We start from the raw sequence: 41,693 nt of genomic DNA, 5'->3' as shown, positions 1-41,693 counted from the left end.
TAAGTTCTAGAACTTACACTCTGTATTTTATCAGGAGGTACTTATTTTTTCAAAGTTCATTCTTCCTTATTTTTTATTCATTACAGGAATGCTCCTTAAATTTTTTTGGCATAAAAAAGAGCTGGCAAGGTATCAAAACCTAACCAGCTCATGCCTGCTTTACCAGTAACACGCTGAAATCATCATTTATTCGTTTACAATACAATTATACTCTACACTCTTTATCTTGTCAATACCTATTTTTTTATTGAATAAGCCATCCTTCTATACGTATGTCTTACGCCTCTTATGGCAATAGATAAAGCCATTATGTTTTCTGGCGTTGCTATGCCAGATGTAAATCCCGCGTCGCCTATATGCTGTATATCGCTGCCAGCCATTTTTGATTGCAGTGCAATGTTCTCAATTATACTTTTTTGCGATCCTTCTTGAGATGTACCAATGGCGCTAAGTGCTAATGCACCTGCATCGTGCACAACATCAATCATCCTTTTGGCTACAGACAAATCGATTCCAGGCACAGTTCCCGGTGCGGGTACGAGTATGCAGTCAGCACCAGCTTTGACAAACTTCTCAAGCAATTGCGGATCGTATATATTGCCTGACCCTGCACCGTGCATCTTGCCAGCAATTATCATAATGTCGTCACCTAATAAGCTTCGCGCCATTTCAATGCCATTTACTATTGTTTCGACGCTTACTCCTGTATTTGGATTTCCTGTTATCATGATGTAGTCAAAGCCATAAAACCTAACCTTTTCAAGATTTTCCCTGTTTAATTTCCTGCCTTCTACATACTGGACATCATCAGGAACAGGTTCTACGTTAACGCCGATTATCCTACCAGTTATCTCTTTTAATTTCTTAATGTAATTTGGATCGTTTGAATTTTTTAATGCTTTTTCTGCAAGCGCTTCTATCTCTCCAAATCCTTTAGAGATATTTACATCCAGATCATCAATTCCGAATATAAACGGGCTTTTAAAATCAAAAAAGTTTAGCGTTATTAGATCTGCACCAAATGCTGCTGCCAACTCCGGGTTTGATACACCATAAATCGGCGTTGGAAAAGTTACTATCGTCTCTGCCATGACAGTCCTTCCCTCAGATAGCCGTATCGTTTCAATCAATTCTCTGCCTGTCATGTTCATGATGTCGCTTGATGTTACCTCAAAAATCCTCTTCATAAATTACCACCCTTTCTTCCTAAAAAATAATAGCCGGCAAGGTAATAAAACCTTACCGGCTAATGCCTCATTAAGAGTTACACGCCATCTAATGTAATTATACCAAATCTTTATGAAAATGTAAAACCGTCATAACTTTTTAACTACTTTCGTTATACTTTCCATATTGGCTTTTTGTTCCTCTGTAAATGCAACCTGATTATTTACGTAATCTAAATTCTTTGTATTATTTTCATCTACTCTGTTTATAATATCTAAAAGCTGCTCAGAAGATGCCAAAAGCTCTTCTACTTGTGCAGATATGTTCTGTGATGCACCCATTACGCTCTTTACAGCATTCAAAGTCTTATCGGAGCTTGCTGCAGTCTCAGAAGTCACACTTGATATATTTCCAATAACCATTGAGATCTCGTCAAATGCCTTCTTTACATCGTTAAATATGTCCATAACTTTGTTGACTTCTGCTGCGGCTTTAGTTGAATTGTCTATGTCGTTTATTACGCTGTCAATTGTCACACCGGTATAGCTGGTTATATTCTCTATTATTTCACCTATCTTTACGACACTGTCCGTAGACTGTTTGGCTAATTTTCTTATCTCATCTGCCACCACCGCAAAGCCTTTTCCGTATTCTCCTGCTCTTGCAGCCTCTATAGCTGCATTTAAGGACAATAGATTCGTCTGATCGGCTATCTCTGATATAGCAGACAGTATCTCTTTTATTCCTCCCATCTTCTTGTCCAACTCTTTTAGCTCGTTGGAATTAGCTTTTGAATTTTTAAGGCTTTGATTCAAGGTGTTTATCAGATTTCTTACAACATCGCCTTGACTTCTTACATTTTCCTCTATTTCTCTTATCTTTGATATAGCGCTATTCATGTCATTTAACAAAGTATCAGAAGATCTCGACAATTCTTCGTTTGCCTCAGATACATTCGATATAGACATAGCCACTTCATTAGCATTTTCTGCAATAGTGTTGATACTTTCAGTAAGCTGCTCAATACCATCTCTCGACATTTTGATGTTCCCGGTATTCTCCTCTGCCATCTTTTTAAGATGTATCGAAGAATCAAGAACCTTTTCAGAATGCTCCATCGACTTACTTACTTCACCGTTTATAAGCCTTGAAAGCTTTCTCAATCTCCTTACGGTTATAAGCGAATAAATAATTATAACAATTAGGATTACTACGCTGATTGCAATAGATATCTCAAATGTCCTCTCGTTTTGCGATATCATGTCGTTAAACATTGGCAAAAATCCCTGCGAATATTTATTGCTAAAGTCTGTCATGCTGTTTTGTATTTGCGTCGCATAATAGCTTACCTTCAATGTCTTGTCACTGTCTTGATCGAGAATATATTTATCATTTAAGCTGTCTATCGCCGAGCTGATATTTTTTATGCTATCATTAATCCCATCTACGTCTGACTTTAGCTGATTGTATATACTTGTGCCTTTAAAATCATCTAAAGCGTTTCCAAGATTTGTTACATTTTGAGTTATATTGCTTAAATCTGTCCTTAAAGCACTTTTTGTGCTTTGTCCCATCGTGTAATTATTTACATCATTGAGAAGAACACTGCTGTACTGCGCCAACTGCACCTGTGAATTTGAAATGTAAAGCACCTGGTTAATGACAAACTTTTTTAAATTGTTGATATTGTTTTTTGTGTTTATCATTCCCAGATTTACTGTAAAGGATAATACCAAAAGCAAAATACCAATTACTACAAACGCTCTTATGAGTTCGCCCCTTAATGTTTTTGTCATTTACACCCCTCCATAGATAAAACCTTTTGACTACTATATCGGCACTAATTATAAAATGTTAAATGATTGCAAAAAAAAATTCCTCATTGAGGAATTTTACATGTAAATCAGTTGAGGTCTCTCTACATATTGACCAGATACTAATATATATTTTTTGATTTCATTCAATGCCCAATCCAACTTATTTTTATCATTGGCATATACTGTAGCGATAGGTTGGCCTTTCTTTATGAAGTCGCCTATTTTTCCGCCTAACATTATGCCAACCGATAGATCTATGGTATCTTCTTTTGTGGATCTTCCAGCGCCTAATCTCATGGCGATAAGCCCTAAGTCTAATGCATACAAGTCTTTTATATACAAGTCCTCATCAGCAACCCATGCCTCAACATATTTAGCCTGTGGTAGCAATGATAAATCATCTACAATCCTTTCATCTCCACCTTGAGCTTTTATAAACTCTCTAAACTTTTCCAGAGCTTTTCCGCTTGCCAAAGCTTCTTCCATCATCTTCTTTGCTTCATCGGTATCTTTTGCAACACCAGCAATTGTAAGCATATCAACGCCTAAAACCATGCACACATCAATAAGATCTTTTGAACCATTTCCTTTTAAAACATCAATGGCTTCTACTACTTCCAATGAATTGCCAATAGCAAGTCCCAATGGCTCATCCATATTCGTAACATGTGCAACTGTCTTTCTTCCAACGGAATTGCCTATCTCAACCATGAGATTTGCAAGCTTTTTGGCGCTTTCTATGTCCTTCATAAAGGCACCGCGGCCCACTTTTACATCCAGCACAATCCCATCAGCACCGGATGCAATCTTTTTGCTCATTATAGAGCTTGCTATAAGTGGTATCGAATCAACTGTTGCCGTTACATCTCGTAGAGCGTAAAGTTTCTTATCGGCTGGTGTCAAATTGCTGGACTGCCCTACAACAGCAATGCCATGCTTATTCACATTGTCTATAAACTCTCTTTCACTGAGTTCAACTCTCATGCCTGGTATCGATTCAAGCTTATCTATCGTACCACCAGTATGACCCAATCCTCTTCCTGACATCTTTGCAACAGGAGCACCACACGCTGCGACGAGAGGCGCTAAAACTAAAGTAGTAGTATCTGCGACACCACCAGTAGAATGTTTATCAACCTTAATACCTCTTATTTCTGATAGATCAAGCACATCACCAGAATGGGCCATAGCCATTGTCATGTGTGCTGTTTCTTCATTTGTCATGCCATTAAAGTATATAGCCATCAAAAGAGCACTCATTTGATAATCAGGTATATAGTCTTTTGTATATGAAGATATGATAAAATCTATCTCGTCTTTTGTAAAAGTGCCTCCATCTCTCTTTTTCATTATAAGGTCGTACATTCTCATAAAAGATCCTCCTCATCAAAATGGCAATTCACTAAGAAATGACGTTCCATGACCAGTTCCCTCAACATTAAATATTTCTGCAATGGTTGCGGCAATATCAGAAAATGTCTTTCTTACGCCTAAATCTTTACCATTTGTAAATCTGCGATTGTACACCAAAAGCGGCACATACTCTCTCGAATGGTCTGTGCTGGCAGTCGTAGGATCATTGCCATGATCTGCTGTAATAATAAGCAAATCATCATCCTTAAGCTTTGACATTATTTCGGGAAGTTGGTCATCAAAATATCTAAGTGCATCTGCATATCCTTGAGGGTTGTTTCTATGTCCATAAAGCATATCGAAATCCACTAAATTTGTGAATATAAGGCCATTTTTAACTTTATCCAAAGCCTTTAAAGTCGCAATTATGCCATCTTTATTATTAGTAGAGTGGTCTTTCCCTGTTATGCCACATCCTGCAAATATGTCTTCAATCTTTCCTATGGCAAAAACCTCATGTCCTGCATCTTTTAACTTATCCAATATAGTCGGGCTAAATGGTTTTAGGGAAAAGTCCCTTCTGTTTTCCGTTCTCACAAAATTCCCAGCTTCCCCAACAAAAGGCCTCGCAATGACCCTACCTACTGCATAATCGCCTTTCAGTATTTCTCTCGCTATCTCACACATCTTATAAAGCTCATTTAAAGGTATCACACCTTCATGGGCAGCGATTTGGAAAACACTGTCTGCCGATGTGTAAACTATCGGATAACCTGTCTTTACATGCTCTTCTCCCAATTCTTCTATTATCTCAGTCCCCGATGCAGGCTTATTTCCTATGACTTTTCTTCCTATTCTTTCTTCAAACTTATTTATCACTTCATCAGGAAATCCATTTGGAAATGTGGGAAAAGCCTTATCTATCCAAAGACCTGCTATCTCCCAGTGTCCCGTCGTCGTGTCTTTACCTGCCGAATGTTCTTGCATCTTCCCATAGGCACCTACTGCAGACTTATCAGCCTCTACACTTTTTAGCGGCAATATGTTGCCAAGTCCCAATTTCCCTAAATTAGGGAGCTTTACTCCCGTCACATCGCATACGTGCCCAAGAGTATTTGAACCTACATCGCCATATTTATCCGCATCTGGAGCTTCTCCAGCTCCAACGCTATCTAATACAATAAGTAAAACTCTGTTTACCATTTAATCACCTCTATCAATATACCATTAACAAATAATGCTAAATAAATACTTCAAATATTATTTTTCATCTTTCATAGAAAATGCATACGGAAGGAGATCTTTTGCTTTTTTTACTACAAAATCCCCTTTCATATTTCCCAAAATAACAGTCATGTCTTCCCCACCTAATTCGTACATGACTTGTCTGCATGCACCACAAGGTGATACAGGTCCATCTGTATCCGCTACAACTGCAATCGCCCTTATATCTCTATCACCATTTGCATAAGCGCTAAAAAGTGCAGTCCTTTCAGCACAATTAGTAAGTCCATAAGATGAATTTTCAATATTGCACCCTTTGTAGATTTTCCCATTGTTTGTTATGACGCAGGCTCCAACTTTAAATTTAGAATACGGTGCATAGGCACTTTCTCTCGCCTCTTTCGCAACCTCCAACAGCTTTTCGTAATCCATCATCATACCTCCCTCAGTCCCGTTTCCTAATGATGTAAAAATCAAACTTATCTGCATTAAAATAATTTGATGAAAAAAGAATCGGCCTATTGTTTTCATCGTAGTGTATTTGCTCTAAAAGCAAAACCGAACCATTTTTCCCTATGTTAAGCTTTTTCTCCAATATTACATCATTCTTCACAACTTTAATGCTTGATACAGCGTATGTTATTTTTATGCTGTACTCTTTTTCCAAAAAAGTAAACATAGATTCCTCAAAGCCGCTAAAACTGTCTCCTACAATTTTATACGGCAATCTATCAACACAGTAGACAACAGGGATGCCATCTGCAGTCCTTACCCTTTCAACTTTATAAATTTCTTCACCAAGATTTAGCTTTAATTTTTCTGCCTCACTTTCTAAAGCAGGCAATCTATAGAAAGTAAAATCCTTCGTGCCAGGCTTCATCCCCTGGCGCTTAATAAGGGACGTAACGCTAAAAAGCTCCTCAAGCCCACTTCTTATTATCGGCTTTTTCCGGACAAATGTCCCAACGCCTTGCTGCTTCGTAATAAGGCCTTCATCTTCCATTATTCTCATAGCTTCCCTGAGTGTAGCCCTGCTTATGCCAAATTCTTTTGATAGAGAAGCTTCAGAAGGAAGTTTCATACCTTCCTTCCATACGCCAGTCTTGATAAGCTCCTCCATCTTATTCAATGCCAATTCATAAAGTGGCTTTTTATCAGGAACTAACATATTAATCCTCATTTCTTAGGAGTATATGGGACACCATCTGCTGCAGGTGATACGCTCTTGCCACCAACACCTACGAGAGCCAAAACTGTGAGAATATATGGAAGCATCATGATTATATTTTTAGACAAGGCACTGTTTTGAAGCTGCATGCTTAAAGCAGTAGCAAAGCCAAAAAGCAAAGCCGCACCAAAAGAACCAAAAGGCGTCCATTTGCCGAATATCATAGCCGCCAAAGCGATGTAACCTCTTCCGCTGGACATATCTGTGCTGAAGCTGTTTAAAAGACCTATTGACAGATATGCACCTCCTATTGCTGAAAACAGTCCACTTAGAGTAACTCCTAAATATCTTAACTTTATGACATTGATTCCTGCAGTCTCGGCTGCTTCCGGATTTTCTCCGACCGCTCTTATCCTTAAACCGAGGTTAGTGTGAAACAAGAAATAATCTGAAGCAAATATCAATATTATCATTAAATATACTATGACGCTGTTACCGCTTAATATCTGTCCTACAAATGGTATATTCTTAATAACAGGAATGTTTATATTTGGAAGCATAGGCGTATCTGTAGGCGTACCGCTGAAACCGAAAATTGTATTCAAAAGGTATGCTGTAAATCCAGATGCAAATATGTTTATTGCCATACCGAGAATAACCTGATCAGCAGTAAGCGTTACAGCAGCCCAGGCAAAAATCACAGCAACTATCATGCCAACTATTACAGCACCTAATAAACCAAGCCATGCACTGCCTGTAAGATGTGCAAATAGTACCGCAAAAAAAGCCGCAATAAGCATTATACCTTCCATGGCAATATTTACGACACCAGATCTCTCAGAAAAAGTTCCTCCAAGGGCTGGCAATGCCAATGGTGTTGCCATGGCAAGGGTTGCCGACCACAACTGAGGATTTAATAAAATCTCTTTCATGATGCTAACTCCTCCTTTTTCTGCTTCTTAAACATGGTTTTAAACAATTCAATAATCTTGTCTGCAGCAACGAAGAATATGATAAGCCCTGTTATGACATCTGTTAACTGGCCAGGCACTTGTGCATTAAGCTGCATGTATTGGGACCCTGTTCCAAGTGCAGCAAACAAAAGGGCTGAAAACACAACACCAATAGGGTTGTTTTTTGCCAACAGAGCAACAACTATTGCCGTATATCCGTATCCTGACGTAAAACTGTCGTATAACCTATGCTGAACACCTAAAATCTGAACTGCTCCTGCAAGACCTGCAAATATACCGCTTAAACTTAACGACAAAACGATATTAAATGGAACATTCATACCAGCATATTTTGATGCTCTTTGGTTAAATCCAACAGCTCTCATTTCGTATCCCCAAACAGTCTTGTACATAAGCCAATAGACGAAAAGTGCAGCAACCAAAGCTATAACTATGCCATAAGACAATTGCGTGTTTGGAACGATGGTAGGTATCACAGCAGAATTTCTGATAAGCGGTGATTGAGGCACAGAACCTTTTTCCATCATTGGACCAAACTCCAATAGGTAATGGCTAAAATAAATTGCTACATAGCTCATCATCATGGTTGTAATGACCTCATGTGCACCAGTATATGCTTTAGCAAATCCAGGAATTATTCCTCCCCACAATCCTCCAGCGATCATCGCAGCAATAAGTGCAAGAGGTATATGGATATACCATGGAAGACCTTTAAATGAATAGCCTATCCATGTACCTACAATAGCGCCAATCCAATACTGTCCCTCAGCACCTATATTGAAAAGTCCCGCATTAAATGCTATCGCAACGCCAAGACCTGTTATTATAAGCGGAACAGCATTTGCCAGTGTATTTGCTATATTAGGTAATGTTCCAAACGCACCTATAAATAGTGATGTGTACGCAGCTACTGGGTTAAAACCTGTAGCCAACATTATTATAGAACCAATAATGATTGCAATTACAACTGCTAATATTGGCATATAAATACTTTTTAACACTTTACTCATGATCACACCTCAACTTCCTTTGCGTCAATTTGCGAACCTGCCATAAGCAGTCCAATTTTTTCCCTTGTAGCAGATTTACCATCCAATACATCCATTATTACACCATTATGAATTACTCCGATTCTGTCAGACAACGACATTATCTCCTCTAATTCTAATGAAACAAGAAGTATCGCTGAACCTCCATCTCTAAGTTCTAAAAGCTTTTTATGAATGTACTCAATAGCACCGACATCCATTCCTCTTGTAGGCTGAACAGCTATCAAAAGCTTTGGATTAGAACCTACTTCTCTTGCAAGAATTATCTTCTGCTGGTTGCCACCTGAAAGATTGCCTGCTAAAAGAGTATAATCAGTAGGCCTTATGTCGTATTCTTCAACCTTCTTCGATGCGTTTTCAAATACCTTCTTGTACTGTATTACGCCATTTTTCGAATAACGGCTATCTTTGTATTCTTTTAATATTAAATTGTCTGCAACGCTAAACTTCATGATAAGCCCTTCCTGCTGTCTGTCTTGAGGAATGTAAGATATGCCAAGCTTGTACCTCTCTCTCGTAGGCAGTTTTTCAATATCGCTATTTTGGTACTTAATGACACCTGATTTAATCTGCCTAAGTCCCATCAAAGCCTCAATAAGCTCTGTTTGCCCATTTCCATCAATACCTGCCAATCCAAATATCTCTCCACTTCTTATTTCAAAGCTTACGTTTTTCACTTTTTCAATGTTTTGCTCATCTAAAACAGTCAAATCCTTGACTGAAAGCACCACATCGCCAGGTTTGTACTCTGACTTCTCTACTCTTAAGACAACTTCCCTTCCTACCATCAAATTAGCCAATTCTTGCTCATTTGTATCTTTAGTGTTCAGAGTACCTACCGTCTTACCTCTTCTCATTACTGTAACTTTATCAGAAATCTCTTTAACCTCATCAAGCTTGTGGCTGATGAATATGATAGAAATGCCTTGCTCTTTTAATCTCCTCATTATTTCAAACAGTTCTTCCGTCTCCTGTGGAGTAAGCATAGCTGTAGGCTCATCTAAAATGAGAAGCTTAGCATGTCTGTAAAACGCCTTTAGAATTTCTACCCTTTGCTGAAGTCCAACAGATAAATCCTTCACCTTTGCATCTGGATCTATTTCAAGATGATAATTTTTTGATATCTCTCGAATCAATTCATTGGCTTTTTTCTTGTTGTAAGGAATGCCACCAGGTTCAGCACCAAGAACTATATTTTCTGCAACCGTCAAAACCGGTATCAACATGAAATGCTGGTGAACCATCCCGATACCTTTTTCTATAGCTTCATGAGGGCCACTTAGATTTAAAGTTTCACCACTTAGCTTTAATTCTCCAGAGTCAGGTTTATATAATCCATAAATAATATTCATCAAAGTAGATTTGCCTGCACCATTTTCACCTAAGATGGCGTGTATTTCTCCTTCTTCTACTGTGAGATTAACACCATCATTTGCCCTAACCTTAGGAAATATTTTTGTAATATTTTTAACCTCTAATAATGCACTCATTGACATACCTCCTAAAAAGGGGCTGAACTCCGTCAGCCCCTAAGTTAGCCATTATTTCTGTACTTGATCTGAAACTTTTATTGTACCGTCTTTTATCTTATTAGCATATTCATTAACTTTATCAATTATAGATTGTGGAACATCTTTTATTGGCTTTGCATAGCCTACACCATCATTTGTTAAGTCGAAGTACACAAGACCACTCTTGAAGTTGTTATTAAGAGCATTCTTTATAGTCTCGAATGTTGCAACATCAACTTTTTTGAGTGCTGATGTCATAACTGTATCAGGAGCCATATAATTTTGGTCTGCGTCAACACCTATTGCATATACATTCTTTTCTTTAGCAGCATTTATTACACCATCACCAGTTTGTCCTGCAACATGGAATACTATATCTGCTCCTTGGCTTATTTGTGTCAAAGCCATTTGCTTTCCTGATGCCGGATCATTGAAGTTTCCTGTGTAGCTTACAAGTACCTTTGTATCAGGATTTACAGCTTTTACGCCTTGTTGGAAACCTGCAATGTAGCTGTCAACAGGTGGAATCTGCATTCCTCCTACAACACCAACAACGTTTTGATCATTAATCTTTGGATTATTCTTTTCTTTTTCCATCAAACCCGCCATTACACCTACTAAGTATCCGCACTGCTCCGTCTTAAATGTGGCAGATGCGACATTTGGCCTATCAGTAATGTCTGAGTCGATGATTAAGAACTTCGTATCAGGAAATTCTTTTGATACTTGTTCAACTGCATCTTTCATAAGGAAGCCTACAGCTATTACTAAGTTGTACTTTTGCTGAGCAAATTGTGTAAGGTTTGTAATGTAGTCTGTCTGTTGCTTAGATTGAATAAAGTTAGCTGTAACACCAAGCTCACTTTTAGCTTTTTCAAGACCTTGATATGCCAACTGGTTGAAGCTGTGGTCATTTATACCGCCAACGTCTGTTACAAGACCTACTTTAAAGTCTTTGTTCTTCGCATTTTGAGTCGTATTGTTTGACTGAGATGATTGCTGTTTTGTCGCTGAAGAACATCCTGATAAAAGTGATAACGTCAAAACAAATGCCAGCATTAATGAAAGAACTGCACGTAATTTTTTCATTACTTCATCCTCCTATTTTTGATATCGTTTTTCTAATATTTAGCTTTTCAATCTACGTCTGTTGTCTGACATCTAACAACATTATAATTCTAAAACCTTTCATGCACAACATTATTTCTAAGCTTGTATTACAAAATTATCTCACTTTTTCTCAATCTTTCTCACTTTTTCTTGTCTTTTGACACTTTTACACTTAAAGTTATCCATCACAAATTTTTAATGGAAATACTCAGTATTTCGTCCTTTACAGGTTCATACCTTTTTATCAAGTTCTCACATTCTTCAATGGCACTGTCTGCCAGTGATTTGTCTTTTAAAAATTTAGCGTTTACTCTGACATTTATAGCAGCACTTTGAAGCCCTGCAAATAGAAGTAATGCACCAACTGCCGCATCTGATATTGCATTCGGATTGCCATACTGAGCAATAAGCAAAGTAGGTGCAAACCCTTCGCTTAAAAGCCTCGCTAATTTAAGTGGGACATTTATAGCTTTTAAATAAGCTTCATCCAATTTTTGACTTCTTAAAGCCTTTTCTTCATCATTATTTTTAGGCATTTTGATTGCTTTTATAACATCATCGTACGCATTTTTGTCCTCATCTACTAAAGGCATTAACTCTGATATAAGCCTTTCGCATATTTTAAGCCCGCTTTCAATCTCGTCTTTTATATCGCTGTCGTACTCTTCATAGAACTTCCTACCGATTGTGAGATTGTAAACCATTGATGACAAAGCCACACCTAAACTTGCCACTAAAGCAGATACACTTCCACCACCAGGCGCAGGCTTTGAAGATGATACATCTTTTACATATTCTTCTAAAGTTTCGTTTACCAACATAAGTATGCCTCCTTTGTCCTTTTTTCTTAATTATACCTTACTTTCCTCATCTTGAATACCTACTCGTAAATTCTATTTTCTATGACTTTATCATAGCTAAAGTTTTCCATCATCAGATAGTGCTGAGCAGTGTCAAACAACGCTTTAGCAGGTATAAGACCGATAAGTTCACTGCCCACAATATTTACACCATACCTTGACGCTTCGTTTTTAATGACTTCAAAAACCCTATACAGTGGCGTCTTCTCAAAGTTTGTAAAATTCATCGAAACTTGTACAACATTTCGCTCCTTCAAATCTACTCCCATCGCCTTTAAGTATCTGAAGCCTCCTGAAGAATGCCTTATTGCTTTCGCTATTTTCTTTGCAATGTCTACATTACTTGTACCTAAATTTACATTGAAAGCTATCAGAAAATTTCTTGCGCCTACAACAGTGACGCCGCTTTTTTCATTCATCACACGCGGTCCGTAGTCAGGAACCCAATCAGGCATTTTTATTTTTTCAAAAAAGCCTTCATATCCACCTCTCCTTATGTCCTCAAGGTTTCTCCTTAATGGGTTTCCCTGAGCTTCTTCATAAAGATATACAGGTACCTTAAGCTCTTCCCCTATGCGCCTTCCTACATCTTTTGCTATCGCTACGCATTCATCCATAGTGACATTCTTAAGAGGCACAAATGGCAAAACATCTAAAGCCCCAACTCTTGGATGCTGCCCTTTATGATACCTCATGTCAATTAATTCCGAAGCTTTTTTGGCCACATTAAAGGCAGCTTCTTTTACTCCATCCACATCTCCACAAAATGTTATGACAGACCTATTGTGGTCTTTGTCCATAGTATAGTCTAACAATTTAACGCCATTTACAGATGTCACTTCTGCCACAAGTGCTGCAACCTTTTTTTGGTCTCTACCTTCGCTGAAATTCGGAATACACTCTACGATTTTATCCATATTTACCTCCACTATCACAAATTTAATAATTATTTCTCGAATTGAGAATATAATAAAGCACATATTTTTTCAACAATTGCGATAAAAAAATACGGATCAGAAGATCCGCATTTACAGAATATTAATGTAGTCATCAAAAGAACCGTCGTCAAGGCAACATTCTATAATATCTCTGCCCAGTTTTGACAAATCCGGCGTCAAATATTTTTTAAGCTCTTGTTTAAAGAAATCAGTCAATATCTTTGCACCCTTCATAAATGCTTCTTCACCCACTTCAGGCTGCAAGTGTACTTGTAAGAAATGCTTAGGCATAAATTCGCCATCTATTTTAAGTGATTCCAGAGAATACCCTAATAGAGGGCATTTTGACTCTGTCAACTGATCAGGCCTGAATTTTGCGCCACCGCGCCTTGAGAGATATTCTCTCGCAATCCATTGAGGCATGAATCCGACTTTATAAGCGCCTATATGCTGATTTGGTATCAATACATACCTTGTGGCAGGAGTATTCTGTATTTGCTCCAAGATGAGATTTGCATGTCGTACCATCTTTCCTGTAGCAAATGGCCAGTATGAGCCAACACCTTCACTGCTTAACCCTTCCGTGTCTATGATGCTGGGGTTTGCGTATCCTCTTGGAGCCACTAACCTCCAAAGCCAAGCAATAGATGGTGGCAGCACGTGAAGCACGCCTAATATACCATAAGAAGGATTTTCTTTTGTGCACGGAGGGGTTCTCACTCCAAAGCTTCTTATGTCAACTTCTACAGCATCATCTACCGTATTTGCAATGAATTCCCTTGGCATTATGACTCTTGGGTTAGTACAAGGCTTACCAGGGCTATCTTCTATGTGCTCCCATATTAGGCATGTAGAATTAGGTACCCCATCAATATTAAGGAAAAGAAGCGGCTCTTTGGGATGGATACACAATTTTTCAAGATCAGGACTTGAACCGTACTCTGTAACATGGTCAAGTCTTATAAACCATCCATTCTCTGCGTCTTTGACAACCAACCTCTTGCTTGCATCTTGATATGATGGATGGCACAACGCCATATCATCTGTAACAGGCTGCAGTTCGCTGTTTTCTTTAAGTTCCATGTAGAATTTTTCCTTAGTCACGATGTTAGTGCCAAAATGTATCCTTCCATCCAATTCCCTTGGAAGCTGCTCAGTCATCTCACTTTTTCCGCCACCGCTGGCACCTTCATGCATGATAGTCATTATGTTGTCATAAGGCGTTATAACTCTTACAGTAGATGCATGTGCTGTTATCCACCCTTCTTTTTCACCTACATCCAAAAGAACACTATAAACACCTTTTTTTGCACTTGGACCAGGATATAAGTTATAAGAGAATAGTTCTTGCATGTCTTCAAGCCTGTTATGAACGACTACTTGCTTTCCATTGAAATGGGTATGCCTGAAAGGAGGTGCCACAAATATGATAGAGCATGGTTTAAAGTTCTCACTGATTTTTTCCTTTGGTATAAAACCTTGGATGTCTGCGAGAGCAAGGACAAAAAAGCCCGCATTTTTTGGTGCGATCACCAACGAAGCATATCCTAATCTTTCATCACCAGCCATAAATGGCATTACAATCAAATCCTGCTTCTTTAACCAATTAAAAGTCTCAAGCCTTAAAGGTTCAAAGTCCTCACCAAACCTGTCTTTGTACCTTACCTTATCAGTGTCTTTATCATCAGCTATAACCATGCAGTTTGGTTCTCGCCGCCTCATGTACGGTTCAGGGTAATTTACTGCAAAGCCGTTTTTACACTTTGCAACAGTGGCTTCCACAACTTTCCCTTTCCCTGGTACTTCGTATGAAACTTCAAACGTGTCATTTCCGCTGCCGCCTATCGTCAAATCTAATAGTTCTCTTCTACTTTCAGGAATAATTATTTCTCTTCCACTTCTTAAAATATCAGAAACTTCATCAGGTAGTATAAAGTAATCTAAAATGCCATTTTCCATTTTTTCTATCTCATTCCTTTCACACGATATGAAAATTTTTGAAATAATAGACGTGATATTATGCAGAATTTTAATATTTGAAATATTTTATAAAAGCCACTATCTATCTATAAATTAGATAAATACTGGCTAAGCGGCAAATTTGCAAAGCAACCCTTTCATAGAACCCCCCTATTTACTTTCCTTCAATGTAGAAAAAATTCATGTAATTTATTTTATCATTTTCAAGCATTAAAGTCAATCCCTGCTTAACAAAATACGCAATTAGCCGAAATATTAAATTGTAGATGCTGTGGTACTTTAATTAATATTATATCACATAATATGACCAGCTCATAATTTTATGAATAAAATTTTGTCAAAAAAATATTTTTATATTTTAATCATCTGTGATATAATTATCGTGGAACTGTTATATAAAGTCTAAAGGTATATATATAAGCATTTTCAGAAAACTGTTATATAATTGCTTAATAGCTGTTGTATAACAGTACATATTTGTTTATGCTGTATTATAATAGTTTGCTTATATATCCTTAGATTTAAATATAAATTTAAAAAGAGAGGGGAAATACAATGTCGAAGGTTATGAAAACCATGGATGGCAATACAGCCGCTGCACACGTGGCATATGCCTTTACAGAAGTAGCTGCCATCTATCCTATAACTCCATCATCACCTATGGCAGAGCATGTCGATGAATGGAGTGCCCACGGCAGAAAAAATCTCTTTGGGCAAGAAGTAAAAGTCATTGAGATGCAGTCAGAAGCAGGTGCTGCTGGTGCAGTACACGGTTCTCTTGCTGCTGGTGCACTAACTACAACATTCACAGCATCACAAGGATTACTATTGATGATTCCTAATATGTACAAGATCGCTGGTGAGCTTTTGCCAGGCGTATTCCACGTTAGTGCTCGTGCGCTTGCATCACATGCACTATCAATATTTGGTGATCATCAAGACGTAATGGCATGCAGACAAACAGGATTTGCACTTCTTGCATCAGGCAGTGTTCAAGAAGTCATGGACTTAGCAGCTGTCGCACATTTGTCAGCTATTAAAAGCAGAGTGCCATTTTTACATTTCTTTGACGGATTTAGGACATCCCACGAGTATCAAAAGATAGAAGTAATGGACTATGAAGACTTGAGAAAGCTCATTGACATGGATGCAGTAAGGGAATTCAAAAAGAGAGCATTAAATCCAGAGCATCCTGTCACAAGAGGTACAGCTCAAAACCCTGACATATACTTCCAAGAAAGAGAAGCATCCAACAGGTACTACAATGCTGTACCAGAAATAGTAGAGGAATACATGAAAGAAATAAGCAAGATTACTGGCAGAGAGTACAAGCTATTCAACTACTATGGTGCTCCTGACGCTGAACGCATTGTAATTGCTATGGGTTCAGTTACAGAGACAATAGAGGAAACAATCGACTACTTGCTGAAAAAAGGCGAAAAAGTAGGTGTCGTAAAAGTACACCTCTACAGACCTTTCTCATTTAAACACTTCATGGATGCTATACCAAAGACAGTAAAGAAAATCGCTGTTCTTGATAGAACAAAAGAAGCAGGCGCATTTGGCGAACCACTTTACGAAGATGTAAGGGCGGCATTCTATGAAAGTGAAATGAAGCCTGTTATCGTAGGAGGCCGTTACGGTTTAGGCTCTAAAGACACCACACCAGCTCAAATAGTGGCAGTATTTGATAATCTAAAATCAGACACCCCGAAAAACAACTTCACAATTGGCATAGTAGATGATGTGACATACACATCGCTCCCTGTTGGTGAAGAAATTGAAACAACGCCAGAAGGCACTATAAGCTGCAAATTCTGGGGCTTTGGTTCGGACGGTACCGTCGGTGCAAACAAGAGTGCTATACAGATTATCGGCGATAATACTGATATGTACGCACAAGCATACTTCTCATACGATTCTAAGAAATCTGGCGGTGTAACAATATCCCACTTGCGCTTTGGCAAGAAGCCTATAAGGTCAACATACCTTATAAACAATGCTGATTTTGTAGCATGCCATAAACAAGCTTACGTGTACAACTACGATGTACTTGCAGGCCTTAAAAAAGGCGGTACATTCTTATTAAACTGCACATGGAAACCAGAAGAACTTGATGAAAAGCTACCTGCTTCCATGAAGAGGTACATCGCTAAGAACAACATCAATTTCTACATCATAAATGCAGTTGACATAGCAAAAGAATTAGGACTTGGTGCAAGAATAAACATGATAATGCAATCAGCATTCTTTAAGCTTGCAAACATCATTCCTATTGATGAAGCAGTTAAGCACTTAAAAGACGCTATTGTGAAGTCTTACGGTCATAAAGGCGAAAAGATAGTCAATATGAACTACGCAGCCGTCGATCGTGGAATAGATGCACTTGTTAAGGTAGATGTTCCTGCATCGTGGGCAAATGCTGAAGACGAAGTTAAAGTAGAAAGAAATGTTCCTGATTTCATAAAAAATATAGCAGATGTTATGAATAGACAAGAAGGAGACAAATTGCCTGTAAGTGCCTTTGTAGGCATGGAAGACGGTACATTCCCAATGGGCACTGCAGCATATGAGAAACGCGGTATCGCTGTAGATGTGCCTGAATGGCAGATGGACAACTGCATACAGTGCAACCAGTGTGCATATGTATGTCCACATGCAGCAATTAGGCCATTCCTCCTAAATGAAGAAGAAGTCAAGAACGCTCCTGAAGGATTTACTTCTAAAAAAGCTGTCGGTAAAGGCTTAGAAGGATTAAACTTCAGAATTCAGGTAAGTGTGCTTGATTGTACAGGTTGCGGCGTATGCGCAAACACATGTCCTTCAAAAGAAAAGTCTTTAATAATGAAGCCTTTAGAAACGCAGTTAGATCAGGCAAAGAATTGGGAATACGCTATGTCATTATCTCACAAAGAAAATCCATTAGGAACAGATACGGTAAAAGGCAGCCAATTTGAGAAGCCTTTGCTTGAATTCTCAGGTGCTTGCGCAGGATGCGGTGAAACACCATACGCAAGGCTTGTAACACAATTGTTTGGCGACAGAATGCTTATCGCAAACGCTACAGGTTGCTCGTCCATCTGGGGTGGCAGTGCACCATCTACACCGTACACAGTAAATAAAGATGGTCATGGTCCAGCTTGGGCTAACTCATTATTTGAAGACAACGCTGAGTTTGGCTTCGGTATGGCATTGGCTGTAAAACAACAGAGAGAAAAATTAGCTGATATAGTAAAAGAAGCATTAGAATTAGATCTTACTCAAGATCTAAAGAATGCCTTAAAGTTATGGCTTGACAACTTCAACAGCTCAGAGATAACAAAGAAGACAGCCAATATCATAGTTTCATTGATACAGGACTACAAGACAGATGACGCAAAAGTCAAGGAACTTTTAAATGAAATACTTGATAGGAAAGAATATCTTGTCAAGAAGTCACAGTGGATATTTGGCGGTGACGGTTGGGCATACGATATAGGCTTTGGAGGACTTGACCACGTATTAGCATCCGGTGAAGACGTAAATGTTCTTGTATTTGATACAGAAGTATATTCAAATACAGGTGGTCAATCATCAAAAGCAACGCCAGTAGGCGCTATAGCACAATTTGCTGCGGCAGGTAAAGGAATCGGCAAGAAGGATTTAGGCCGCATTGCAATGAGCTATGGATATGTCTATGTTGCACAGATAGCTATGGGAGCTAACCAAGCACAGACAATAAAAGCTTTGAAAGAGGCAGAAAGCTATCCTGGCCCATCGCTTATAATAGCATATGCTCCATGTATCAACCACGGCATCAAGCTTGGAATGAGCTGCAGCCAGATAGAAGAAAAGAAAGCAGTTGAAGCTGGTTACTGGCATCTATACAGGTACAACCCAATGCTTAAAGCTGAGGGCAAGAATCCATTCATCCTTGACTCAAAGGCTCCAACAGCTTCATACAAAGAATTCATCATGGGAGAAGTTCGCTACTCTTCACTGGCAAAGACATTCCCAGAAAGAGCAGAAGCTTTGTTTGAAAAAGCTGAAGAGCTTGCAAAAGAAAAATACGAGACATACAAGAAGCTTGCTGAACAAAATTAGCTTCACTACAATTAATGAGCGAATTACTTTCGCTCATTAATTTTTATATATCGATTTAATTGCCTCCTTCTAAATTTTTCTCTTGTTTATCTATTTAATGTTTTATATAATTAATGTTATAAACTTACGTAAAAGGAGAGAATGATATGAGAGAAAAGATAAAGATGGCAAATCCTATCGTAGAGCTGGATGGCGATGAAATGACCAGAATCATCTGGCAGATGATAAAAGACATGCTTATACATCCTTTTGTAGAACTGAATACAGAATACTACGATCTGGGTCTTAAAAATAGAGATTTGACAGATGATCAGGTAACTGTTGATGCCGCTTATGCAATAAAAAAGCACAAAGTAGGCGTCAAGTGCGCTACTATAACACCTAATGCTCAAAGAGTCGAAGAGTACAATTTAAAAAAGATGTGGAAAAGCCCCAATGGTACTATAAGGGCTATATTAGATGGTACTGTTTTTAGAACACCTATACTTGTAAATGTAATAAAACCTCTCGTAAAAAACTGGACAAAACCTATAACGATTGCTCGTCACGCTTATGGAGATGTGTACAAAGATGTAGAATACAGAGTAGAAAAGGCAGCTAAAGCAGAATTAGTAGTGACGTACGACGATAATTCAATTGAAAGACAGATAATACACCAGTTTGATGGTCCAGGTATTTTGATAGGGATGCATAACATAGACAAGTCTATAAAAAGCTTCGCAAAAGCTTGTTTCAACTACGCATTAAGTCAAAAGCAAGATTTATGGTTTGCCACAAAAGACACCATCTCAAAAGTATACGACCACACTTTTAAAGACATATTCAATGATATGTACGAAAGTGAGTACAAAGATAGATTCAAAGAAGCCGGAATCGAATATTTTTACACATTGATAGACGACGCAGTGGCAAGAGTCATAAGATCAGAAGGCGGCATGATATGGGCTTTAAAAAATTACGACGGAGATGTAATGTCAGACATGGTTGCTACTGCCTTTGGAAGTTTGGCAATGATGACATCCGTATTAGTATCGCCTGATGGCGACTTTGAATACGAAGCAGCCCATGGAACGGTGACGCGTCATTATTACAAGTATTTACAAGGTGAAGAAACATCTACAAACCCTATCGCTACAATATTTGCATGGACTGGCGCATTGAAAAAGCGGGGTGAATTAGACAATAACAAGCATTTAATGAAGTTTGCTGAAAAATTAGAGGAAGCATCTTTAAAGACAATAGAAGATGGCATAATGACTAAAGATTTAGCTGCAATCTCAGAACTTCCTGATAAAAAGGCTGTAAACACCAAAGAATTTTTAAACGAAATCAAAAACAACCTTGAAAAGTTGCTTTAATTAAGAAATGCTCTTTAGACATTAAAGGGCATTTCTGCCTTTCTAAATATAAATTTTGCGAGGGATACAAATTGGTATTATTAAATGGAATTGAAAGCATTTTACCCATTGTCTTCATCATCGCCTTAGGTTATATTCTTTCGTATAAAAAGTGGCTGGATGAATCTGCATCTGAGCTTTTTTCAAGAATCGTCGTCAAGATCTCCCTTCCATGTCTCATGTTCTACACCGTCATAGAAAATCTTGAAAGAAGTCAGTTGTCTCACATGATATTTGGCTTAATCGCCGCTTTTTTAAGCATTTTAATAACATATGTAATCGCTAATATATTTGTAATCTTGCTGAAATTCGACAGAAAAAAGGCAGGCTTGTTTTCTGCCATATTTGCCTTTTCAAATACGATATTTGTAGGTCTTCCTGTCAATCAAGCTCTTTTTGGCAATAAAGCCGTCCCGTACGTGCTTTTGTATTACGTTGCAAATACAACGCTGTTTTGGACGATGGGGCTTTACAACATAAGAAAAGATGTAGAAAACCCAAATGGAGATTTTTCAATGTATCAGTCATTAAAAAAGATATTTTCTGCACCGCTTTTAGGATACATTGTAGGCATCATCTTCATATTGCTGGGAATAAAAACGCCTCAATTTTTGGTTGACACAGCAAAATACATCGGGCAGCTTACAACACCTCTCTCTATGATCTTTATAGGAATATCCATCTACATGACAGACTTGAAAGATTTTAAGCTTGACAAAAACGTCTTATTTTTGCTTATAGGCCGCATTATAATAGCACCCATCATAACGATACTGGTACTTCACCTTTTCAAACTCAACATTTTGATGGAAAAAGTATTCGTCATTCAAAGCGCTTTACCTGTGATGACGCAAATAGCAATTGTAGCCCATGCCTACAAAAGCGACCAGAAATACCCATCTATAATGATAGCCGCAACAAATCTTCTAAGTTTAATCGTGGTGCCAATATATATGTACATAATAAGCAATATATTTTAAAGGGCAGTTTCTGCCCTTTTTTACTATTTGCCCTCATTTAAGTAATTTAATATATCCTGCTTTTGGCTTTCTGTTATCTTCTTGTCTTTTACAGCTTTTTCAAGGACATTTCTGAATTTTTTGTACCCACTTCCCCTTTTAAATCCTTTCATTCCTGGAGGAAAACCTGTTCCATCCCATTTGTTTACCTTGTCAGTGTATTTTTTAATAATCTCATTTGCCTTATCCTGTGAAATCTTCCCGCTTTGCACTTTCTTATTTAAAGCAGAAGTAAAATCACTGATAAGCTTCTGCCGCTTTTGAGAAAGTGTCAAACTGTTAAGCTCTTTTATATATTGTTCTTTTTCATTTATCTTCGAGACCATGCTGTCGTACTTTTCTTTGCTTATTTTACCTTGGTTGTACTTTTCAGTAACCTTCGCCTTTATATCCTCCAATTTTTTTATTGGATCTACTTTATTTGGAGCAGCAGTTGAAATGATACTTTGCTGTGGTAGTACAGTTTCATCTGCCAACGCTACCGTCGAAAAAAGCATAACACCAAGCATTGTAGCCGCCAACAATCTCTTGTATTTTATCATCGTTCATTTACCTCCTTCTGCGATATTGCGTAAAATTGTCTAAATAAAATCTGCACCTCCTTTTTCATTTACTATTATGTCCTGAAGTTGTGTCAGATTTTTGTTAAATCGATTAACAATTTGTAAAAGTTTTATGTTAAATTTTAGTGAATTTTTGAATAATATCATCTTCTTGAAGAAAAATAAATAGTAAATAACGAGTTTAGGAGGAATAAGATGAAAACATTAAGAAAAATCATATCCATAGCTATAATTGCAGTTTTGGCTTTAAGCCTTGTTTCATGCAAAACTATGACAAAGCCATCGACTCAAAAGCCAAAGCCTCAAACTACACCCAAGGTATCTTACAAAGATGGTACATACACAGGTGCTGGTCCAAAATGGTCTGAAGGCAGTGAAGATGCTACAGTCGTAATAAAAAATGGAAAAATAACAAGCATAACATTAAGGCGCTTAGATAAAAGCGGAAAAGAAATAAATTACGACAAATGGACAGGTCAAAAAGATCCAAAGACAGGCAAAGTATATCCTAATTTAAAAAAGTTCAGAGTCGATATGGCCAATGAGATGATCAAAAAGCAAACTTACAATGTTGACACAATAGCAGGTGCCACAGTGACGACTACAAACTGGAAGATAGCTGTCAAAAACGCCTTAGAAAAGGCAAAAAAATAATACTTAAAAATGATTATAAAAAGGCATTAAAATGTGATAGTAAATCGCATTTTAATGCCTTTTTTATATGATGCCTTGTATGTTTACGACAAATAATATAAAATGAAATATATGGGAGGAGGAGTTGAAATGCAGGCAATCGAAAAGGCCAAAAAATTTTACTACGATGAATTAAATGCAAAACAGTTGTACTCTTACCTTGCAAAAGTAGAATCTAAAAAGGAAGTAAAGGAGTTATTTGAGGAACTGTCAAAGATTGAGGCAAATCATACGAAGTTTTGGTATGACTTTTTAAGCGATAGAGGTGTAAAGCTAAAACCAAAAGTGCGCGCTAACAGTCTGTGGTTTTATAAAATTCTACGGACACTCCTTGGAAGCCGCCTTTTTATAATACTTTTAGAGATGCAGGAATCAAACAGCACTGATGAATACTATGAATACTACAAGGACCCCATTCTAACAGAATCAGAGCGTCAAGGTCTCGCTTTAATCATAGAAGATGAACTAGAACATGAAAAAAATTTAGGCAACCAAAACAAAGAAGCAAATTTCTCCAATATACGAGACTTTATACTTGGCATGAACGACGGATTGGTAGAAATATTAGGAACTGTCACAGGCCTTTCGGCTGTGTACCAGAGCAAACCGCTTATAGTCGGTGCATCTGGCCTTGTGGTAGGTATTGCAGGCGCATTGTCTATGGCAATAGGCGCATATACATCTGTAAGATCTCAAAGACAGGTAAATGAAGGCATCAAAAGCAAGATGGAGCTTCTATTTAACGTATCAAAAAATAGAGCTAAAGAAGAACTTCTAAACAAGTTAAGTGAATCAGGCATACCTGACGATATAAGTCAAGAAATCGTAGAAAAATTAGGCGACAACGAAAATGCCATGGCAAATTTGCTGGTGGAAGAAGTAAAAGAAAATGAGATAAAATCAGCTTTGTACACAGGCTTGGCGTATTTGGTAGGACTTTTCTTTCCCGTCATTCCCTACTTCTTCATCACTTCATCATCGGTATTAGCATTGATTCTCTCTGTGATTTTCGCCGCTATAGCACTTTCTATCGTAGGTATGGTAGTTTCAATAGCCTCTGAAAGCCTATCCATAAAAAATAAAATACTCGAGATGGTATTGTCAGGTTTAGGAGCGGCAGCGCTGTCTTACCTATTCGGAACTTTTGTGCAGTTTGTATTCGGCATTAATGCGTAGTCATTAATGCCTTTTTATCTTTTTTAGATAAAACGACACAAAAACAGTGTATGTGTAATCGTAAATGACAAACGATATCTGTAGCAAAACAAAGACCATAACTATAAGATAAGAGCCTATAAATATATTTACAGCAAACACAAATTTAAACACGAAATAAATTACGGATAAAGATAGGTTAAATACAATAAGCTTTAAGACGTATTCCAAAAATCTATTTAACGAAAACCTCTCTATGTATGACTTTACAATGCCGTAAAATCCAAAAAAGCACGCATAATAAAAAGCTATCAACTTGTTTGGTATCAATATAAATGACAACAATGATGTAGCAATATAAAACACTGCTCCTACATTAGCATTTGCTTCTATGACCATTATAGATGTAGAAAATGACGATAAAACCAGCAGAAAAAGTCTACTTGTAGGCATTGCCGCAGAGATGAAAAGCAAAATCACATTTACAGCAGCAAGCATACCTCCTAAAGAAAGCGACCTCTCTCTTGACATAAAATCAACTCCCTAAAAGCATCTAAACATATCTCCGCCCATACATTCGCAGCATGTGTCACAAGCCCATATAGCAAAAAGAGTCTGACAGCAATCATCGTTCATCGTTCTTCGGTAAACATCACCTTGGTAAACACCTCTTTGCATCTCCATGTTGTTTAATGCTTCACGGTACTCAATATTGCCAGGATCCATGTTTACTGCCGTCCTAAAGCAGTTATAAGCTTCCCCAAATCTTCCCCTCCTGTAATTTACATGGCCATAAAGATAATACCACTGCGCACTTCTATCAGCCATTCGATTTAAGATAGCTTCTGCAGCGTACAAGTCATTTCTGTTAAGGGCATTTATTACTTCATAATACATGGAACTACTATCGCTGTACGAGCCATTACCACTGTCATAAGTTCTATCATTGGCGTAATCGCTTCTAAAAGATTCTCCTTCCATTATAGCCTTATATGCATCGTTAATCTCCCTCAGTTTCTCCTCTGCCAAATCTTTAAGTGGATTGTCAGCATACTGGTCAGGATGATATTTTTTTACCAGTTCCCTGTATGCTTTTTTAACTTCTTCAATTGATGCTCCTTCTTTAAGTCCTAAGACTTCGTACGGATTTTGCATGATTTATCTCCTTCCATAACTCTCATAAATTCCATGTAAAGTCCAATTCTAAAAATATTGTCGATTATTCCAACATTCTTTTTTAACTTCAACTGTTCATACAATTTAACTATCGTAGAAAGCGTAAAAGTCAAATTAAATTTTGTCCACTCTTTGATTTCCTCTAACATAGGTTCTAACTCATCTTCCTGCATTTTGTCATAAGAAAGATTGTACTGGTATATAAAAGGATTGTAAGTGCCATTTTCTAAATCATTCTTCAAATCGTCGTAGGCATCTAAAATATACACAAATCTTCCTAAAAGATACGCAATTTGGCCGACTTTGGCATAATCTTCATCGCCAATTTTTAGGTCATCAATTAAAAACACTTCTTTCATGACATTGGCAAATGGTTCAGAAGCTACATCAACAGATGAACACTTCTTCTCTTCCAAGCTTTTTAAGACTTCTAAATACCCTTTTATTTTTTCCGCCTTTTTAGAATATGACTTATAAGACTTTCTAAATTTTGTCTTAAAAAAAGGCTCTAATAAAGCTGCGTTTAAAGATTTATCATCTTCTTTGTCATCCAAAAATTTATAGTACATAAGTATGGCATTCATATCTGCCGCATAAGCAATATACGGGTTTTCTTTAATAATAGGCTTTTTCTTAAATGGATTCGCCACACAGCTTTCTTCTCTTATGCATATCTCCTCGTCAGACAAAGCCGATAAAAAAATTGCAAGATACGTAAGCTCATAGTTTAAAGTCAATCGGCTTATCTCGCCATATTTTCTTCCGATTTCCTTGCAAAGGCCACAGTAATACGCCTTAAAAACATCATAATCTTTTATCTTCATCTCAGGTTTGTATGGCTTTATATATCCAAACATAGCATCTTCCTTAAAAAAATAATCCTGATTTTATTTTATCAGGATGTAAAAGCTATTTCAAATTAAATGTATATTAAGTCTATCCGATCATGCTTTTTATCTTGTCATTTTTATCTATGTACAAAAGCAATGGCAATCCCAGCACATAGCACGCTATCATCTCACCTAATCCAACCCATAGCATCGAAGCTACAAGAGGAAGTTTGTAAAGGAAATTTAATTCTATTCCGATGATGATTCCATTTATTACAACTGGCGGCAACGGTGCTAAATATCGCTTATACCTAAGATTCGATTTGCCAATATAGTACGTTATTACAGCACTAATTAGCGTCGCTAAAGAACCAAAAACCACATCGAATATTCCATTCCCGCCTATCATATTTGCAATTATACACCCAACAAAAAGCCCAAAAATCGAATACGACGAAAAGAAAGGCATAATTGTAAGTGCTTCAGCAACCCTTACTTGTACTTGACCATAGCTTATAGGCGCAAGAGCCACTGTGACGACTGCGTACACTGCAGCAATCAATGCTCCGTAGACTATCTTCTTAGTTTTACTGTTCAATTTTATCTCCTCCGTAGTTTTGTTTATAGACAGGATTTTGCGAACTGTCTTTACTCTATTATACAGTTAAACGGCTATATGGTCAAACAGTTTAACGCCGTCTATCATTTTAAAATGTCCATCAAATGAGAATATCATCATATCATTTTTAATCGATAAATAAGCGATAAGTACATCTGATAGTGGTATGGTTTTGCCATCTCTCCTTAACTTAAAAGAAAGCTTTCCAATCTCAATCCAATCTTTATAATCACATGATACCGTCGGTATCGAATCAATATACCTTTCAAGCATCCCTCTCTCTTTTTCTGTCTTCACTCCTTGAAAAAGTTCAGCAATTATAAGGCCTGTTATATAGACTTTGCCCTGCAAAAGCATATCATCGATAATCTCAACAATCTCTCGTTTGTCCCTAAAATATTCTATCCATACAGATGTATCAACAAGTATATTATCTTTCATCGATTTCCATGCTCCTTAATCTTTCAATATCTGAAGAATCTACTGCAAAGTTTATCTTTCCTTTAAGTTTCATCAAATGCTGCAATTTTTTCATCCTTATGGCATCCTTCAACGCCTCTTCAACAGCTTTCGACCTGTTGTTCGTCTCATACAGCATTTCAGCTTCTTTGAGAATATCCTCAGATACATTTATTGTCGTACGCATATCATCATCTCCTTCATACTTATAATACATCAATATGTTATGATAATCAAGATGATAAATTTAATCTTAAAATTATTCATGCTTTATCTGAACTTTTTTAAACACCTACAACTTTATGGCGCTCATTAGATACATCGAAACAGCAATCACAAGCTCTGCAAATTCATTGACAGCACCTAATGTATCACCTGTCATGCCACCTATTCTCATGGATATGTACTTAGTGATAATATACGTGACAATTGATGATACAGCTAAAAGCTTCAGTAATGCTGTGAAATGAACAAAATATATACCTATAACTGATGTAAACAATAAGCTTAATATTAACTCCACCATAGATATTTTCCCTATGATAAGTCCTCCCAGACCTTCTCCACCTCTTGCCGATTTCGATACATACGCTGCTAAAATTATGGAAAAACGTCCAACGAGAGGCATCAATATCAATGTAGAATATATGAGATTACTCTTGATGTCAGTTAAAAACAATATCTTCAAAATTATTAAAAAAACCAAAGCGAGAACTCCATTCGTCCCAAGCCTTGAATCCCTCATTATCTCAAGCATTCTATCACGACTTCTGTTGCTAAAAAGGCCATCGAATGTATCTGCAAACCCATCGATGTGCATAGCACCTGTCAGAATGTACGATGATGCTACAGCTACTGTGATAGCTATTTCCCGGGGAAATATATTTTTAGAAACAAAAAACATGAAACTTGCAACAGCACCAATAAATCCTCCTACAAGTGGGAAATATTTGACCATCTTGTGAAAGTCATTTCTATCTGCATCAATTTGGATATTAATAGGTATCCTTGTCATAAATTGAAACGATAATATAAAAGCTTTTATCTCATCCATCATTTTCTCATCACATCACCGCAAGCTATTATCTTTTATTTCTAAGGGTATGCCTGAAACCATAAAGTAGACATAATCAGCATTCTCAGCAATTTTTTTGTTCATTCTACCTGATATGTCCCTAAATATCCTTCCCAATTTATATTCCGGGACAAGTCCCATTCCAACTTCATTTGTCACGACTATTACATCTTTATCCTTCTCTTTAGAGGCTTTTATCAAGCCATCAACTTCCCCGGTTATTTTTTTTTCAGCTCTTACTACATCTTCTATATCTTTCTCTTCCCACGTCATATCAATTTCTAACAGGAGATTGGACACCATCACTGTCAGACAGTCTAAAAGCACAGCTTCCTTATCTGTGCTTCTTATTATATCAGAAATGCCTTTGTAAGCTTCTGCTGTTTCCCACTCCTTTGGCCTTCTTTCTCTGTGCCTTCTAACTCTTTCTTTCATCTCATCATCAAACGGTATAGATGTAGCTATGTAAAGTACGCTGTAACCGCCGTATTTCACAGCAAGACTTTCTGCAAACTGGCTTTTGCCAGACCTTGCACCACCTGTCACCATAATCAAAGCCAATAAAAACACCTTCTTTCGGAAAAATCATTTTAAAATTTCTTTTATAGCTTCTACCAATTTTACATTGTCATCATGGCTTTTTACAGCCACTCGAAAATACCTATCGTCCAAATACCTGAAATTTGAAGCATCTCTTATCAGTATCCCTCTTTTTAATAATTCTTCTTTTAAATCATTAACTCTCCGGTTCTTCAGCTTTAAAAGCATAAAATTGACTTGCGTATCAAAAACGACTAATCCATCTATCTTTTTAAGCTCATTCGTCAAATAATCTACTTCCTCTTTTATGTATTTTCTTGTATTTTCCATAAATTTGACATCAGCAAAAATCTTTCTTCCTGCTGCATCAGCAAAAACATTTACCGTCCAAGGCTCTTTATAAGCTTCCAATCTCTTTATCAAATTTTCACTTCCAAAACCGTATCCTAAGCGCAATCCTGGCAGACCAAAAAATTTGGTGGCAGCTCTTATGATAAAAAGATTATCGTAGTCATTTATGAGATCTAAAGACTGGTATTCCTCATAATCGTATATAAATTCCATAAACGCCTCATCTATCATCACTGGCAAATCAAGCTTTTTCGCTTCCTTCACTATGTATTCCACATCTTTTCGCTTTATTGCTTTTCCTGTAGGATTATTTGGATTTCCTATGATGACAGAATCTACTTCTTTGAAGCAGTTTACTATTTCATCTGCATCAATCACGTATCCATTTTTTTCAGGAATTTGGTAGTAGAAAGGATTTCCCCCTAACAAAGTGACTGCTCTTTCGTATTCCAAAAAAGCAGGTGATGGTATAAGGGGCTTTTTCAGAAAAAATGCTCTAACAAAAAGGTAAATAAGTTCAGAAGCACCATTGCCAACTATTATATTTTCACTTTTCAGCCCTGTATATTTTGAAATAGAATTTTTCAATTTTGTGTAGTTTACATCAGGGTACTTTGTCAAATCCACAATATCAATGGAATCTTTTATACACTCCGGAAAGCCAAGAGGATTTATGTTTGAACTAAAATCTATCACATCTTTATCGTAAACATATATATTGCCACCATGTTCGTATTTATCCATTCAATTCACCTCAAAATAGTCTTCCTAACCGAATAAATGGCTTGTCTAAGAGATTTTTAACTATCTGCCTATCATCTTCTTTGTAAACTACAATGCAACATGTGGAAGGTCCACCTGACTTTCCATCATCAATCTCGTCATCGTATTCTCTTAATAAATTCAGTCCAGAAGTAAATTTAAGCACATCAAGTTCATATTTTATTCCCTTTGATCCTACAGGAATGGCTTCTGCTATTTCGCCGCATCTAAATATTTTCACATAATCTTTAAGGGAAAGAATATCGTTAAAATGCAAAACCTCTTGTCCAACACGGGGGTAACCAAAAAGTCCTACTTCCATGCCTGCCATAGCCTTTCTCACTTTTAAATCCTCTTTCGCTGCCCTTCCAATAACTGTCACGCCAACACCTGTCATCGTTGAAGGAAAATTTTCCTCTGTGCTGCCAGTTAAAGCAACGTCATATATCTCATTTTCAACAAGCTCTTTTTTTATTCCATCTATGATCTTAATACCAGTGGGATTCATTTCATTTGATAAGGCATCTGATATTGCGATTGGCCAAGCACCAACACATAGAAGCTCTGACAAAGCGACTTTAATGGCTGCTCTTCCTACCATCTCAGCATCTACCTTTAAAACATCATTTTCCTTTTCCCCGATTGCACCTGTGCTGTCACATGATACGGCGAATGCAACATCGCCTTCGTGTATGATTAAAACATCCCTGTACTTCTCTATCATATGCATCTATCACCTTTTTATCATTTTTAAAACTGTCTTATAAATGATAGACGCTAAAAGGACATTTGTAAAAGATGCAATAGTAAGAGGTAACACCATCTGAATGAAAAATCCCCAACCGTACTGCGGTACAAAGATAAGTGTCGCAACAGGCCCATTTAATATGGTACCAACAGCGACCGCTACATAGCTGTTAAACTTCTTATACACCAGTGAATAAAAATATGCACATACAGCCATCGACACAGCAATGATAATGTGATTTGGTATTCCAAGCGGAAAACCAGATGTAAGTGCAGTAAAAATGTGGCCTAAAGAAATGACGATTGCTCCTATGTAGCTTCCGAAATAAAGAGATGCAAAATAACCCGGCAGTGAATCAAACGCCACCGTATTGTAAACTTTAATCATGGCACCAACGGCACTCATGGCAATAAGCATAGCCACAAGTGTCAATGTTTTAACATTTTTAATCGTTGTTGTTTTTGTATTCATCTATATACCTCCTGTTAATATTGTTTTAAAAGCAAAGAATAAAATAAGCCCCAGAAAAGATGTCATATACATTATCTTTACAGTATCTTTGATGTGGTTCAATTCAGGTGCTTCTTTGCCATCTCCCAACTTCGGTTTCAGTTCAGGCTTTCCAAAATAGTAGTTAAGCCCTCCTAACTCCACATTTAGCGCACCTGCAACAGCAGCTTCCCCATGTGCACTATTGGGACTTTCGTGCTTTAATCTATCCCTTTTTAAAATGCGGAAGCTATTTTTATAATCATATCTCAGCAAAAATGATGATGCTACAATCAAAAGCCCTGTTATCCTGGCTGGCAGGAAATTCAAAATATCGTCAAGCTTTGCAGAAGCATATCCTATGTTTAAATATCTTTCATTTTTATAGCCAACCATCGAGTCAAGTGTACTGGAAGCCTTGTAGGCCAATGCCAACGGCGCACCGCCTATAAAAGCGTAAAACAAAGGCCCAATTATACCATCAGATATGTTTTCCGCCACTGTCTCAACAGCACCTCTTATGATATCACTGTAGCCTAAATTTTCCGTATCACGGCTTACAATGAAAGACAACATCTTCCGAGCTTCAAAAATGTTGTCTTTTTTAAGAGGATTGTATACTCTCATAGCTGATTTCGCTAAATCATTAGTTGCAAGGCAAGTATAGATGAGAAGCATATCTAAAATCTTGCCCAAATAAACATTTATTTCTTTCACAATGTAAATGATAAAGTACCCGCTTATATAGCTTGTAAAGACAACAATGGCACACAAGAAATAACCGGCGATTCTTTCTTGCCTTTCAGTTTTAGCAATCTTTCTAAATTTGCACTCTAAAAAGCTGATTAGTCTTCCCATGAGTCTTACTGGATGAGGATATCCTGGCGGATCGCCTATCATTAGATCTAAAAAATATGCAGCTATCACTTCCATATCAGATACTACCTTTCATTATCTGGTAAATTTTATTTATGTCTAAGCTTTTTCTTACTACATCTGCCAACCTGTCGTACTCTCTTTCTTTAAATTTCCTGTAGTCTTCAATGTAATCTATATCTTTTAACCCCTTTGAGCTTCTTAAAATATTTACAAGTCTCCTTGTGAACTCCGTGTTTTCAAATATTCCATGCATATACGTACCAAACACTTTCCCGTCACTGCTTACACATCCGTCACTGACAGATATTTTTTCATCGTTTCTTGTAATGATATTGGAAAAACTTTTTTCTCCTGTAGAACTTATGCCCATGTGTATCTCGTATCCATTTACAAATAGCCCCTTAATTGGTGATAAAAAATCAGGCAAATCATCGGAAATTTGGGCTTTAACTTGTGTTGTGATCTTTTCATGTGAAATAACTGTCTCTACATCTAATAATCCTAAACCTTCCATCTCACTAACAGGCCCTTCTATGTGTTGTGGATCCAATATCCTTTTTCCCAGCATCTGATATCCTCCACATATGCCGATTATAAGCTTTCCCATTTTTCTCAAATTCAAAATCTCATGATGAAGTCTGGCATCTTTAAGTGCTTTAAGATCTCCTATCGTATTTTTCGTACCTGGTATTATCAATACATCGCAGTCGCCGATTTTCTCCCCTTTATTTACGTACTTTACATTTACATCTTGAATCTTCTTCAATGGTTCAAAATCAGTAAAATTGGATATGTGTGGAAGATTTAAAATCGCAATATCAATAGCCCCACCGCTTTTTCTCCCGTAATAAGCATCTGTCGCACTGTCCTCCTCATCAACATATACATCCGTGTAAGGAACTACACCGATGACATCTTTTTTAATTATGTCCTCCAACATCTTTAAGCCTGGCTTTAATATCTCTAAGTCGCCTCTAAATTTGTTTATTATGACTCCTTTTACCCTTTCTCTTTCATCATCATTTAAAAGCAATAGTGTGCCTGCAATAGACGCGAAGACACCGCCTTTATCTATGTCACCTACTATCAATACCGGTGAATCCACCAACTCCGCCAATCCCATATTTACAACGTCTTTTTCTCTAAGATTTATCTCGGCAGGACTTCCAGCACCTTCAATCACTACTATGTCGTACGACTGGCTAAGCTTGTCAAAATCCTCTTTTATCATGCTTAAAAGTTTCGGCTTGAATTCCTGGTAATAAGATGCATCCATGCTATCATAAACTCTGCCTCTTAGTATAACTTGACAATTTTTGTCTGAGCTTGGCTTTAAAAGTATAGGATTCATAAGCACCGACGGTTTTATTCCTGCAGCTTCAGCTTGTACAGCTTGTGCTCGTCCCATCTCCAAACCCTCATCTGTTATAAAAGAATTAAGAGCCATATTTTGTGACTTAAATGGTGCCACCGAATATCCGTCCTGCTTAAATATCCTGCAGAGAGCAGCCACCAACAAGCTTTTCCCAACAGATGATGCCGTACCTTGAAGCATTATCTTAAATGCCATACTTTCCCATCTCCCGACCATAATCTTTGCAATGGCTTATAAATCTTTCTACAGCATTTGGGTATTTCAATAAGTTGATGTGAACATAAGTACCTAAACAATTTTTGTACACATATCCGCACGGCCACTTTTCTTCAGAATGTGGTTTATGCACTTCATATGCAAAATCATCGTGTATCCCTGACATCTTCGAATTGTGAAAAACATGACCAAAGATGACATCTCCTTTTTTAAATAACACATTGTCCTTTACAACTTCTGCCTCAGCGTAGCCAAAATTGACTAACCTTTTCGTCATGATGGCATCTAAATCGAATATTCCTACCATGTTGTATCCATCTCCATTTAGATCAACGATTTTTTTCGCAAGGTACATAAAACCACCGCATTCCGCATAGACCGGCATTCCCTTTTCAATGCTTCCTTTAATTGAAGATAACATGGAATGATTTTTGCTTAATCTTTCAGCAAAAACTTCCGGAAATCCTCCACCTAAGTAAATTCCAACTGCATCTTTAGGAATAACATCGTCATGCAGTGGACTAAATGGTATTAACTCTACTCCTGCATCAATCAATGAATCTAAGCTATCCTGATAGTAAAAATTAAACGCCTCATCGTATGCAAATGCAATCTTGATATCTTCTTTTGTCTTTGCTGCCGCTTTTCCATCGTTTAAATCATCTTTTTTCAATTCCACATCGCATGAATCGAGAATGCCATCTACATCTATAAACTCACCTATTCTGTCGTACAAAATGCTGAAATTGTGCTCTCCCTTTGTCTCGTATATAGGCATAAGACCAAGATGTCTCTCGGGTAGACTTATCATATCATCTTGTGGAAGATATCCAAATGCCTTTATACCCAAATCTCTTTCGATACATTCTTTTAAAAGCTTATAGTGTTTTTCGCTGCCGACTTTATTGAAAATTACTCCTTTAATCTTTACATCTTTATCATATTCTATATAGCCTTTAACTAAGGCAGATACACTTGCGGCAATTCCAGATGCATCAACGACAAGTACGACAGGTAAGCTTAAAAGTTTTGCCACATGAGCACTGCTGCCATAGCTTGTATTATTGATTCCGTCGTACATGCCCATGACGCCTTCTACTAAAGCTACATCTACAGATAAAGCGTGCTTTAAAAAGGACTTTTTTACGTAATCATCTCCAAGCATGTAAACATCCAAATTATACGCGGAATTTCCAGATGCAAATCTGTGATATGCTGTGTCTATGTAATCAGGTCCTATTTTAAACGGAATGACTTTGTACTTTTTAGAAAGATATCCTATTATACCAATAGTAATAGTAGTCTTACCTACACCAGAATGAGTTCCAGCTATCATAAATGCTTTACACAATTTTTAAACCATCCCCTTGTCTTTTTGAAATAACAATAAGAGGTGTATCTGTAATGGGATTTCTGATTACATGTGCATCCACAGAAAAAACCATCTTTATATTTTCTACAGTTATAACTTCATTTGGCGTCCCCATTGATATAATCTCTCCATCTTTCATAAGCAGAATAAAATCACAAAATTGAGATGATAAATTGATGTCATGAAGAACAGAAAACACGAGTATTCCCTTTGCGGTCAATCGCTTAAGTATTGAAAGCACTTCTACTTGATATTTTACATCTAAATGTGAAATCGGCTCATCCAATAACAAAATCTTAGGCTCTTGAGCCAATGCTCTTGCAATATAAACCCTTTGCCTTTGACCACCGCTTAATTCATTTACATATCTATCCTTAAGATCCCATGTGTTTGTAAGAATCATAGCTTCTTTTACGATGCTTACATCTTTTTCGGTCTCTCTTTGAAACCTCCTTAAATAAGGTGTCCTTCCCATCATCACAACATCGTAAGATGTAAATTCAAAGTCAAAATACAAATCCTGTGGAACATAGCCGATAATCCTCGCCCTGTCTTTCGAACGCATTTTGTGGACACTTTTGTCCATCATAAATACATTGCCTCTGCTGGGCTTCAAATAACCTGAAATGTTCTTCAAAAGAGTTGTCTTGCCAGAACCATTGCTTCCCAATATGCCAACCATTTCATATCCATCTATCTTAAAATTTACACCTTTCAAAGCCTGAATATTGCCATAACTATAATGGAGATCTTCAACATTTACTATTGTCATTTCACTTAACCTCTTTATTTTTATTTTTGACAAGAAGGTATAAGAAAAACGGACCACCACAGGCAGCAGTTATTATGCCAACTGGTATTTCTACAGGAGCCATCACAGTCCTCGCCAGTGTGTCAGCTAACACCAAAAACGCTGCACCTACAATACCGCTAAAAGGAACTAAAAATCTGTTGTCAGAGCCTACAATAAGCCTTGATATGTGTGGCACTATAAGCCCTACAAATCCAATTATACCACCTGCTGAAACAGAAGAAGCCGTTATTAAAGACCCCACAATCAAAATAATTTTCTTTACTCTTTCAGTATCTATTCCCAAATGCTCCGCAATCTCTTCACCTGTCATAATCACATTGAGATCTCTTGAAAACACGTATAATGTTATACACCCAATGAATATGATTGGAACTGTGTAAAAAATTTGCTCCCAACTAATAAGACTAAATCCACCCATGGTCCAAAAGATTATTTGAGACATTTCATCATGATTTAAAAGCATCATGAGAGAAATAATAGATGACATAAAAGCACTGATGGCAATGCCTGCAAGAAGCATCGTCTGCATTTTAATGTAATGTCCTCTTTTGGATATGATGTATACTACGTAAATAGTCATGAGAGCAAACGCAAATGCAAAAAATTGAAGACCAAGAAGCCCAAACCCTAAAACGATAGCAATAGATGCTCCAAATGCAGCTCCTGATGATATGCCTAAAACATAAGGATCTGCCATAGGATTCTTCAAAAGTCCTTGAAAGAATGTACCTGCCACAGAAAGTCCCATCCCAGTGAAAGCAGCTTCAATAATCCTTGGGAATCTGAGATTCAACAATATCATCTTGTCTGTAGCATTGCCAACGCCAAAAATGACATCAATAATGCTTTTTAATGGCATTTTGACTGCACCCACTGATGCAGAAAACATCAAGGATGCAATCAAAACCATTGCAGAAATTATCAAATAAAAGCTTTTTCTCACTTTCAATTTATTTAAATGCCTCCGGATGCAAATCTTTTGCAATTTCTTCTAATCCTAAGACAATTCTATTAGATGGCTTAGTGACAATGTCATCGTTGGAGATTATAAATATTTTGCCATCTTTCGCCGCTTTTGTATCCTTATAACCTGCCATATTTTTTATTTCATTAGCGTTTGCAGCATGTGGTGATGTGATTATCACATCAGGATTTTTCTGTACTAGTTTCTCCATGCTGTACTGTGCCCATCCGTTTGCATCGCTGGCTACATTGTTTCCACCAGCCAATGTTATAAGCTCATCGATGAATGTTCCCTTGCCAGCCGTCCAGTTCCCATTTGTATCAACAACATAAAACACATTTACTTTCGGCAAATCCTTCACTTTATCATTGATCTCTTTAATTTTATCTTTCATGCTGCTTATTATTTCATTTCCCTTTTCTACATTGCCTGTTATCTCACCTAATATCTTTATTGAATCATATATCTGGTTTATGTTTTGCGCTTCTAATACCACCACTGGTATGCCTGATTTCTCGATAGTCTCCATCTGGTCCTTCCCAGAAAGATTTGATGCAAAAACTATATCAGGTTTCTGAGCCATTATAGCTTCAATATTAGGCCCTTCATATCCTCCAACTTTCGCAACACTTTTTACCTCCGGCGGATAATCGTCGTAATTAGTAACACCAACAACATTTTTGCCAGCGCCAATTGCGTAAATCAGCTCGGTCGTTGATGGAGATAATGATACGATCCTCTTAGGCTCCTTTTTTATCGTAACTTGCCTACCCATAAAATCAGTAATTTTCAATGGGAATGTAGCCTTAACTTCCGTCTTCACAGAATTAGCATTAGTAGATGCTTTTTCCTTTGTAGTTTGAGAACATGAAACAAGACTTAATGAAAGAACTGCTACTATGATGAAAACTACAATATTTTTAATCCACTTTTTCACTTAGATCTCTCCTTCCAATTTCTTAAAGATTTGAAAAATGCAAAACACATAAACATTAATCTAAAAAACTAAGGCATACCGAGAAGGTATGCCCCATATTTTCTAAAGCAAATATGTATCACATTACCAACCTCCCCTCCGAAGGTGTTTTTCTCATCTTAAGGCAGGTCTCCTGGCTTGCGATTCATCTTTAGCTCAACCTTCCCGGTTTCCCCAGTGGTTTTTTGAGCCTCATCATCGCTTACAGTAGCGGGGGCTGCAGCGGCTTCTCACCGCTTTTCCTATTAACCTTTCGGACCTTAAGACCATATTTAGTTTAACTATATTATATCTTTAATGCAAAATTGCGTCAATGAAAATAAACAGCCTTTTTTTGCAATAATTTGCCATGAATCTATCATCTCATCCTGTATAAATTTTTACTACTGTAATATCCAAAATCACAAACATGATGAATACCGCTAAAATAATTGAAATCAAAATAAATGCCTTTAAGATAAACTCCCTGTATTTTTTCATCCCACACTCTGCCTCCAATTTCTATAAAACAAATTATCTATATAACGAAAATTTCACAAGATTAATTTCCTCTCTGAATATATAGACAAATTTCTTCCTCATTTTGTTACAGTTTTTTAAAAATTTTTTTATATAAAAAAATAGCCCTAAGGGCCAATTATCAAATGAAATGTGTAGTATCAAAAAGCACACTGTTTTAATGAAGTTCAAAACGCAAATCCTAAGCAAGTTCGAAACTGTCATAGTAAAAGTACAATATACCTGATTTAGTATCCAAAAAGAATAGCTTATTAGTCGTATAGTTAGTTCTAAAAGAAGTTGAACCTTTGGACTTTGTATTTGTATATAAATAATAGTATCCATCCTTTTTCACTTTTGGAAATGGATATTTTCTCCCAAGCATTAAATTAGGTTGTGGTAGTGATTTTGCTAATGAGTACGGTATCACTGTGCCAAACTTCCATCCTTTTTCTTCTGCAGATTTTATGAAATCATCCATTTGGGTCTTATTGAACTTCATAACGATGTAACATAGCTCTTGGTCCCTATCGCCTGTATAGTTATTCTTCAGTATATCAACTGATCTTGGAATGTAAATGCCAGTTTGGGAGGCAACAAAATATTGTTGTCCAGAAAATATCTTAGAAAAAATCAGTATATACAATCCCAAAGTAAAAAGAATACCAACTATTATCCCCCACCATTTTATGAAATTCCTATTTCCAGATCGTCTCCATTTATAAAGCGAAAAGCCAAGCCAAACAAACATCAATACAGCTACATTAATAAGAAATATTTCATATATGTAAACCATGCGATTGCCTAAATCCCCTAAGTATAATTGCTTATATAGATTCATTGATATCACCTCACATCATATAGCGAATATAGTAGCTGTTCAAGAAAAATAGCCCCGTTGAGGGACATCAATACATTTTTATATCAAAATTTTGCAGCAATAAGTCTTCTTCCCCGCCGTCCCATTTTATTATCAATTTTATAGGCTTTTTGATTGAATCTAATATTTTCTGCCTTTCATCTGCATCTATTTGAGAAAGATTTGGTAGCCATGCAGATCTGCTAACATCAATACAATTATCTTTTTTCTTTGTATTTGGTGCATTTAAATCTATTCTCTGTTGAATTGGTGTTCCAAAATACACAAGTCCAGATATTATATAAGGCTCAAGCCCTTTGTCAAGAAATGCAACAATTTTAATGTTATTTAATTTTCCCTTACTAATGTTCTCAACTCTTATAGTATAATTTAGTGGAGTAAATTCATTTGAATCTTGTGTTTTTTGGATGTTTCCAGTAGAATCTAAACCATTCGTCTTTGTATTAGTATTTTTCCCAATCTCAATCGTTGTATTAATTTTAAAATGTTTGCTTTTCGTCTTATAATTTAAATTAGGTGCATCGTTTGTCTGATATAGATAAATCTGAAAATGACTTTTCTTATAGCTGTAGTAATCATAATATATAAAAAGACTCAATACAACTACTGCTATTAAACATAAGATTATTATGCGCTTATTTTTTATAAAATCACCTCCAACCATATTCTTCAGTTATCCTATCACCCATACGATAATTGTACTCAGCTTGTTGTGTAATCCAATTTTCATCATAATAATGTGCTGCAGCATCAATGTGAATGATGCGCCAATTTCTGTTAATGTTATTATAATCCAATTATCCTTACTTGGGAAGGTGCTAAATTAGGTCAATTTTTTTATCATACTTTGTCACTTTATGTAGTATATTGTCAAAACTGTGACCGTTCTCCGGTCAACAATAAACTTTACAATAAGTTCCCATAAGTATCTATTATTTTATTATTTATCGCTTTCATGACAATCCCCAAATCGTTATTTACGTCAAAAAGTTCATAAAGTTTTTCTATATGTCTACGCAATGTCCTCTCCGAAATTCCTATTTCTTTCAGCACAATTTTCCTTTCATATTTACATGCCATTGCAGATAATATTAACCTATCAAGATGATCAAGTTTTGAACTTAGATAGTCATCTTTCTCATGCATGTGCCAAAGACATTTTTCAATATAATCTGCAATCTTCCAAAGTATTACACTTTCTTCTTTCAGACAATCAATATTTAATGTCGACATATCAAGATATGCAATTATTTCTCTTTCGTAATAATCTACAATCGGAATTGCAGTACAATTCCAATTTTTAAATAGATGACAATAATGTTCTGTTCCACATATCTTTACTTGCCTTTTCAACTTCATTGCTATATTTATTGCATTTGTGCCGCAATCTTCAATCCTTAAGCTAACACCTTCTACAAAATGCAATCTACTAAAATAGTCCTTTAGTTTTTGGTCGTATATCAGCTTTATTACATATCCCTCTTTATCACAAAGTGCAAAAAAATATCCTTGTTCTAAGAGATTAGCAAATACACCTTTAGAATTAAAAATGATGTCAAATAGGTAAATTATGCTTTTATAATCTTCTTTTCGCCTATCCAACTCTCTTTTATCAAGTATTTTATTAAAACTATTTTTATTTGGATCAACACCTGAAAGTTTTGATTCTCCAATCGACATAATCAATTCCTCATAAATATTATTCATAATCGTACCACCCCTAAAACTTTTTTGCTAAATTTGCTCTCTATGATATAAGACAAATTTTTAAGAAATTTGTTACAGTTTTTTAAAAAATTTTTTAGCCATAAAAAAATAGCCCTATTAAGAGCCATCAATACATTTTTATATCAAAATTTTGCAGTAATAAGTCTTCTTCCCCACCGTCCCATTTTATTATCAATTTTATAGGCTTTTTGATTGAATCTAATATTTTCTACCTTTCATATAAATTGATTTAGTTCGTAATATCGTTATGGACTGTAATTTCTTTTTTCTTTAATTGATCGATGTAAATGTATATTGTGAAATCATTCTGTTCTTTTACCAATTTGTCTAATTCATCGTCAGAAATGCCTGGCATATATATGCTAAAAGCAGAAGACATTGTCTGATTATTGTTATTGTTGGGATATACATAAGCTATGGGCGTCATATTACTCCCTATCAAATCTGCATATTTCTTTGGATATATTATTTGAAATCCAATTTTATGATTTTTTATAGCATTATTTATTCCAGGTAGTGTGTATGTCACAATAAAATTTAATCCCTGTTCTACTTTATCGGAAACCTTCATTTGACACCTTTGTATTGATAGATTGCTTACTTGCACATTGTTAAGAAAAAATTTTTCTTCGTCTTGTTGTAATTGTTTCATATTTGTTGATATGGTTGCATAATTAACAGTATTTCCTTTGTGCGTGAAAATAAAATACAAACTCAGTAATACAATCACGATGCCAACAATTGTGAAAATAATTGTTTTCTTTTTAATTTTTATTGACATTAAAACATCCTCCCTCTATAATCTTTGATTTTCTTTTAATATCTCACTCATTCTCAGATTCTCACAATCTTCAAAGAAGCCCTCATGTATATCAATGCTA

The 41,693-nt window shown here is 36.6% G+C and carries 41 protein-coding genes and 1 riboswitch; of the genes, 5 read left to right on the top strand and 36 right to left on the bottom strand.

The window, feature by feature from the left end; translation table 11 throughout:
- Positions 1-236 precede the first annotated feature (236 nt).
- The 13 genes from HNR52_RS08700 to HNR52_RS08640 form a co-directional block, all read right to left on the bottom strand.
- On the bottom strand, positions 237-1,187 hold the full coding sequence (locus HNR52_RS08700; RefSeq protein WP_435620340.1) for a DUF7916 family protein: 951 nt from the start codon (positions 1,185-1,187) through the stop codon (positions 237-239).
- Positions 1,188-1,316: 129 nt separating this feature from the next.
- Complete coding sequence (locus HNR52_RS08695) at positions 1,317-2,963, bottom strand: methyl-accepting chemotaxis protein (RefSeq protein WP_435620339.1); 1,647 nt, start codon at positions 2,961-2,963, stop codon at positions 1,317-1,319.
- 96 nt (positions 2,964-3,059) lie between these two features.
- Positions 3,060-4,355 carry a pyrimidine-nucleoside phosphorylase gene (locus HNR52_RS08690; RefSeq protein ID WP_435620338.1) on the bottom strand — a complete coding sequence of 432 codons (1,296 nt, stop codon included), beginning with the start codon at positions 4,353-4,355 and terminating at the stop codon, positions 3,060-3,062.
- A gap of 15 nt (positions 4,356-4,370) precedes the next feature.
- Positions 4,371-5,540 (bottom strand): phosphopentomutase, encoded by a 1,170-nt coding sequence (locus HNR52_RS08685; RefSeq protein ID WP_435620337.1) that lies wholly within the window; start codon positions 5,538-5,540, stop codon positions 4,371-4,373.
- 57 nt (positions 5,541-5,597) lie between these two features.
- Positions 5,598-5,993 (bottom strand): cytidine deaminase, encoded by a 396-nt coding sequence (locus tag HNR52_RS08680; RefSeq protein WP_435620336.1) that lies wholly within the window; start codon positions 5,991-5,993, stop codon positions 5,598-5,600.
- 13 nt (positions 5,994-6,006) lie between these two features.
- On the bottom strand, positions 6,007-6,729 hold the full coding sequence (locus tag HNR52_RS08675) for a GntR family transcriptional regulator (protein WP_013788684.1): 723 nt from the start codon (positions 6,727-6,729) through the stop codon (positions 6,007-6,009).
- An 8-nt stretch (positions 6,730-6,737) separates the two neighbouring features.
- A complete protein-coding gene (locus tag HNR52_RS08670; RefSeq protein ID WP_013788685.1) occupies positions 6,738-7,661 on the bottom strand; it encodes an ABC transporter permease in 924 nt (307 codons plus the stop codon).
- Positions 7,658-8,713 (bottom strand): ABC transporter permease, encoded by a 1,056-nt coding sequence (locus HNR52_RS08665; RefSeq protein ID WP_013788686.1) that lies wholly within the window; start codon positions 8,711-8,713, stop codon positions 7,658-7,660. The genes HNR52_RS08670 and HNR52_RS08665 overlap by 4 nt, the downstream gene beginning before the upstream one ends.
- A gap of 2 nt (positions 8,714-8,715) precedes the next feature.
- A complete protein-coding gene (locus HNR52_RS08660; RefSeq protein WP_435620335.1) occupies positions 8,716-10,242 on the bottom strand; it encodes an ABC transporter ATP-binding protein in 1,527 nt (508 codons plus the stop codon).
- A gap of 51 nt (positions 10,243-10,293) precedes the next feature.
- Positions 10,294-11,352, bottom strand: coding sequence for a BMP family lipoprotein (locus tag HNR52_RS08655; protein ID WP_435620334.1), 1,059 nt, complete (start codon positions 11,350-11,352; stop codon positions 10,294-10,296).
- A 206-nt stretch (positions 11,353-11,558) separates the two neighbouring features.
- Entirely contained in the window at positions 11,559-12,194 is a 636-nt protein-coding gene (locus HNR52_RS08650; RefSeq protein WP_013788689.1) for a cyclodeaminase/cyclohydrolase family protein, read from the bottom strand.
- Between the two features lie 59 nt (positions 12,195-12,253).
- The gene (gene ftcD, locus HNR52_RS08645) at positions 12,254-13,150 is read right to left on the bottom strand and encodes a glutamate formimidoyltransferase (RefSeq protein WP_435620333.1); all 897 of its coding nucleotides are present in this window, start codon (positions 13,148-13,150) and stop codon (positions 12,254-12,256) included.
- A gap of 111 nt (positions 13,151-13,261) precedes the next feature.
- Complete coding sequence (locus tag HNR52_RS08640) at positions 13,262-15,130, bottom strand: DUF4914 family protein (protein WP_435620332.1); 1,869 nt, start codon at positions 15,128-15,130, stop codon at positions 13,262-13,264.
- Positions 15,131-15,706: 576 nt separating this feature from the next.
- Here HNR52_RS08640 and nifJ point away from each other — a divergent pair.
- The 3 genes from nifJ (at position 15,707) to HNR52_RS08625 (ending at position 21,611) form a co-directional block, all read left to right on the top strand.
- Entirely contained in the window at positions 15,707-19,234 is a 3,528-nt protein-coding gene (nifJ, locus tag HNR52_RS08635; RefSeq protein WP_013788692.1) for a pyruvate:ferredoxin (flavodoxin) oxidoreductase, read from the top strand.
- A 146-nt stretch (positions 19,235-19,380) separates the two neighbouring features.
- Positions 19,381-20,592 carry an NADP-dependent isocitrate dehydrogenase gene (locus HNR52_RS08630; protein WP_435620331.1) on the top strand — a complete coding sequence of 404 codons (1,212 nt, stop codon included), beginning with the start codon at positions 19,381-19,383 and terminating at the stop codon, positions 20,590-20,592.
- A gap of 71 nt (positions 20,593-20,663) precedes the next feature.
- Positions 20,664-21,611, top strand: coding sequence for an AEC family transporter (locus tag HNR52_RS08625; RefSeq protein ID WP_435620330.1), 948 nt, complete (start codon positions 20,664-20,666; stop codon positions 21,609-21,611).
- A 23-nt stretch (positions 21,612-21,634) separates the two neighbouring features.
- On the opposite strand, the gene HNR52_RS08620 is transcribed toward HNR52_RS08625, so the two are convergent.
- A complete protein-coding gene (locus tag HNR52_RS08620) occupies positions 21,635-22,192 on the bottom strand; it encodes a hypothetical protein (protein ID WP_435620329.1) in 558 nt (185 codons plus the stop codon).
- Between the two features lie 216 nt (positions 22,193-22,408).
- Between HNR52_RS08620 and HNR52_RS08615 the strand changes: the two genes are divergently transcribed.
- Positions 22,409-22,867: an FMN-binding protein gene (locus HNR52_RS08615; RefSeq protein ID WP_435620328.1), complete on the top strand. Its 459-nt coding sequence runs from the start codon at positions 22,409-22,411 to the stop codon at positions 22,865-22,867.
- A 129-nt stretch (positions 22,868-22,996) separates the two neighbouring features.
- Positions 22,997-24,082 (top strand): VIT1/CCC1 transporter family protein, encoded by a 1,086-nt coding sequence (locus HNR52_RS08610; protein ID WP_013788697.1) that lies wholly within the window; start codon positions 22,997-22,999, stop codon positions 24,080-24,082.
- Positions 24,083-24,085: 3 nt separating this feature from the next.
- Here HNR52_RS08610 and HNR52_RS08605 read toward each other — a convergent pair whose 3' ends face one another.
- From HNR52_RS08605 to HNR52_RS08500, 22 genes are all read right to left on the bottom strand, one after another.
- The gene (locus tag HNR52_RS08605; protein ID WP_435620327.1) at positions 24,086-24,592 is read right to left on the bottom strand and encodes a hypothetical protein; all 507 of its coding nucleotides are present in this window, start codon (positions 24,590-24,592) and stop codon (positions 24,086-24,088) included.
- Positions 24,593-24,604: 12 nt separating this feature from the next.
- Positions 24,605-25,216: a J domain-containing protein gene (locus tag HNR52_RS08600; protein ID WP_435620326.1), complete on the bottom strand. Its 612-nt coding sequence runs from the start codon at positions 25,214-25,216 to the stop codon at positions 24,605-24,607.
- Entirely contained in the window at positions 25,192-26,094 is a 903-nt protein-coding gene (locus HNR52_RS08595) for a DUF5685 family protein (RefSeq protein ID WP_435620325.1), read from the bottom strand. Before HNR52_RS08595 ends, HNR52_RS08600 begins: the two co-directional genes overlap by 25 nt.
- 79 nt (positions 26,095-26,173) lie before the next feature.
- Positions 26,174-26,665, bottom strand: coding sequence for a QueT transporter family protein (locus HNR52_RS08590; protein ID WP_013788701.1), 492 nt, complete (start codon positions 26,663-26,665; stop codon positions 26,174-26,176).
- Between the two features lie 66 nt (positions 26,666-26,731).
- Positions 26,732-27,127 carry a type II toxin-antitoxin system VapC family toxin gene (gene vapC / locus HNR52_RS08585; RefSeq protein WP_013788702.1) on the bottom strand — a complete coding sequence of 132 codons (396 nt, stop codon included), beginning with the start codon at positions 27,125-27,127 and terminating at the stop codon, positions 26,732-26,734.
- Positions 27,117-27,332, bottom strand: a complete 216-nt coding sequence (locus HNR52_RS08580) for a type II toxin-antitoxin system VapB family antitoxin (protein WP_435620324.1) — start codon at positions 27,330-27,332, stop codon at positions 27,117-27,119. Before HNR52_RS08580 ends, vapC begins: the two co-directional genes overlap by 11 nt.
- A 105-nt stretch (positions 27,333-27,437) precedes the next feature.
- Complete coding sequence (cobS, locus tag HNR52_RS08575) at positions 27,438-28,199, bottom strand: adenosylcobinamide-GDP ribazoletransferase (RefSeq protein ID WP_435620323.1); 762 nt, start codon at positions 28,197-28,199, stop codon at positions 27,438-27,440.
- A 15-nt stretch (positions 28,200-28,214) separates the two neighbouring features.
- A complete protein-coding gene (cobU, locus tag HNR52_RS08570; RefSeq protein WP_435620322.1) occupies positions 28,215-28,781 on the bottom strand; it encodes a bifunctional adenosylcobinamide kinase/adenosylcobinamide-phosphate guanylyltransferase in 567 nt (188 codons plus the stop codon).
- Positions 28,782-28,805: 24 nt separating this feature from the next.
- The gene (gene cobD / locus HNR52_RS08565) at positions 28,806-29,855 is read right to left on the bottom strand and encodes a threonine-phosphate decarboxylase CobD (protein ID WP_435620321.1); all 1,050 of its coding nucleotides are present in this window, start codon (positions 29,853-29,855) and stop codon (positions 28,806-28,808) included.
- A 10-nt stretch (positions 29,856-29,865) separates the two neighbouring features.
- On the bottom strand, positions 29,866-30,597 hold the full coding sequence (locus HNR52_RS08560) for an AIR synthase related protein (protein WP_435620320.1): 732 nt from the start codon (positions 30,595-30,597) through the stop codon (positions 29,866-29,868).
- Positions 30,598-30,606: 9 nt separating this feature from the next.
- The gene (locus HNR52_RS08555; RefSeq protein ID WP_435620319.1) at positions 30,607-31,092 is read right to left on the bottom strand and encodes an ECF transporter S component; all 486 of its coding nucleotides are present in this window, start codon (positions 31,090-31,092) and stop codon (positions 30,607-30,609) included.
- Entirely contained in the window at positions 31,093-32,043 is a 951-nt protein-coding gene (gene cbiB / locus HNR52_RS08550; protein WP_013788709.1) for an adenosylcobinamide-phosphate synthase CbiB, read from the bottom strand. It lies immediately after the preceding gene.
- Between the two features lies 1 nt (position 32,044).
- Positions 32,045-33,559 (bottom strand): cobyric acid synthase, encoded by a 1,515-nt coding sequence (locus HNR52_RS08545; protein WP_435620318.1) that lies wholly within the window; start codon positions 33,557-33,559, stop codon positions 32,045-32,047.
- Positions 33,549-34,931, bottom strand: coding sequence for a cobyrinic acid a,c-diamide synthase CobB (locus HNR52_RS08540; protein WP_435620317.1), 1,383 nt, complete (start codon positions 34,929-34,931; stop codon positions 33,549-33,551). The genes HNR52_RS08545 and HNR52_RS08540 overlap by 11 nt, the downstream gene beginning before the upstream one ends.
- A complete protein-coding gene (locus HNR52_RS08535) occupies positions 34,924-35,724 on the bottom strand; it encodes an ABC transporter ATP-binding protein (protein ID WP_013788712.1) in 801 nt (266 codons plus the stop codon). Before HNR52_RS08535 ends, HNR52_RS08540 begins: the two co-directional genes overlap by 8 nt.
- 1 nt (position 35,725) lies before the next feature.
- The gene (locus HNR52_RS08530; protein WP_435620316.1) at positions 35,726-36,715 is read right to left on the bottom strand and encodes a FecCD family ABC transporter permease; all 990 of its coding nucleotides are present in this window, start codon (positions 36,713-36,715) and stop codon (positions 35,726-35,728) included.
- Between the two features lies 1 nt (position 36,716).
- Positions 36,717-37,667: an ABC transporter substrate-binding protein gene (locus HNR52_RS08525; protein ID WP_435620315.1), complete on the bottom strand. Its 951-nt coding sequence runs from the start codon at positions 37,665-37,667 to the stop codon at positions 36,717-36,719.
- A 145-nt stretch (positions 37,668-37,812) separates the two neighbouring features.
- A riboswitch (cobalamin riboswitch) is annotated at positions 37,813-37,984 on the bottom strand.
- Between the two features lie 422 nt (positions 37,985-38,406).
- Positions 38,407-39,045 carry a hypothetical protein gene (locus tag HNR52_RS08520; protein ID WP_435620314.1) on the bottom strand — a complete coding sequence of 213 codons (639 nt, stop codon included), beginning with the start codon at positions 39,043-39,045 and terminating at the stop codon, positions 38,407-38,409.
- A 67-nt stretch (positions 39,046-39,112) separates the two neighbouring features.
- On the bottom strand, positions 39,113-39,748 hold the full coding sequence (locus HNR52_RS08515) for a hypothetical protein (protein ID WP_435620313.1): 636 nt from the start codon (positions 39,746-39,748) through the stop codon (positions 39,113-39,115).
- On the bottom strand, positions 39,735-39,881 hold the full coding sequence (locus HNR52_RS08510; protein WP_435620312.1) for a hypothetical protein: 147 nt from the start codon (positions 39,879-39,881) through the stop codon (positions 39,735-39,737). The genes HNR52_RS08515 and HNR52_RS08510 overlap by 14 nt, the downstream gene beginning before the upstream one ends.
- 109 nt (positions 39,882-39,990) lie before the next feature.
- On the bottom strand, positions 39,991-40,791 hold the full coding sequence (locus tag HNR52_RS08505) for an AsnC family protein (protein ID WP_435620311.1): 801 nt from the start codon (positions 40,789-40,791) through the stop codon (positions 39,991-39,993).
- Positions 40,792-41,041: 250 nt separating this feature from the next.
- The gene (locus tag HNR52_RS08500; RefSeq protein WP_435620310.1) at positions 41,042-41,593 is read right to left on the bottom strand and encodes a hypothetical protein; all 552 of its coding nucleotides are present in this window, start codon (positions 41,591-41,593) and stop codon (positions 41,042-41,044) included.
- Positions 41,594-41,693: the final 100 nt, after the last annotated feature.

Source organism: Thermoanaerobacterium thermosulfurigenes, assembly GCF_051201035.1.
Classification (GTDB): domain Bacteria; phylum Bacillota; class Thermoanaerobacteria; order Thermoanaerobacterales; family Thermoanaerobacteraceae; genus Thermoanaerobacterium; species Thermoanaerobacterium thermosulfurigenes.
This window is presented reverse-complemented; position numbering and strand designations above follow the sequence as displayed.

What these genes read in the sequence shown, in the direction of transcription:
- HNR52_RS08700 (WP_435620340.1), bottom strand. Translation starts at nt 1,187, where the DNA reads ATGAAGAGGATTTTTGAGGTAACATCAAGCGACATCATGAACATGACA.
- HNR52_RS08695 (WP_435620339.1), bottom strand. Translation starts at nt 2,963, where the DNA reads ATGACAAAAACATTAAGGGGCGAACTCATAAGAGCGTTTGTAGTAATT.
- HNR52_RS08690 (WP_435620338.1), bottom strand. Translation starts at nt 4,355, where the DNA reads ATGAGAATGTACGACCTTATAATGAAAAAGAGAGATGGAGGCACTTTT.
- HNR52_RS08685 (WP_435620337.1), bottom strand. Translation starts at nt 5,540, where the DNA reads ATGGTAAACAGAGTTTTACTTATTGTATTAGATAGCGTTGGAGCTGGA.
- HNR52_RS08680 (WP_435620336.1), bottom strand. Translation starts at nt 5,993, where the DNA reads ATGGATTACGAAAAGCTGTTGGAGGTTGCGAAAGAGGCGAGAGAAAGT.
- HNR52_RS08675 (WP_013788684.1), bottom strand. Translation starts at nt 6,729, where the DNA reads ATGTTAGTTCCTGATAAAAAGCCACTTTATGAATTGGCATTGAATAAG.
- HNR52_RS08670 (WP_013788685.1), bottom strand. Translation starts at nt 7,661, where the DNA reads ATGAAAGAGATTTTATTAAATCCTCAGTTGTGGTCGGCAACCCTTGCC.
- HNR52_RS08665 (WP_013788686.1), bottom strand. Translation starts at nt 8,713, where the DNA reads ATGAGTAAAGTGTTAAAAAGTATTTATATGCCAATATTAGCAGTTGTA.
- HNR52_RS08660 (WP_435620335.1), bottom strand. Translation starts at nt 10,242, where the DNA reads ATGAGTGCATTATTAGAGGTTAAAAATATTACAAAAATATTTCCTAAG.
- HNR52_RS08655 (WP_435620334.1), bottom strand. Translation starts at nt 11,352, where the DNA reads ATGAAAAAATTACGTGCAGTTCTTTCATTAATGCTGGCATTTGTTTTG.
- HNR52_RS08650 (WP_013788689.1), bottom strand. Translation starts at nt 12,194, where the DNA reads ATGTTGGTAAACGAAACTTTAGAAGAATATGTAAAAGATGTATCATCT.
- ftcD (WP_435620333.1), bottom strand. Translation starts at nt 13,150, where the DNA reads ATGGATAAAATCGTAGAGTGTATTCCGAATTTCAGCGAAGGTAGAGAC.
- HNR52_RS08640 (WP_435620332.1), bottom strand. Translation starts at nt 15,130, where the DNA reads ATGGAAAATGGCATTTTAGATTACTTTATACTACCTGATGAAGTTTCT.
- nifJ (WP_013788692.1), top strand. Translation starts at nt 15,707, where the DNA reads ATGTCGAAGGTTATGAAAACCATGGATGGCAATACAGCCGCTGCACAC.
- HNR52_RS08630 (WP_435620331.1), top strand. Translation starts at nt 19,381, where the DNA reads ATGAGAGAAAAGATAAAGATGGCAAATCCTATCGTAGAGCTGGATGGC.
- HNR52_RS08620 (WP_435620329.1), bottom strand. Translation starts at nt 22,192, where the DNA reads ATGATAAAATACAAGAGATTGTTGGCGGCTACAATGCTTGGTGTTATG.
- HNR52_RS08615 (WP_435620328.1), top strand. Translation starts at nt 22,409, where the DNA reads ATGAAAACATTAAGAAAAATCATATCCATAGCTATAATTGCAGTTTTG.
- HNR52_RS08610 (WP_013788697.1), top strand. Translation starts at nt 22,997, where the DNA reads ATGCAGGCAATCGAAAAGGCCAAAAAATTTTACTACGATGAATTAAAT.
- HNR52_RS08605 (WP_435620327.1), bottom strand. Translation starts at nt 24,592, where the DNA reads ATGTCAAGAGAGAGGTCGCTTTCTTTAGGAGGTATGCTTGCTGCTGTA.
- HNR52_RS08600 (WP_435620326.1), bottom strand. Translation starts at nt 25,216, where the DNA reads ATGCAAAATCCGTACGAAGTCTTAGGACTTAAAGAAGGAGCATCAATT.
- HNR52_RS08595 (WP_435620325.1), bottom strand. Translation starts at nt 26,094, where the DNA reads ATGTTTGGATATATAAAGCCATACAAACCTGAGATGAAGATAAAAGAT.
- vapC (WP_013788702.1), bottom strand. Translation starts at nt 27,127, where the DNA reads ATGAAAGATAATATACTTGTTGATACATCTGTATGGATAGAATATTTT.
- HNR52_RS08580 (WP_435620324.1), bottom strand. Translation starts at nt 27,332, where the DNA reads ATGCGTACGACAATAAATGTATCTGAGGATATTCTCAAAGAAGCTGAA.
- cobS (WP_435620323.1), bottom strand. Translation starts at nt 28,199, where the DNA reads ATGGATGAGATAAAAGCTTTTATATTATCGTTTCAATTTATGACAAGG.
- cobD (WP_435620321.1), bottom strand. Translation starts at nt 29,855, where the DNA reads ATGGATAAATACGAACATGGTGGCAATATATATGTTTACGATAAAGAT.
- HNR52_RS08560 (WP_435620320.1), bottom strand. Translation starts at nt 30,597, where the DNA reads ATGATAGAGAAGTACAGGGATGTTTTAATCATACACGAAGGCGATGTT.
- HNR52_RS08555 (WP_435620319.1), bottom strand. Translation starts at nt 31,092, where the DNA reads ATGAATACAAAAACAACAACGATTAAAAATGTTAAAACATTGACACTT.
- cbiB (WP_013788709.1), bottom strand. Translation starts at nt 32,043, where the DNA reads ATGGAAGTGATAGCTGCATATTTTTTAGATCTAATGATAGGCGATCCG.
- HNR52_RS08545 (WP_435620318.1), bottom strand. Translation starts at nt 33,559, where the DNA reads ATGGCATTTAAGATAATGCTTCAAGGTACGGCATCATCTGTTGGGAAA.
- HNR52_RS08535 (WP_013788712.1), bottom strand. Translation starts at nt 35,724, where the DNA reads ATGACAATAGTAAATGTTGAAGATCTCCATTATAGTTATGGCAATATT.
- HNR52_RS08520 (WP_435620314.1), bottom strand. Translation starts at nt 39,045, where the DNA reads ATGAATCTATATAAGCAATTATACTTAGGGGATTTAGGCAATCGCATG.
- HNR52_RS08515 (WP_435620313.1), bottom strand. Translation starts at nt 39,748, where the DNA reads ATGGTTGGAGGTGATTTTATAAAAAATAAGCGCATAATAATCTTATGT.
- HNR52_RS08505 (WP_435620311.1), bottom strand. Translation starts at nt 40,791, where the DNA reads ATGAATAATATTTATGAGGAATTGATTATGTCGATTGGAGAATCAAAA.
- HNR52_RS08500 (WP_435620310.1), bottom strand. Translation starts at nt 41,593, where the DNA reads ATGTCAATAAAAATTAAAAAGAAAACAATTATTTTCACAATTGTTGGC.